Annotated in this window: 51 protein-coding genes and 5 pseudogenes; 35 read left to right on the forward strand and 21 right to left on the reverse strand. The window is 67.7% G+C overall.

Going from position 1 to position 57,336, the window contains the following annotated elements; all coding sequences use genetic code 11:
* Window positions 1-70: 70 nt before the first annotated feature.
* Both ACIBHX_RS23030 and ACIBHX_RS23035 read left to right on the forward strand, forming a co-directional pair.
* The gene (locus tag ACIBHX_RS23030; protein ID WP_397069250.1) at window positions 71-661 is read left to right on the forward strand and encodes a methyltransferase domain-containing protein; all 591 of its coding nucleotides are present in this window, start codon (window positions 71-73) and stop codon (window positions 659-661) included.
* Between the two features lie 391 nt (window positions 662-1,052).
* Entirely contained in the window at window positions 1,053-1,865 is an 813-nt protein-coding gene (locus tag ACIBHX_RS23035) for a type II CAAX prenyl endopeptidase Rce1 family protein (RefSeq protein WP_397069251.1), read from the forward strand.
* A 400-nt stretch (window positions 1,866-2,265) separates the two neighbouring features.
* Here ACIBHX_RS23035 and ACIBHX_RS23040 read toward each other — a convergent pair whose 3' ends face one another.
* Window positions 2,266-2,679, reverse strand: coding sequence for an SRPBCC domain-containing protein (locus ACIBHX_RS23040; protein WP_397069252.1), 414 nt, complete (start codon window positions 2,677-2,679; stop codon window positions 2,266-2,268).
* Window positions 2,680-2,700: 21 nt separating this feature from the next.
* A complete protein-coding gene (locus ACIBHX_RS23045) occupies window positions 2,701-3,054 on the reverse strand; it encodes a nuclear transport factor 2 family protein (protein ID WP_397069253.1) in 354 nt (117 codons plus the stop codon).
* A gap of 89 nt (window positions 3,055-3,143) precedes the next feature.
* On the opposite strand from ACIBHX_RS23045, the gene ACIBHX_RS23050 reads away from it, so the two are divergent.
* Genes ACIBHX_RS23050 through ACIBHX_RS23060 form a run of 3 tightly spaced genes read left to right on the forward strand, consistent with a single transcriptional unit; the run spans window position 3,144 to window position 4,061 of the window.
* Entirely contained in the window at window positions 3,144-3,449 is a 306-nt protein-coding gene (locus ACIBHX_RS23050) for an ArsR/SmtB family transcription factor (RefSeq protein WP_397069254.1), read from the forward strand.
* Window positions 3,439-3,903, forward strand: a complete 465-nt coding sequence (locus tag ACIBHX_RS23055) for an SRPBCC domain-containing protein (RefSeq protein ID WP_397069255.1) — start codon at window positions 3,439-3,441, stop codon at window positions 3,901-3,903. The genes ACIBHX_RS23050 and ACIBHX_RS23055 overlap by 11 nt, the downstream gene beginning before the upstream one ends.
* 5 nt (window positions 3,904-3,908) lie before the next feature.
* Window positions 3,909-4,061, forward strand: coding sequence for a hypothetical protein (locus ACIBHX_RS23060; protein ID WP_397069256.1), 153 nt, complete (start codon window positions 3,909-3,911; stop codon window positions 4,059-4,061).
* Between the two features lie 38 nt (window positions 4,062-4,099).
* On the opposite strand, the gene ACIBHX_RS23065 is transcribed toward ACIBHX_RS23060, so the two are convergent.
* Entirely contained in the window at window positions 4,100-4,534 is a 435-nt protein-coding gene (locus ACIBHX_RS23065; RefSeq protein WP_397069257.1) for a hypothetical protein, read from the reverse strand.
* A 654-nt stretch (window positions 4,535-5,188) separates the two neighbouring features.
* On the opposite strand from ACIBHX_RS23065, the gene ACIBHX_RS23070 reads away from it, so the two are divergent.
* Window positions 5,189-5,848, forward strand: coding sequence for a hypothetical protein (locus tag ACIBHX_RS23070; protein WP_397069258.1), 660 nt, complete (start codon window positions 5,189-5,191; stop codon window positions 5,846-5,848).
* A gap of 312 nt (window positions 5,849-6,160) precedes the next feature.
* Window positions 6,161-6,697: a hypothetical protein gene (locus ACIBHX_RS23075; protein WP_397069259.1), complete on the forward strand. Its 537-nt coding sequence runs from the start codon at window positions 6,161-6,163 to the stop codon at window positions 6,695-6,697.
* Between the two features lie 96 nt (window positions 6,698-6,793).
* On the opposite strand, the pseudogene ACIBHX_RS23080 reads toward ACIBHX_RS23075, so the two are convergent.
* Window positions 6,794-6,871, reverse strand: a pseudogene (locus ACIBHX_RS23080) (VOC family protein); the annotation flags it as partial.
* A gap of 47 nt (window positions 6,872-6,918) precedes the next feature.
* Entirely contained in the window at window positions 6,919-7,497 is a 579-nt protein-coding gene (locus ACIBHX_RS23085) for a TetR/AcrR family transcriptional regulator (RefSeq protein WP_397069260.1), read from the reverse strand.
* A 114-nt stretch (window positions 7,498-7,611) separates the two neighbouring features.
* On the opposite strand from ACIBHX_RS23085, the gene ACIBHX_RS23090 reads away from it, so the two are divergent.
* The 9 genes from ACIBHX_RS23090 (at window position 7,612) to ACIBHX_RS23130 (ending at window position 15,669) form a co-directional block, all read left to right on the forward strand.
* A complete protein-coding gene (locus ACIBHX_RS23090) occupies window positions 7,612-8,538 on the forward strand; it encodes an NmrA/HSCARG family protein (protein ID WP_397069261.1) in 927 nt (308 codons plus the stop codon).
* Window positions 8,535-9,416 carry a TIGR03620 family F420-dependent LLM class oxidoreductase gene (locus ACIBHX_RS23095; protein WP_397069262.1) on the forward strand — a complete coding sequence of 294 codons (882 nt, stop codon included), beginning with the start codon at window positions 8,535-8,537 and terminating at the stop codon, window positions 9,414-9,416. Before ACIBHX_RS23090 ends, ACIBHX_RS23095 begins: the two co-directional genes overlap by 4 nt.
* Window positions 9,417-10,253: 837 nt before the next feature.
* Entirely contained in the window at window positions 10,254-10,553 is a 300-nt protein-coding gene (locus tag ACIBHX_RS23100) for a helix-turn-helix domain-containing protein (protein ID WP_397069263.1), read from the forward strand.
* A complete protein-coding gene (locus ACIBHX_RS23105) occupies window positions 10,448-10,735 on the forward strand; it encodes a winged helix-turn-helix domain-containing protein (protein ID WP_397069568.1) in 288 nt (95 codons plus the stop codon). The genes ACIBHX_RS23100 and ACIBHX_RS23105 overlap by 106 nt, the downstream gene beginning before the upstream one ends.
* Window positions 10,690-11,259: a transposase gene (locus ACIBHX_RS23110; RefSeq protein WP_397069569.1), complete on the forward strand. Its 570-nt coding sequence runs from the start codon at window positions 10,690-10,692 to the stop codon at window positions 11,257-11,259. Before ACIBHX_RS23105 ends, ACIBHX_RS23110 begins: the two co-directional genes overlap by 46 nt.
* A 535-nt stretch (window positions 11,260-11,794) precedes the next feature.
* On the forward strand, window positions 11,795-12,223 hold the full coding sequence (locus ACIBHX_RS23115; RefSeq protein WP_397069264.1) for a hypothetical protein: 429 nt from the start codon (window positions 11,795-11,797) through the stop codon (window positions 12,221-12,223).
* Between the two features lie 451 nt (window positions 12,224-12,674).
* Window positions 12,675-14,027 carry an erythromycin esterase family protein gene (locus ACIBHX_RS23120; protein ID WP_397069265.1) on the forward strand — a complete coding sequence of 451 codons (1,353 nt, stop codon included), beginning with the start codon at window positions 12,675-12,677 and terminating at the stop codon, window positions 14,025-14,027.
* 420 nt (window positions 14,028-14,447) lie between these two features.
* Entirely contained in the window at window positions 14,448-15,329 is an 882-nt protein-coding gene (locus tag ACIBHX_RS23125; RefSeq protein ID WP_397069266.1) for an aminoglycoside phosphotransferase family protein, read from the forward strand.
* 163 nt (window positions 15,330-15,492) lie between these two features.
* A complete protein-coding gene (locus ACIBHX_RS23130) occupies window positions 15,493-15,669 on the forward strand; it encodes a hypothetical protein (protein WP_397069267.1) in 177 nt (58 codons plus the stop codon).
* On the opposite strand, the gene ACIBHX_RS23135 is transcribed toward ACIBHX_RS23130, so the two are convergent.
* Both ACIBHX_RS23135 and ACIBHX_RS23140 read right to left on the reverse strand, forming a co-directional pair.
* A complete protein-coding gene (locus ACIBHX_RS23135; RefSeq protein ID WP_397069268.1) occupies window positions 15,670-16,737 on the reverse strand; it encodes a transposase in 1,068 nt (355 codons plus the stop codon). It lies immediately after the preceding gene.
* 224 nt (window positions 16,738-16,961) lie between these two features.
* A complete protein-coding gene (locus ACIBHX_RS23140) occupies window positions 16,962-20,090 on the reverse strand; it encodes a BTAD domain-containing putative transcriptional regulator (protein ID WP_397069269.1) in 3,129 nt (1,042 codons plus the stop codon).
* 364 nt (window positions 20,091-20,454) lie between these two features.
* Here ACIBHX_RS23140 and ACIBHX_RS23145 point away from each other — a divergent pair, with 364 nt between their 5' ends.
* The 6 genes from ACIBHX_RS23145 (at window position 20,455) to ACIBHX_RS23170 (ending at window position 27,821) form a co-directional block, all read left to right on the forward strand.
* The gene (locus ACIBHX_RS23145) at window positions 20,455-21,732 is read left to right on the forward strand and encodes a YcaO-like family protein (protein ID WP_397069270.1); all 1,278 of its coding nucleotides are present in this window, start codon (window positions 20,455-20,457) and stop codon (window positions 21,730-21,732) included.
* Window positions 21,711-22,343, forward strand: coding sequence for a TOMM precursor leader peptide-binding protein (locus ACIBHX_RS23150; RefSeq protein WP_397069271.1), 633 nt, complete (start codon window positions 21,711-21,713; stop codon window positions 22,341-22,343). Before ACIBHX_RS23145 ends, ACIBHX_RS23150 begins: the two co-directional genes overlap by 22 nt.
* Entirely contained in the window at window positions 22,333-23,958 is a 1,626-nt protein-coding gene (locus tag ACIBHX_RS23155) for a nitroreductase family protein (RefSeq protein ID WP_397069272.1), read from the forward strand. The genes ACIBHX_RS23150 and ACIBHX_RS23155 overlap by 11 nt, the downstream gene beginning before the upstream one ends.
* Window positions 23,949-24,617, forward strand: a complete 669-nt coding sequence (locus tag ACIBHX_RS23160; protein ID WP_397069273.1) for a hypothetical protein — start codon at window positions 23,949-23,951, stop codon at window positions 24,615-24,617. Before ACIBHX_RS23155 ends, ACIBHX_RS23160 begins: the two co-directional genes overlap by 10 nt.
* Before the next feature lie 32 nt (window positions 24,618-24,649).
* A complete protein-coding gene (locus ACIBHX_RS23165) occupies window positions 24,650-26,359 on the forward strand; it encodes an ABC transporter ATP-binding protein (RefSeq protein ID WP_397069274.1) in 1,710 nt (569 codons plus the stop codon).
* 400 nt (window positions 26,360-26,759) lie between these two features.
* Window positions 26,760-27,821 (forward strand): integrase core domain-containing protein, encoded by a 1,062-nt coding sequence (locus ACIBHX_RS23170; protein ID WP_397069275.1) that lies wholly within the window; start codon window positions 26,760-26,762, stop codon window positions 27,819-27,821.
* A 74-nt stretch (window positions 27,822-27,895) separates the two neighbouring features.
* On the opposite strand, the gene kstD is transcribed toward ACIBHX_RS23170, so the two are convergent.
* Together kstD and ACIBHX_RS23180 are read right to left on the reverse strand one after the other, a co-directional pair.
* Window positions 27,896-29,674 (reverse strand): 3-oxosteroid 1-dehydrogenase, encoded by a 1,779-nt coding sequence (kstD, locus tag ACIBHX_RS23175; protein WP_397069276.1) that lies wholly within the window; start codon window positions 29,672-29,674, stop codon window positions 27,896-27,898.
* Window positions 29,675-29,833: 159 nt separating this feature from the next.
* Complete coding sequence (locus tag ACIBHX_RS23180) at window positions 29,834-31,231, reverse strand: FAD-binding oxidoreductase (protein ID WP_397069277.1); 1,398 nt, start codon at window positions 31,229-31,231, stop codon at window positions 29,834-29,836.
* Between the two features lie 609 nt (window positions 31,232-31,840).
* Here ACIBHX_RS23180 and ACIBHX_RS23185 point away from each other — a divergent pair.
* Entirely contained in the window at window positions 31,841-32,215 is a 375-nt protein-coding gene (locus ACIBHX_RS23185) for a hypothetical protein (RefSeq protein WP_397069278.1), read from the forward strand.
* A 937-nt stretch (window positions 32,216-33,152) separates the two neighbouring features.
* Here the strand turns inward: ACIBHX_RS23185 and ACIBHX_RS23190 are convergent.
* On the reverse strand, window positions 33,153-33,722 hold the full coding sequence (locus ACIBHX_RS23190) for an ArsR/SmtB family transcription factor (protein ID WP_397069279.1): 570 nt from the start codon (window positions 33,720-33,722) through the stop codon (window positions 33,153-33,155).
* A gap of 137 nt (window positions 33,723-33,859) precedes the next feature.
* On the opposite strand from ACIBHX_RS23190, the gene ACIBHX_RS23195 reads away from it, so the two are divergent.
* Window positions 33,860-36,163, forward strand: coding sequence for a M20/M25/M40 family metallo-hydrolase (locus ACIBHX_RS23195; RefSeq protein ID WP_397069281.1), 2,304 nt, complete (start codon window positions 33,860-33,862; stop codon window positions 36,161-36,163).
* A 33-nt stretch (window positions 36,164-36,196) separates the two neighbouring features.
* Here ACIBHX_RS23195 and ACIBHX_RS23200 read toward each other — a convergent pair.
* A pseudogene (locus ACIBHX_RS23200) lies at window positions 36,197-36,978 on the reverse strand (transposase family protein).
* Between the two features lie 119 nt (window positions 36,979-37,097).
* Here ACIBHX_RS23200 and ACIBHX_RS23205 point away from each other — a divergent pair.
* Window positions 37,098-38,183 (forward strand): GRAS family protein, encoded by a 1,086-nt coding sequence (locus ACIBHX_RS23205; RefSeq protein ID WP_397069571.1) that lies wholly within the window; start codon window positions 37,098-37,100, stop codon window positions 38,181-38,183.
* 714 nt (window positions 38,184-38,897) lie between these two features.
* Here ACIBHX_RS23205 and ACIBHX_RS23210 read toward each other — a convergent pair.
* Entirely contained in the window at window positions 38,898-39,257 is a 360-nt protein-coding gene (locus tag ACIBHX_RS23210) for a hypothetical protein (protein ID WP_397069282.1), read from the reverse strand.
* A 389-nt stretch (window positions 39,258-39,646) separates the two neighbouring features.
* Here ACIBHX_RS23210 and ACIBHX_RS23215 point away from each other — a divergent pair, with 389 nt between their 5' ends.
* From ACIBHX_RS23215 to ACIBHX_RS23235, 5 genes are all read left to right on the forward strand, one after another.
* Window positions 39,647-40,213 carry an RICIN domain-containing protein gene (locus tag ACIBHX_RS23215; RefSeq protein ID WP_397069572.1) on the forward strand — a complete coding sequence of 189 codons (567 nt, stop codon included), beginning with the start codon at window positions 39,647-39,649 and terminating at the stop codon, window positions 40,211-40,213.
* Between the two features lie 240 nt (window positions 40,214-40,453).
* The gene (locus ACIBHX_RS23220) at window positions 40,454-40,642 is read left to right on the forward strand and encodes a hypothetical protein (protein WP_397069283.1); all 189 of its coding nucleotides are present in this window, start codon (window positions 40,454-40,456) and stop codon (window positions 40,640-40,642) included.
* Window positions 40,643-40,832: 190 nt separating this feature from the next.
* On the forward strand, window positions 40,833-42,377 hold the full coding sequence (locus ACIBHX_RS23225) for a glycoside hydrolase domain-containing protein (RefSeq protein WP_397069284.1): 1,545 nt from the start codon (window positions 40,833-40,835) through the stop codon (window positions 42,375-42,377).
* Window positions 42,378-42,462: 85 nt separating this feature from the next.
* Window positions 42,463-44,178 carry a family 43 glycosylhydrolase gene (locus tag ACIBHX_RS23230; RefSeq protein ID WP_397069285.1) on the forward strand — a complete coding sequence of 572 codons (1,716 nt, stop codon included), beginning with the start codon at window positions 42,463-42,465 and terminating at the stop codon, window positions 44,176-44,178.
* Window positions 44,179-44,236: 58 nt separating this feature from the next.
* Window positions 44,237-45,550 carry a CHAP domain-containing protein gene (locus tag ACIBHX_RS23235; protein ID WP_397069286.1) on the forward strand — a complete coding sequence of 438 codons (1,314 nt, stop codon included), beginning with the start codon at window positions 44,237-44,239 and terminating at the stop codon, window positions 45,548-45,550.
* Between the two features lie 193 nt (window positions 45,551-45,743).
* On the opposite strand, the gene ACIBHX_RS23240 is transcribed toward ACIBHX_RS23235, so the two are convergent.
* Window positions 45,744-45,911 carry a hypothetical protein gene (locus ACIBHX_RS23240; RefSeq protein WP_397069581.1) on the reverse strand — a complete coding sequence of 56 codons (168 nt, stop codon included), beginning with the start codon at window positions 45,909-45,911 and terminating at the stop codon, window positions 45,744-45,746.
* A gap of 529 nt (window positions 45,912-46,440) precedes the next feature.
* On the opposite strand from ACIBHX_RS23240, the pseudogene ACIBHX_RS23245 reads away from it, so the two are divergent.
* Window positions 46,441-46,951 (forward strand): annotated as a pseudogene (locus tag ACIBHX_RS23245) (transposase); the annotation flags it as partial.
* 24 nt (window positions 46,952-46,975) lie between these two features.
* Here ACIBHX_RS23245 and ACIBHX_RS23250 read toward each other — a convergent pair.
* Entirely contained in the window at window positions 46,976-47,602 is a 627-nt protein-coding gene (locus ACIBHX_RS23250; protein WP_397069287.1) for a hypothetical protein, read from the reverse strand.
* A gap of 757 nt (window positions 47,603-48,359) precedes the next feature.
* On the reverse strand, window positions 48,360-49,043 hold the full coding sequence (locus ACIBHX_RS23255) for a helix-turn-helix domain-containing protein (RefSeq protein WP_397069288.1): 684 nt from the start codon (window positions 49,041-49,043) through the stop codon (window positions 48,360-48,362).
* 146 nt (window positions 49,044-49,189) lie between these two features.
* On the opposite strand from ACIBHX_RS23255, the gene ACIBHX_RS23260 reads away from it, so the two are divergent.
* Together ACIBHX_RS23260 and ACIBHX_RS23265 are read left to right on the forward strand one after the other, a co-directional pair.
* A complete protein-coding gene (locus ACIBHX_RS23260; RefSeq protein WP_397069290.1) occupies window positions 49,190-49,537 on the forward strand; it encodes a hypothetical protein in 348 nt (115 codons plus the stop codon).
* Window positions 49,534-50,535 (forward strand): hypothetical protein, encoded by a 1,002-nt coding sequence (locus tag ACIBHX_RS23265; RefSeq protein WP_397069291.1) that lies wholly within the window; start codon window positions 49,534-49,536, stop codon window positions 50,533-50,535. The genes ACIBHX_RS23260 and ACIBHX_RS23265 overlap by 4 nt, the downstream gene beginning before the upstream one ends.
* A gap of 2 nt (window positions 50,536-50,537) precedes the next feature.
* Here the strand turns inward: ACIBHX_RS23265 and ACIBHX_RS23270 are convergent, their stop codons facing one another.
* The 3 genes from ACIBHX_RS23270 to ACIBHX_RS23280 all read right to left on the reverse strand — a co-directional run bounded on the left by ACIBHX_RS23270 (window position 50,538) and on the right by ACIBHX_RS23280 (window position 52,804).
* Entirely contained in the window at window positions 50,538-50,849 is a 312-nt protein-coding gene (locus ACIBHX_RS23270) for a rod shape-determining protein (protein ID WP_397069573.1), read from the reverse strand.
* Window positions 50,850-50,917: 68 nt separating this feature from the next.
* A complete protein-coding gene (locus ACIBHX_RS23275) occupies window positions 50,918-51,925 on the reverse strand; it encodes an RNA polymerase subunit sigma-70 (RefSeq protein ID WP_397069292.1) in 1,008 nt (335 codons plus the stop codon).
* Between the two features lie 96 nt (window positions 51,926-52,021).
* Window positions 52,022-52,804, reverse strand: coding sequence for an alpha/beta fold hydrolase (locus tag ACIBHX_RS23280; RefSeq protein ID WP_397069293.1), 783 nt, complete (start codon window positions 52,802-52,804; stop codon window positions 52,022-52,024).
* 155 nt (window positions 52,805-52,959) lie between these two features.
* Here ACIBHX_RS23280 and ACIBHX_RS23285 point away from each other — a divergent pair, with 155 nt between their 5' ends.
* The gene (locus ACIBHX_RS23285; protein ID WP_397069294.1) at window positions 52,960-53,526 is read left to right on the forward strand and encodes a dihydrofolate reductase family protein; all 567 of its coding nucleotides are present in this window, start codon (window positions 52,960-52,962) and stop codon (window positions 53,524-53,526) included.
* A gap of 13 nt (window positions 53,527-53,539) precedes the next feature.
* Here ACIBHX_RS23285 and ACIBHX_RS23290 read toward each other — a convergent pair.
* Window positions 53,540-53,706 (reverse strand): annotated as a pseudogene (locus ACIBHX_RS23290) (ISL3 family transposase); the annotation flags it as partial.
* A gap of 362 nt (window positions 53,707-54,068) precedes the next feature.
* Here ACIBHX_RS23290 and ACIBHX_RS23295 point away from each other — a divergent pair.
* Window positions 54,069-54,770 (forward strand): RNA polymerase sigma factor, encoded by a 702-nt coding sequence (locus ACIBHX_RS23295; RefSeq protein ID WP_397069295.1) that lies wholly within the window; start codon window positions 54,069-54,071, stop codon window positions 54,768-54,770.
* A 169-nt stretch (window positions 54,771-54,939) separates the two neighbouring features.
* Here the strand turns inward: ACIBHX_RS23295 and ACIBHX_RS23300 are convergent, their stop codons facing one another.
* Window positions 54,940-56,193, reverse strand: coding sequence for a serine hydrolase domain-containing protein (locus tag ACIBHX_RS23300; RefSeq protein ID WP_397069296.1), 1,254 nt, complete (start codon window positions 56,191-56,193; stop codon window positions 54,940-54,942).
* A 410-nt stretch (window positions 56,194-56,603) separates the two neighbouring features.
* Window positions 56,604-56,774, reverse strand: a pseudogene (locus ACIBHX_RS23305) (DUF4158 domain-containing protein); the annotation flags it as partial.
* Between the last annotated feature and the right edge of the window lie 562 nt (window positions 56,775-57,336).

A 57,336-nucleotide genomic window follows, 5' to 3' on the forward strand; every position in this document is an offset into this window, starting at 1 on the left:
CGCCCGCGGGGAACGAGGGCGAAAGTCCCCGGGGCGCGGCTCGTCGGACCAATAGGCAGAACCTTTGCGCTTGGCGGTCCCATCCGTGTATGGAGAAACGCAGACCGCTGATCCGCAGTCCTTCGACCGATTCGCCCGCGACTACGACCGCTTCGTAAGCCTGCTGCCCGGACAGAACACCGCCTGGTTGCTCGGGTTAGGACTGAAAGGCGGGCGCGCGCTCGATGCCGGCTGCGGCTCCGGGCACGCGGTGGAGGCTCTGGCGGACAGCTTCGAGGAAGTCCTCGGACTGGACCTGAGCAGTCCCCTGATCAGGATCGCCCAGGCCGCACACGCCAACCGCCTCGAGCAAGGCTGGAACGTCCCCGGCGCCTACCTCCTGCTCGACCGCCCCGACAGCGAGGGCCGGTGGGGAGCCTACGTCGGCAAAGCCACCACCCCCGGCCTGCGCCACCGCGTCCTGCAACAGCTCAAGGACCGCGACCACTGGTACCGGGCCCTGCTCATCCGCTACGAAATCAACGACGACGAAACGCTCAACAGCAGCCAAGCCGGATGGCTCGAAGGGCGGCTCTACGACCACCTCGCCAACGCCCGGCGAATCGACCTGCACAACCACAATCGGCCCCGGGACTGCGCTTCCGGCCTCCGAGGAGGATGAGTGCAGAAATAGGCGCTGGAGACTGGACGTGTTCCTGACCGAGGCCTCCGCCGAGGTTCCGGCGGGGGCGGTGGCCCCAAGAGGAGGTGAGAGGGAAGACCAGAACGCCGCCCCGAGCCAAGGGCTAGCAATGCGGCCTGCACGGCGTTACGCGTGTCAGCTCTCCTGGGAGCCGCCGAGCTCGTCCGGGGCGGGATCTGCTCCGTCGAGACCTAATGCCGTATCCGCGGTGGACGCGCAAGAGCTGTTGGTGGCGGGGTTGCGACGCGGGAGCGACCCGATAGTTCCCGCCTGGTTCGCACCCGCCGTGACCTGCGCCTTTCACAGCGACTCGAAGCGGTGTCAGAGCGATGTCAGGTCCGTGTAGGGTCGCGGGGCCACGATTCTCGGCATGGATAGAGCAATGCAGCCCCCGGCCGACACCCAAGGCGCTCAACCGAAAGGCTTCGTCGCGAAGCTCCTCGCCGACCGTCACTCCGTCCCGTTCTCCATCGCACTGCACCTGGTGCCCGGCGCGGTCATCGTCGCCGTGTACGCGTTCATCGCCGCCCCCCTGGTCCGGGCGATGGGCTTCCCGATCTTCCTGGCCTGGGCCATCGCCCTCGCGATCGTGCTCTTCCCGCTCCAGCTATTCCTGCTGTGGCTGGGCAAGAAGAAGACCGGCCGCTTCACGATGAAGGGCGTCGTCCGCTACCGCGACAAGCCGGTCTCGCGCGGCAAGGTCTTCTGGCTCGGGGCCGCGTGCCTGGTGTGGATGACCGTGGTCTCGCTCTCGCTGACCCGGCTGGACAACATCGTCTACGACTGGTTCTTCACCTGGGTGGACTACCAGGGCGCCGGCCCCTCCGGCACCGCCTACCTCCAGGGCTACTCGCACGAGCTTGTGCTCACCACGCTGCTCATCTGCGCGCCGTTCACCGGCTTCACCCTGCCTCTGCTCGAGGAGTACTACTTCCGCGGCTTCCTGCTGCCCCGCCTCCCGCAGCTCGGTAAGTGGGCCCCGTTCTTCAACACCTTCTTCTTCTCGGTGTACCACTTCTGGGCCCCTTGGACGGTCCTGTCGAAGCTCGTCTTCCTCTACCCGGGCGTCTGGCTCGCCTGGAAGAAGCAGGACATCCGCATCTCGATCGCCATGCACCCCGGCTCGGCGCTGCTGATGACCGTGGTCGGCGTCATCGCCCTCGCCTCCGGCTACTCGATGTAAGACCGCCCGAAACGAGGGGTGCCGTCCGCTGGCCGAGGGCCGGATGCGTCGCTCCGGAGCGGGCCGCAAGCGCGCCGAGCAGGCCCGGGACTCCTATAGCTACGGCGAGGGGCAGAGTAGGTGTGATTCTGCGTTCCTCCACGAGGTGCTCGACCGCGCCGCCGCGCGGCCCGGCCTGGCCGTACCGCTGTGCGCGGCACGGCCACCCGCCGGACCGCCTCACCGCCGGGCGGCGTCCGGCGGCGTCGGGTGTGTCGTACGGCAGGGCGAGTCGTGCGCTTGGCTCCGATGGACACCGGGGATGGCATGCGGTCGGCTACATGAGTGGCCAGGCGGTGCGCGCGATGTAGAACAACGGCGGGCGCCCGCCCATTACCCGGCGCATGATCGTCGACCGGGGTCAGACGCCGAAGGGGCGGCCCTCGGCGCGTTCGGCCTCGGCGGCGAGGCTGGCCAGGAAGCGCTCCCAGCCGTCCGCCACCGCCTCGGGCGGGATCCCGACGTGTTGGAAGCGGAGCTCGCACGCCTGCGCCCCGCGCTCGGCGAGCTCGAAGCGGAGTTGCGTGCCGGTCCACTCGTCGTCGCGGGTGTGCGCCGTGCACGACCAGCGGACGAGCGACGGCGGCTCGACCGCATCGACGCGCATGACGATCTGCTCGGCCAGCCCTGCGAAGCCGAAGGTCAGCCGGCCGCCGAGCTCGGCCGAGCCGTACACCAGGGTCGTCCACCAGCGGCGCGGCCCCTCAAGGGAGGCGATGGCGCCGAACACGCGCTCGCGACCGGCCTGGATGGTGAGGTGACGTGTGTACTCCATGGTGAAGCCACTCCCCCCGCGTCAGCCGGCGAAGCCGGCGGCGCGGACGGCGGTGGTGTCGTGGATCTGGCGAATGCGGGCGATCTTTCCGTCGCGGAGCGTGAAGTGCTCGGCGACCCGCAGGGTGCCGAGGCCGATGACGTCCATGTCGTACAGCAGCATGGCCTCCTCGCCCGCGCTCATCGCGGAGAGGAGGTCGACCCGCGTGGCCATGGACCCGAAACTCTCCAACGCGGTCGCGAAGGACCGGGGTGTCGGATAGTCGTTGACCGGCGCCTCCACCGTCAGGTCATCGGCCAGCATGGCCGCCGCCGCGGCGAAGTCCTTGCCGGTCCAGGCGTCGTGATAGGCGCGCACTGCGTCCTGAGTGTTCATGGTGTTCCTTTCACAAGTAGCGACTTGTGGAAGTCTGCAAGTCTCGGCTTGTACAAGTCAAGGCTTGAATTCCTGGTAGGCTGACCGGCATGAGTGAGGCGGCACTGCAGGCACTGGCCGAGCCGCACCGGCGCGAGATCCTGCGCCTGGTGCGCGACCAGCCGCGGTCGGTCACCGAGATCGCCGCCCGGTTCGCCATCACCCAGCAGGCGGTCTCCCAGCACCTCAAGGTGCTCAAGGACGCGGGCCTGGTGGCGGTGCGGCCCGAGGGCCAGCGTCGCCTCTACGTCGTACGCCCGGAGGGGCTGGCCGTGCTCCGCGACTACCTCGCCGAGTTCTGGCCCGAAAGCCTGCGGCGGCTCAAGGAGGCCGCGGAGACCGGCGATGACAGCTGAGCCGATCACAGCCTCGATCTACATCGAGGCTCCCCCGGAGCGGGTCTTCGACTACTTGGTCCGTCCCGAGGCGATCATCACCTGGATGGGAGAGTACGCCCTGCTCGACCCCTCCCCCGGCGGGCGATTCGAGCTCGACGTCAAGGGCGTGCCCGTCCGTGGCCGGATCCTGGACCTCGATCCGCCGCACAGGCTCGTCGTCAGCTGGGGATACGCCGGATCCGGCCGCCTGCCGCCGGGCGCCAGCACCGTCGAGGTCCGCCTGACCCCGGAAGGTGCCGGCACCCGCGTCGAGCTCCAGCATCGCGACCTGCCCGCCGACGAGCGGCCCGGGCACGTCAGCGGGTGGAGCCACTACCTCGACCGCCTCGCGCTCGCCGCCGGCGGCCACGAGCCCGGCCCGGACCCGGGCATGCCGCCCGTGTCACAGCCCAGCGGGGCCATCTCGCCTTAAAGGGTGTGACGAACTCGGAGAAGACCTCGGTGCTGATCACCGGAGGCAACAAGGGGCTCGGGTTGGAGTCGGCCCGGCGGCTCGGCGAACTGGGTTGGACGATCCTCCTTGGCTCGCGCGACGAAGGCCGCGACAGCCGGTCAATCGACACTCCCTGAACCACTTTGCACTCCGGGGCCGTTCGGGAGTTCCGGGGCTAGGACGCGGGGGTGAGGTTGACCACCGCCTTGGCGGGGTTGGGGAAGGTGAAGGTGGCCCGACAGGTGCCGGCATTGGTGTACAGGTAGGAGCCTCCCAGGCCGGCGCCGACCAGGCTGGTGCCGTAGAACTTCAGCTCCCGCCCATCCGCGGAGATGGTGATCTTTGCGGGGTCGGTACGCTTCACTTCGAAGATGCCGATGCCGGTCATGTAGGCATCGCCTTGCTGCTCAGCCGACTTGGCGGTTCCGTCGGGGTTGAGCTGGACGATGATGTCCCAGTTCTCGTTCTGCAGCCCGCCGCCCCAGGCGACGCAGGTGAGCTTCACAGGCTCGGGCGCATCCTGCGCGGTGCTGGCGAGTGCGGCCTGGGCGGGGACGGCAAGGGCCGCTGCTGCGATGGCAAGGGCGGCGATACGCTGAAAGAATCTCACGGGATGACTCCTGTCGGGACGAGATGGTGTGCCGTTGCGGCGTGAGATCACTGTCGGAGGGCCGGTGCGGTGTCCACCACCCGTGGACAGCGCATGCGGACGACAACCGGACACCGGCCAGGCCTGGACAGCGGCTGACGAGCGAAAAGACGAAGGGCATGGCGCGTGTCTGATCGTGATGACCCGGTGTCCGAGCCAGGGCATGGACGCCGGCAGGGACCAGGCGAGGACCCCGTGGCCGCATTCATCGCACAGTTACGGTCGCTGCATCAGCAGCAGGGGTCACCGTCGGTGCGGGAGTTGGCGGACAGGACCCGGGCCGCCCAGATGCCGCATTCGAAGTCGGTCATCGGCCAGGCGTTGCAGGGGCATCGCATGCCATCGGAGGGAGTGTTGCGAGCGCTGGTTCAAGCTCTTGGCGTCGATGATCCTCACTCTTGGTTGGAGCGCCGCGCACAGGCTCTGGCAGCCAGCAGAACCACACCGGCGGCAGCGTGGGAAAGCCCCGCCGAGCAAACCGAGCAGACCGTCGGCGAGGCAGGCGCCACTGAACAGGCCGCCGCAGCCGGGCAGAGCCCCGCCGGGCATCATGCGGCTGCCCCGGGCCCCGGCCGCAAGCTTTTATCGCGCAAGCCCTCCCCGCGATGGATGATCATGATGGTGGTCGTGCCGGTGGTCGCCGTACTCTTCACGGCTGGCATGTCGGCTCTTGGCGGCAAAGACACAGGCGCCGGGCCCAGGCCCACGGGGGCACGGCCGTCGCCCGCCACACCGGCGGCTGCGCTCCCCCAGGCCACCCGACCGGTCTCTGCCTCCACACCTGGCCTCGGCAAGGGCGCCGGAACCTGGAGCGCGGTGCACGGCCTTGGCTGCCAGGCGGAATGGGCCTACGCCGACCCCGGCTGGAGGCCGGCTGGCGGAGGCTGGCGGCAGGACGGCTGCACCGGCACGGCACTCTTCCTGCAGGTCGCTTCTGAGCTGGGGCACGCCACCCAGGGAGTGAACTGGTACTTCGACACCCGGCCTGAGGCCCGCTGCACCATCGAGGCCTTCATCGCCGACGACCAGCGTTCGGCCGGCACCGCCTCCTACTACCTCGACGACGACAACACCACCCCACCGCACCTGGCAGGACCGGTCACCGTTGACCAGAAGGCCCACCGCGGCACGTGGGTCACCCTCGGCACCTGGCCGGTCCCCGGGCCGGGACGCCTGACCCTCATCCTGGCCAACCAACCTCATCAGGCCCACGACACCTCCACCGTGACCGCATCCGCAGCCCGCGCGACATGCCGTTGGAGCGACAACGACTGATCAGCCTGGTGTTGGCTGCTGCGGGCGCTCGGCGTGGACGCCGGAGCCGTGCCCGCCGAGCGCCAGCCGTACCAGCACCAGGGGTTTCGGCGCCCGGCAGCTTCTCGACGATCTCAATTTCTCTCTGTCGCGAGACGGGCTTGGACATGGCGCACAGCATCGCCGTGACGATCGACCTAGTTAACCAACCAGATCGAATAAGGATCATCGACTTCGGTACATCCGGCTCAGCAATCACGCAGCAGATGGATGTGGACTTCGAGGCTCAGTACGCCAGCCTCGTCGAGCGGGGGGATGACGATGCGACCCAAGGTGACCATCTACCTGGACGACCCTGACGCCGAGCGGATAGCCGATGCCAAGCGCGAGGTGGAGCGCGCAGTGCGGGCATGGCTGGAAGTCCAGGGCATGGAGATCATTCACGAGGCGCGGCCGATCTCCGGCTCCTGGTGGAAGACACTCGTGGCCCGGGTAAAGAACCCCACCGAGGAGGACGTTCGAAACGGCACGAAACTCGCCGGCAGAGCCGCGAGCCTGTACGGGCTGGACACCCGGCAGGCCGAGGTGGACAAGGTGCAGGCCGAAGCGTTCGCCGCAGTGATGAAGGCGTTGGAAGGGGTTGATTCCGCGGTCATCCACTCGGGGACGCTGCTCGTCGTCAAATACGGCACCAGCGTAATCCGGCGCGAACCCAGTCAGCTCGACGTCGAGAACCTACGCCGCCACCCCATCCTGACCACCCGGCCAGAAACGATCGTGCAAGAACTCCAGGACCTTGCCAAGGAGCACCAACCCCTCACTTGGGAGCAGCAGGCGCTGCCCGAACCGCAACGGCAACTCGAACCCTGACCCGTCTTCGTCGAACGTCGGCCCGCCGTCCTGAGCGGGGCCGAGGTTCTGCTACTCGTAGTAGTGCTTGGCGGCATGAGTGCTGGAGCTTCCGGGTCAGCGCGGGTCGCGGCGCAAGGGGTGGTCGGGCGGGACCTGTACCAGGACGATGCGATGGCCGTCGGGATCCGCGATCTTCAGGTGGCCGTCGGGGCAGCAGCTTCGCTTTGTGAGAGCCGGGTTCAGTGCGCGCGTACGCCCTCGATGGCGATCGCCAGCAGGCGGTCGGCTTCGGCCGGACCATCGGGGTCCTGCTCGGTCGCCAGGGCGATGGCGCTGACGAGCTTCAGTAGCTGGGTGATGGCGATCTCGGGGCGCACGGCGGCTGCCGTTCGGGCACGGGCGAGAAGAGCATCACCGGCGTTGATGATCATGTCGTGACAGGTGCTGCCGAGGGTCGGATCACCGCCGCGCATCAATGACGCGCCCAGCCCTCGGTTGGCCACCGCGTGTGCGCCGACAGCGCGGAGCCAGGTGAGCAGCGCCTCTCCCGGCTCGGGGTCGGCGAGCAGGTCGTCGGCCTTGGCGCAGAGTGCCTCCACCCGGTCCTTGAAGACCGCCTCCAGGAGCGCCTGCCGGGAGGGAAAGTGCCGGTGCAGGGTCGCCGAGCCGACTCCGGCACGGCGGGCGACCTCCTCCAGGGAGGCGTCGGCGCCGTGCTCGGCGATGAGGGCGCCGGCGGCGGCGACGATCTGGTCGACGTTACGGCGGGCGTCGGCGCGCATCCGCTGCCGGGGCGGCACGGCGGTGTCCTTGGACAAAAGGAACTCCTGACGACTTGCCAAGTGGGGTGGTCCTCCATATCGTAGCAACCTATAACCGGAGGGCCACCCCAGTTAAGAGGGTGGGCTCTTGTTCCAGTTAAGGGAGAGACAGTGACACCGACGAACAAGACCGTCGTGGTGGTGGGAGCGACCGGCCTGCAGGGCAGGGCGGTGACACACCACCTGCTCCGCGGCGGCTGGCGGGTGCGTGCGCTCACCCGTGACCCGGACGGGGCACGGGCCCAAGTACTGGCGCAGGCCGGCGCGCAGGTGGCGCGGGCGCAGATGGAGGACGTCGATTCCCTGACCGCCGTGGCCGAGGGCGCCTGGGGCCTGTTCAGTGTCCAGCCCACGGTCGGCCAGCCCGGCACCGCACCGGACTTCACCGCCGAGGACGAGGTGCGCTGGGGCGTGAACGTCGCCGAGGCCGCGCGCGCTGCCGGCGTCGGGCACCTGGTGTTCACCTCGGTCGCCGGCGCGGACCGCCACCTCAGCGAGAAGGTGCCGGTGAACCTGGTCAGCAAGTGGCGGATCGAGCAGCACATCGCCAAGCTCGGCCTGCCCGCGACGATCCTGCGGCCGGTCTCGTTCATGGAGAACTTCACCGGCGGATACGCGCTGCAGAACGGGAACCTGTCCACCGGGATCGCGCCGGACACCGTCCAGCAGATCATGGCCGTCGACGACGTCGGTGCCGTCACCGAGTTGGCGTTCTCCCACCCCAAGGAGTGGATCGGCCGGGCGGTCTCCCTGGCCGCTGACGAGCTCACACCGGTGCAGGTCGCCGCGGCCATCGCCAAGGCGCTCGGAATCTCGCTGCCCTACGTGCAGATCCCGATCGAGGCGATCCGGGCTCTGAGCGAGGACTTCGCCTACGCCAACGAATGGCTCAACGAGTACGGCTACCGGGCGGACATCGCCGCCACCCGGCGGATCCACCCTGCCGCGATGGACTTCGCCACCTGGCTGGAGCGCACCGGCGCCGCCCAGATCGAGGCGTTCCTGGACTCCGTGCGCGCCGCGGGCCAGGGCGCATGAGCAGCCACGCACCCGGCCTCGGCCGTGTCGGGATCTGGGCTGGCGACTTCGACCTCCTCTCCGCAGCCGATGTACGGCAGGCCGCCACTGCGATCGAAGACCTCGGTTATGGCACCCTGTGGTTCCCCGAGACCACCGGACGCGAAGCCATGGCGCAGGCCGCCGTCCTGCTGGCGGCCACCCAGCGGATCACCGTTGCCGCCGGCATGGCCGACATCTACGCGCGCGACGCGGTCACGACCGCCGCCGCACAACGCACCCTGGAAGAGGCCTTCCCCGGACGATTCCTGCTCGGCCTGTGGGACAGTCACCCGAGCCTGGCCGAGGACGTCCGCGGCCACCGCTTCGGCCCGCCCCTGGCTACCATGCGCTCCTACCTCGACGCGCTCGACACAGCCCCGTTCGGGCCACCCGGCACGACGGCCTCCCCGCACCGGGTACTGGCCGCCCTGGACCCCGGCATGCTCGCCCTGGCCGCCGAACGCACCCGGGGCGCGACCGTGCTGGGCATGCCCACCGCATACACCCACATCGCCAGGAAGACCCTCGGAGACGACCGCCTGCTTGCCGTCACCCAACTGTGCGTCCTCAGCCACGACCGCACCCACTCCGCCGAACTGACCCGCACCACGGCTGCGGCCGCGCTGCCGAACCGCCTGGGCCTGCTGCGTGATCTCGGATACCCGTCCCCGGACGCGCTCGACGACCGGCTTGTCGACGCGATCGTCGCCCACGGCCGCGCCGAGGACATCGCCGACCGCGTCCAGGAGCACCTCGACGCCGGCGCCGACCACGTCAGCCTCCACCTGCTGACCGCCGAACCACACATCCCACCCCTACGGCAGTGGGAACAACTCGCCGCACACCTCCCAACTTGACCCGGCACACCGACCAGAGACACGACACCAACCCCCACCAGTGAGGAACGAAGTCATGGACTCCCGTTTGGCCGGCTCCCTGAGGACTACAAAGGCGAGGGGGCCGTCAAGCTTGCGCGGATGCACGCCCACGGCGAGTACATCAGGTATATCGCCGAGCTGGACATTACGGAGATCACCCTGCTGTACGACATGCTGAAATAGGTGGTTCCGGGCACACATGGCGGCATGGGCGTCTACAGATGGTCACCCAGGGGCATGTGTCGTCGGGGGTCGGGCCATAGCGCAGGTCGAGTGGACCGTAAAACTGGTCCCGGGGCAGGCGCACGGCCTCGTCATTGGCGGTCTCGATGATGCAGAGGAACACGTCGCTACCCTGCGGCATGTCCCCGGTCCTCACCGCTTCGAGGTGGGCGGCGATCATGTCCTGGGTGCGGTCGAACGGGGCCGGTTCTCCTCGAACCACGCCTGTGCGGGACCGCCCAGGATGAGGAGATCTTCCGTCGCGGGCGCTACGCCGAATCGGCCTGACCGGACCAGGGCAAACCCTGTCCCATTACCTGGGAGTAGCCCGCCCATGGCTGCGGGCAGGTTCCCGCAGTCAAAGGGAGCGCCGAGTCGAAGGGTTAGCCAGTCCGGCGTACCTGCGGGACGGAGGACGAAGCGGACAGCAGAGTCACGGGTGCTAGAGAGTTTTGAAGTTGGGAGTTACGTTACGTAAGTGTCTCCTGCTGGCAGCGTGACGACTGTTTGCTATGGGTCTATTCCGGAGGCATGAGGTATCCCGAGGGTGGTGGACTGACCGCCCAAGCACGGGCTCGCCGGGAGCAGGTGCGCATGCGGGCTGGGGACCGCTTCGCCGCAGGCGCGACGGATGCACAGGTGGCGGCCGAGTTCCGGGTCAGCCGGATGTCGGCCAACCGCTGGCACCGGGCCTTCGACGCCGGTGGCGGCGAGGCGCTGCTGTCCAAAGGGCCGGGCGGTGAGAAGTGCAAGCTGACCCAGGCCCAACTGGCGGGCTGCAGGGGGCGTTGGACGAGGGGCCGGCCGCGTACGGGTGGAGCGAGGATCAATGCTGGACCTTGGCCCGGATCGCGGAGTTGGTCTGGGACCTGTTCCGGGTGCCCTACACCCTGAGCGGGCTGGACTATCTGCTGCACCGGCTGGGCTGGAGTCGGCAAGTACCCACGCGGCGCGCGACCGAGCGCGATGAGCAGGCGATCGCCGCCTGGCGAGACGATGTCTGGCCGGAGGGAAAAGGGCCGCGGCGAACCTGGGCGCCTGGCTCTGCTGGGAAGATGAGGCCGGTCAAGGTCTGAGACCACCCAAGGGCCGCAGCTGGGGACGGCGCGGGATGACGCCGGTGGTGACGGTGTCCGGCAGCGGGTCGGGCACGGTGATGATCGCCGGGCTGATCGCCACCAAGCCCGGCCGTCTGCCGCGGCTGATCTACCGGATCCGGCTACGGCGGGGACGTAAGGGCGAGCGCAAGTCGTTCTCCGAGGCCGACTACATTGCCCTGCTGGATGCCGCCCACCAGCAACTGGGCGGTCCGATCGTGCTCGTGTGGGACAACTTGAACACCCACATCAGCGCCGCCATGCGCGCGCTGGTCGAGCATCGCGCCTGGCTGACGGCTATTCAGCTGCCCTCTTACGCGCCCGAGCTCAACCCGGTCGAGGGCGTCTGGGCTCACCTCAAACGGTCCCTGGCCAACCTCGCCAAGAAGACCCTGAACGAACTCGCCCGGCTGATCAAGACCCGGCTGAAGAAGATGCAGTACCGGCCCCATCTGATCAGCGGCTTCATTGCCAAGACCGGCCTCGACACCAAGCCGCCGTAACCCCAGCCTTTAAAGCTCTCTAGTAGCAGCGTTTGCGGGTCAGTTTGGACAGCGCTCTAGGCCCGCGCGCTCGAGAAATATCGGTGAGAAGTAGCAGCGCTGATGGCCCCATGATCCGGACGCGCTGTCCGTATGGCACCCTCGAGCCGAATAACGGAGTGTAATCATTCAATTACTGATAGGCATGTTATGTGCGGCCGACTGCTGGAGGGGGAGTCGGTCTTGCGCGTGGGGGGCATGGGCGTCTGGGCGCGAGCACGTGCAGTTCCCAGGGGCCCGTGGCCCCATAGGGCTGGTGACGCGTCGACCATGACGGCCTCTCACGGGGCTGGGCGTAGAACACCGGTTGCTGAACGCTGAGCTCGACACCTACCGAACTGCAAGGACGCCGACTGGCCGCAGTGGCCGTCTCCATCAAAGTCGTCGCCGCTGCCCTGGTACGCAGCCGCCATGTCTGAGCCCGACGCTCCGGACAGGCAGGCGGGCTCAGCGCGCTGACCCTTGTCGATCATTCGGCGTGCGACACAATCAGTGCGTGTCGTCCCCCGATAAGCGCCCGTGGTTAGTGGAGCGGGTAACGCGCAGCAGATTCCTACGTGATGCCAATATCGGCCAGGAGATCACTGCAGCCCTTCGCGCCGTGGACCAAGCGATGGATCGCCAGAGCGTCTTTGAGATGTACGTCACGGGCAGCGCCATGAGCGTTGCGGCAGCCCTGGGGCTGTATCTCCAGTACGCCGTCGACCAAGCCTGGTGGGGCGGAGGCTCATGGTGGTCGGTCGCCCGCCCGTTCGGGCTGGTCATCGGATCGGTGGGCCTGATTTCGATCATCATCGCGCTGGAGAGGGCGCGGCTGCAGGTCAAGAGCACGGTAGGTGCAGCCACTGACAAGCGAGCCGCCGCGCGTGCACAGCGGCCTGCGGACGACTTGATTGGCCCAGCACCTGCGAGCAGAGCGACGTGAAGTCGTGCCGATCGAGAACCTGGTTGACCTGTCGGCACTCTGCCTCTGGGATGTCGGCATCTGCGACCTGTAGTAGTTCCGGCAGGTCGTAAGAACCGTCACCGTTGGGTCCGGGCGATCGGGTGCTGGGCTTACTGATCGTTTCAGAATGCGACTGTCGAGTCGGTGGATGATCTGGTCGAACTCGCCTAACGAGGGTGAGGCCAGAAACCGCCACCCCGCACACCTTCGACGTGGACCTCGTCGCCGCCCATACGGCTCTCCGGGTCGGCTCGCAGAGGCCCCCGGTAGTGCCCGCCCTACCCTGACGCACCCGCTCGCCTCACGAGAAAGATGCTGGTCAGCGGCATGGGAGGCGCGCTCGGGTCGCCATACTCTCGTCGACGTATCGATCTCACCGTGAGGTCTGATCCTTCTCAAGTGGTAATACGCAAGTTAAGAGGCAAACAGCATGGCTAGGGACCGAAAGCGCATCAGCCGGCGGGGACTGCTGGCGACGGCGGTGATCGCGATGGGAGCGGTTCTCGCCCCCGTGGCGGCCCAGGCGGCCCTGGCCGACACGGCCGGCGGGACGCAGAACCCGGTCCGCGCACTGGAGCAGGCGGCCCACCCACTGCGCTCGACCGAGCCCCAGGGGAATACGGCCGACCTGCGAGCCCTGGGTCCGATGATCGGCGATGCCAAGGTGGTCGGCCTCGGCGAGGCCACCCACGGCTCCCATGAGTTCTTCGCCATGAAGGAGCGGGTCTTCCGCTACCTCGTCGAGGAGAAGGGCTTCACCACCTTCGCTCTGGAGCTGAGCTGGTCCGCTGGGCTCCAGATCGACGACTACCTCCAGACCGGCGAGGGGGACGCACGCAAGATCGCGAAAGAGGCGCTGGCCACCTCGCCGTGGGAACGGGAGGAGTTCGTGAGCCTCATCGAGTGGATGCGGGACCACAACCGCCGCCACCCCGACCGCATGGTTCACCTCATGGGCGATGACATCGGCGCCCCCAAGCTGAGCGACGACTTCTTCAACCGGGTGACCAGCTACGTGCAGCGAACCCATCCGGAGTCGCTGCCGCACGTCACGCGGCTCTACACCGGTCTGCGCCCGATCGACGACGTGTTCGCCTACCTGGGCAAGCCTCTCGCGGAACGGCAGCAGCTCGCCGCCAAGGCACACCAGGCCCTGAATCTGATCAGCAGCCAGAAAGGCACAGACGAGGACGAGTTCGAGCTTGCGGTCCAGAACGCCCGCTCCATCTCCCAGACAGCCACGTTCCTCGCCTTCGACCTCACCGACAAGGCCTGGCTGCCCGTCGCGCAGCGCTACCGCGACCAGGTGATGGCCGAGAACACCGCCTGGTGGCAGCGGCGTACCGGCGACAAGATGCTGCTGTCGGCGCAGAACGACCACGTCGGATACGTGGCCAGCGAGCCCGCGCTGTACCCCAAGACGCAAGGGTCGTACCTACGCGACGCCCTGGGCGAGAAGTACCTCCCCATCGGCTTCACCTTCCACCAGGGCTCCTTCCTGTCGAAGGACGCCGCTCTCGGCGGCGACTGGAAGAAGTTCACCGTGGGCGCGGCCGAGCCCGGCATGAACGAGCACACCCTCGACAAGGTCCGCTACCGGGACTACTACCTCGACATCCGCAACGCCCCGGCCGCCGCGCGCGCGTGGCTGGACGTCGCCCGCCCCACACGCAACATCGGCACGCAGTACCCCTATCCGCCCGGCCACCTCGCGATCGCCCGCTCCTTCGACGTCCTTATCCACCTCCACGATGTACGGGAGGCCGACCAGCTGAAGCCGTGACAACCGGCCCAGGCGTGAGCAGCCCGACGTCGCCTGACCTGCGGGGAAGACGGCCGCGAGGCCGGCCTCCTCGCAGGGCCTGCCCGGTCGACCGTGCATAGGTCATCGCGGCGCGCGTGTCCAGGCACTGGCACGTGATCAGGTCCGCGCCCAGGCGTCCGTCACGGCTGGGGGCGTACGATTCCGGCGGCGAGGTCAAGGTCGCATCGCTCGAGGGCGACATCTCACCCACCGCAGGCTCCCCGCTCGGCATGGGATGACGCCTTACACGTGGGGCGGTCACGGATAGGTCTGAGCTGAGCGAACACGCAGTGTCTTAAGATCGCTTCGCAGCTCGGAAGTGATCGTTTCCCGGGGCGCCCAGGCGCGCGACCCGGGTATTCGGTTGGCAGCCGCTGACGATGTCGTGATACTGCGGGGATGTTCACCGATGCTGACGACCCCCAAGGGAAGATGAACTCCTTCGCGTACGTCGAATCTCCCGAGCCCCATCCCGAGATCCCGCTCGTCGGTGGGGACGTCACCGAGGGGGTCGTGCGTGTCGGGGACACGGTGCGCCGTCCGGTCGGCCCAAATGCTCCGCTCGTCCACGCGCTGCTGCGCCATCTGGAGCAGATCGGGTACGCGGGCGCTCCGCGGTTCCTCGGCATCGATGCGGCCGGGCGAGAGGTGCTGACCTTCATGCCCGGCGAGGTGGCCGGGCGGCCGAGGCCGGCGTGGATCGCCGATGAGGAGCGGCTGGCTACCGTCGGGCGCCTCGTGCGCGACTACCACGACGCCGTCGCGGGGTTCGTCATGCCCGAAGGGGTGCGGCCCGGCTTCGGGCTCTCGGAGCCGCCCGGCATGCCGCCTGCGCCGCCGTACCCGACGGAGGTGGTCGGGCACATGGACTACACGCCGGACAACATCGTGTTCCGGGATGGCAAGGCGGCCGCGTTGATCGATTTCGACATCGCCAAGCTGGTCACCAGGGTGGATGAGATGTGCAACGCGATGCTGTATTGGGCGCCGCTGGGCGACCCTGTCGATGCCGATCCGCTGCTGCGGGAGGTGGACGTGCCGCGTCGCTGCCGGATCCTGGCCGACGCCTACGGGATGTCGGACGTCGACCGCTCCCGGCTCGTCGAGGTGGCGGTGCTGCGGACGCGCCGGTCGTGGTTTTCGATGAAGCAGATTGCCGAGGAGCGAGGCGGCGGCTGGGCAAGGATGTGGGATGAGGGCGTCGGTGACCAGATCAAGCGACGCGAGGCATGGCTGGAGCGCACTGGCGCAGCCATCGACGCGGCGCTGAATACGCCGTAACCCAAACAACTTCCGAGTGGGTTAGGCAGCGGGGATAGTCATCGGTTGATGATCGCTTCCCAAGATTGGGCTGATCGTTTCTGGTGTGGTGGCCGGAGGCCGAGATGGTTTCTCTTCGGATCTCGAGCCTTGACCGCCCATTTCGATTCACACCATGCCTGCCATGAGCGTCGACCTCACCCTCGCGATGCCCCTCCGTCGGCGGGTGCTCATCGACGCGTGCATGGACAACGACGCCAGTGTCGAGACGGTCGACGGCAATCGTCAGCGTGTGGGGCTCATAAATAGGATGCGGTGTCTGACCTGCCGGTTCTCGGGGCGGTGTCAGCCGATAACCTGATCAGCTGGCGATCTGGTACTCGTTGATGAGGCCGCCGAGGATGGCTCTGCGGTGGACTCGTTGGTCGGCCAGGTCGATGGGGGTTGGCGGTCCTGTTTCGGCTTGCGATGGGGATAACTGTCCGATGCCGCGGTGAGGTCGGGCCGTGTTGTAGTGCTCCAGGTAGCGGGTGAGGGTGCGGCGGAGATGGTGCTCGTTGAGGATGAGCATGCTGTCCAGGAGTTCGCGGCGTAGGGTGCCGATGAGCCCTTCACAGTGCGCGTTCGCCTTCGGGGCCTGCGGTGGACTTTTGATGACCCGCAGGCCAGCGTCGGTGAAGATCGCGTCAAAGGCGTCGGTGAACTGGCCGCCGCGGTCGCGGATCAAGAACATCGGCTTCGTCATCACGATGCCGGTGTTCATCAGGAAGTTACGAGCAGCTTGGGCGGTCCACGATCCGGTGGGGTTGGCGGTGACGCCGAGCAGGTGGGCCCAGCGGTTGCCGTGTTCAAGCATGATCAGGGCATACAGGCGTGTGAGATTGACGGTGTCCACATGCAGGAAGTCCACGGCGACGATGTGCTCGGCCTGGGCCGTCAGGAACTGCTTCCACGTCGGCCCGCTGCGGCGCGGAGCGGGGTCGATCCCGGCCCGGTTCAGAATGTTCCAGACGGTCGAGGCGGCGATCTTGTGGCCGAGGCGGGTGAGTTCACCGTGGATGCGCCGGTGGCCCCACCTCGGGTTCTCCGCGGCCATGCGCAGGATGAGGGTCTTGACCGCCGCCGGGGTGGGTGACCGTCCGGGACGGCGACGATTGCTGTAGTCCCACTTCTTCGCCGCGAGGTTGCGGTGCCAGGCCAGCAGCGTGGCCGGGGTTATCGAGAAGATCTTCGCCCAGCGATGGCGAGGGATCAGATGCGAAAGCGCCGCCAACCACAGGCGGTCGGCCGTTTCGTAGCGTACCCGCGGGACCTGTCGGCGTAGGACCGCGTTCTGATGGCGTAGGACCAGCAGTTCCGCCTCCTTGGAGGCACTCCTCCGTAGCAGCAGCGCGGGCAAAGACAGCAGACGGCGGGTGACGGCGTACACCGTAGACAAGATCACGAAACATGATCCCAGGCGACCCGAACCAGCCACTCGGCGCCCACGCCTCTTCCGTCCACCGAACGAGGGCCTCTGCCTTGAAGGCGATTCGAGTTCTTGAGCCCCACAGGGTGGATGGCATTGTCGGCAGGCGCAGACCTGCACGGATGAATTTTCAGCACCCGCGCTGTCAAGGCGCCGATTGACGTCCGCGTTCGTGGGCGCGCGGGTCAGGCCGGCGGGGTCCTCGGGGTCCAGCGGGGGGAGTAGCCGGTGGCGTGGTGGATGGCCAGTGCACGGGCGGCGTACTGCAGGCCCTGGCGGTCGTCGCCCTTGGCGAAGCGGATGTCGGACAGGGCCATGAGGGCCTGGCTCTCGACGACGCGGTGCCCGGTGGCGGACATGAGGGTCAGTGCCTGCTCGGCGTGGATCAGCGCCTCGTCCTGTCTGGCCAGGTGGAGGTGGGCCGAGGCCAGGCCGACGAGCGCCTCCCCCTCGCCCCGCGGGTTGTCGGTCGCCCGCGAGATGGCCAGCGCCCGCTGGTGGTGATCCACGGCGGTGTCGGCGGCGCCGAGTTCGAGCCGCACACTCCCCAGGGTGTTCAAGACGTCCACCCTGGCCTGGCCTGCCTCGACATCCTGGATGGCCGAAAGGGCGCGTTCGGCCGTCTCGGCGGCTTGGTCGCAGTGGCCAGCCCGGTGGTGCACCCTGGCGAGGTTGACCAGGCACTTGGCCTCACCGTCGTGGACGCCCGCGCTGCCGCAGAGGGCGCGTGCGCGGGTGAAGGCGTCCGCGGAGCCGCCAAGGTCGCCGAGTTCGAGCTGGACACAGCCCATGTTGAGGAGGGGCACCACGTGCGCGTACTGGGAGCCGAACTCCTGCAACGCGGCAAGCGACTGCGCGCAGTACTTCAGGGCGTCGTGCAGCATCCCGCAGTCCCAGCACAAACCGCCCAGATTGCCGAGTATCCTCGCTTCTCCCTCGCGCCAGTCGATCACGCGGGCCAGTGTGAGGGCTTCGGTGAAATAGGTGATCGCCTGGCCGAGATCGCCCGACAGCGCGTGCCGGTTGCCGAGGTTGCATAGGGTGTTGGCCTCGCGTAGCCGCCATCCGTTGCCGCGGTTGATCTCCAGGGCCATGGTGTGGAAGCCGATAGCGGACTGGTGTCTGCCCAGGTCAGCATGGAGATGGGCCAGGCTTTCCGCCATGGCGCTCCTGGCCAGATGGTCGCCTTCCGCCTCGGCCGCCCGCAGGCCCGACTCGCCGACGGTCATCCAGTCGGCGTGATACTTGCGGAGCCAGAAGAACCCGCGGAGCACGTCGGCGAGATGCCAGGCCGCCCGGCGGTGGCCGTGCGACGCGGCGTGTTCGACGGCCGCGACCAGGTTATGCCGCTCGGCCTCCAGCCAGGCCAGGGCGTCTGCCGCGTCCTCGAACCGCAGATCGTCCGGAGAAGGCTCGGCCTGCTCGTAGGGGAGCTGGAGGAAGGGCAGCTTCAGGGGCTTGTCGGCCGCGTGGGCGGTCCGCAGGTACCACGCGAACAGCCTCGCCCGCGCCTCGCCGTGTCCTGCCTGATCCGACCTGGCGCGTTCGGCACAATAGACAGCCACCAGGTCGTGCATCCGGTAGCGCCCGCTCACGTACTCCTCAACCAGGCCGGCCGCGGCCAGTCGGCGCAGCGACCTCTCACTCTCGCCGACCGGCAGGCCCATGAGCGCCGCCGTGGCCTCGGCGGTGAAGCCCGCGCCCGGAAGGAGCGCGAGGTGGCGGAACGCGTGGGCCACCTCGGGCCTGAGCGCGGAGTAGGAGAGGTCGAAGGCCGTGCGCACCGTGCGCTGTTCATCGCCCTCGATCACCAGGGCGTCCAGCCTCCGACCCACGGCCATTCGCGCGGCCTGGTCGGCGATGCTCCGGCCAGGGTGGGCGTGGACGTTGGCGGCGGCGATTCTCAGCGCCAGCGGGAGGCCGCCGCAGAGGCGGGCCAGCTCGGCGGCCGCCTCGGGCTCGCCCTCGACGCGCTCCCCGCCGATGATTCTCCGCGTCAGTTCCAGGGCCTCGTCGAGGGGTAACGGGTCGAGGCTGAGCGGACGGGCGCCGTCGTGGGCGACCAGGCCCCGCAGCCGGGTGCGGCCCGTGACCAGCACCAGGCAGGTGGGCGCGCCCGGGATGAGCGGCCTGACCTGCTCGGCCGTGGCCGCGTTGTCGAGTAGGACAAGCATGCGCTTGCCCGCCATCAGGGATCGGTACAGGCCCGCGAGCTCGTCCAACTCGGCCGGGATCCGCCGTGGCTCGACGCCCATCGTGCGCACCAGCCGGCCTAGGGCCTCCCGCGGTGTCAGCGGTGCGCGCACAGGATCGAATCCATGCAGGTCCACGTAGAGCTGGCCATCGCTGAAGTGAGCGGCATACCGGTGGGCAAAACGCAGCGCCAGCGCGGTCTTGCCCACCCCCGCGATCCCCTCGACCAGGGCCAGGACCACAGTGTTCGGCGAGTCCTCGCCCATCTGGCACACCAGCGCCTCCAGAGCCGACATCGCCTGCTCACGGCCGGTGAAGTGCGCCACGTCGGCTGGTAGCTGGCGAGGGAGCATGGCCCCGCCTGCCGCGGGGGACAGCGGTGTGCGCTCCCCTTTGAGGATTCTCCGGTGCGTCTCCTGCAGTTCGCTTCCCGGCTCTATGCCCAGCTCGTCGATCAGCCGCCGACGAGTGTCGCGGAAGAGCGTCAGGGCGTCCGCTCGCCTGCCGCTCCGCTCCAGCAGGCTCATGAGCAGGCGTACGAGCTTCTCCCTGAGCGGATGGACGGCCACCAGCGCTGACAGGTCGGTGAGCAGTTCCTCAGGTCGCCCGGAGTCCAGGGCGATCTCCGCGCTCCTCTCGACCGCGGCGATCCTCTCCTCCTCCAAGGCGGCGCCGGCGGTACGGAGGAGCAGGCTGTCCGAGACGTCGGCCAGCGCGGGTCCCCGCCAGAGCAGCGAGGCCTCGGCCAGCAGGGGCCCGGCCGCGGCGGGCTCGCTGTGCCGCGCGCGCTCGACCAGGTCGCGAAAGTGGTAGAGGTCCACGCTCTCGGCTGCGGCGACAAGACGGTAACCTCCCGCCGACGTGATCAGGGTGACCTGCGGCAGAGCGGTGAGCATGCGGCGCAGCTTCGACAGATACCCCTGCACCGCGTTCCGCGCCGAGCCCGGGGGGTTCTCTCCCCATATCACCTGTATCAGCTGCTCGACGGACACGACCTTGCCGATGTCCAGCAGGAGCGCCGCCAGGACCGATCGTTGCTGGGCGGTGGCGGGCCCGAGCAGCCGCTCGTCCCGCCACACTCCCACGGGGCCCAGCAGCCGGAACGTCAGGCTGTCCTCCACCGCTCACCGCTCCAGGTCGGGATGGTCGACTCCTCGATGCGGAGTCTACCCACAGGAGTCGATCATGGCTCCTGTCCGTGCTTCAACGGGATTTCAGCGTCATTTCAGCGGCTTCGGCTCTACTGGTGCCTTCCCGATCAGAAGGAGCAGAGGTATGCAGTCATCGGAGCACCTGGATCTGTCCGTGGATGAGCCTGACCTGGCAACGCCCTGCGGCAACCTGGACCCCATCGGTTGTACCGCCGGCGGCTGCGGCGTCGCGTGCTGTGGTTCCGTGTCCGGCTGTCTCTGACACGACGGTTTCGGCGACTGGGCGGCGGGCTAAGCTCCGGCGTTCAGTCGCCCCGAAGCGGGGATATCACGCATGACGACTTTCACGGCACTCGACGATCTCGTCTCCCCCTATGGGGTCATTTCCGCCACGCTGGACACGACGACCGCCCAGGAGCCGGACCAGGTCCCCTTCGGCAAGGCGTCCATCGGCAGTGGAAACCCCGGCCTCGGCGCCCACAGGGATCGTCACGTGGCCGGCGGCGGTCGCGCGTGGGGCTCGCCGGAGAAGGCCCGGTTCCTGGCCATCGCAGAGAGCGCCGAACGCTACGCCGGCTCGGACCTCCTGGGCGAGCATCGCATCTGGGCGACCCCCGGGGAGCTGGCCGGTGACTGCCTGGAGTTCAGCCGCTTTCCCCGGTGCGCCGAGAGCGAGTACGCCCACCCCGCGTGCCCGGTCCGCAGGCCGGACCCGGGGGCGCCGATTCGCTGGGTGCGTGGCCTGGACCTGGCCAGCGGGCAGATGACCTGGGTTCCCGCCGCCATGGCCTGCTACGGCCTGCGCGACGCGGTCCCTGCAGAGGACTTCGTCTTCCGGATCTCCACGGGCTACGCCGTGCACACCGATCCCGTGGAGGCACTGGTCAGGGGCATCTGCGAAGTCGCCGAGCGGGACATGATCTCCGTGGTGTGGCTGCAGCGGCTTCCCCTGCCCGTGCTCGCGCCAGCCGACCACTCCGAAACGGTGCGCGCCCTCGTTGAGTTGAGACGACGCAGTTTCGTGGAGCCGTACCTGTTCGACGCGACGTCCGAGCTCGGCGTGCCCACCGTCTACTGCGTCCTCGCCGCCGACCACGACCCGCGTGCCCGCCGTACGGTCGGCGCGGGAACGGGACGAACCCTCGCCCAGGCGGCGGAGAGCGCCCTGTACGAGGCGGTGAGCATCCTGGGCCTGATCCGCGACAAGGAGCCCAACGACCCCACCGCGTTCACCTCTCTGGAGGACGGCGCCATCTACATGGGCGCCGCCGAGCGCGCATCCGCGTTCGACTTCCTCCTCGACCGTCCCGAGATGCCCGTCTCCTCCGGCCGCATGCCGCTACCCGACGACCCAGACCTGGCGCTGGCCGGGCTCGTGTCCACGTTGAGCAGGGAGGGCATGCGCACCGTGGCCGTGGACAGGACCACCCGCGAGCTCGCCGACGTCGGGCTGACCGCCGTGAGCGTGGTCATCCCTGATCTCCAGCCCATGTGCCCGAACCCGATGGCGCAGTTCAAGGCGCATCCCCGCCTGTACCGGGCGCCCGCGCGCATGGGATACCGCGTACTGGCCGAAGAGGAGCTGAACCCATGGCCCCAGCCGTTCCCGTGACGGATCCGCCGCGCCCTGCCCTGCTGGCCGCCGGACCGTTCGGCCGGTCAGTGACCGGCCTCCTCGCCGCGGAGTTCGATGGCGCGCGGACACTCGCGACCGCGGACGAACTCCGCGATACAGCCCCGCTCGTAGTCGCTCTGTGGCGACCGGCCGAGGCTCTGTGCCAACGCGTAGACGATCTCGCGCACGGCCGCGGGAGCGCGTGGCTGCCCGTCATCAGGGAGCAGGCCTCGATCCTGGTCGGGCCGTGGATGGGCCCCGGCACCGGCGCGTGCTTCCGCTGTTACCGCGACCGGCGCAGGCAGCACGACCGAGAGGGGAACAGCACGGACGCTTTGCACGCCGCCTACGACCGTGATGAGACGTGCGGTCCCGGCGGGTTCCTTCCCCAGCACGCGCGGGTGGCCGCGGGAGTGGCCGGCGCCCTGTTGCGCGACGGACCGTCGGCGGGGACCCGAGTGATCAAGATCTCGTTGAGCGGGCTCTCCGTCAGGAGCGACCGCCTCACTCCCTGCCACGGCTGCTCGCGCTGTGATGCCAGGATGCCGGAGCGCGACCTGCGGGTCCTGTTCCGGCTTACCGAGGAGGTGGTCGCCGATGGCCGCTGAGCCCACAATCCGGCCGGTACGGCTGTGCCTCGGCCTGGTCGTTGTCAGGGCAGGCGAGCAGCTCGTCGTCGAGGGCGCCCGGTACCGCCACGTGTTCCGCGGCGCGGCGGCCACCGAGGTGCTGCCCCGACTGCTGCCGCTGCTTGACGGCTCACACGACGACGGTGAGCTGTGCGAGCTCTCGGGACTGAGCCCGCCGCAACTGCGGCAGGTGCTCACGCTACTCGGGAACCGTGGGCTGCTGGACGAAGCCGAGACGCCCGCCGGCGGCGGGACGGCGTCGGAGGAGGTCGTCGCCTACCTCTCCCGTACCGTCGGGGCGAGGGGGGACTACTCGGGGTCCGGCCGGCTGCTCGGCGTCCTCGCCGGCGCCGCCGTGGCGCTCCACGGGGACGAACGAATAACCTCCAAGATCGCCCACGACCTGCTGGCCTGCGGTGTCGGCTCGGTGTCGGCCGATCCCCTGCCGCCGCACGCGTCCCCCACCCTCGCCGTCGTCGTGGACGGGGCTGACGACCCCACGACCTTCCGGCAGACGGTCGCGAGCTATGGCCCGCTCGATGTGCCGGTCCTCCGCGTCGCCGCGGACGCCGGCCACGTCGAGATCGGCCCTTGCTTCTTCCCCGGTGTCACCGCCTGCCCGGCCTGCCTGGCGCGAGGACGCGAGGAGATGGGCTGGGAGGCGCCGAGTGGTGTCGTTCCGGTCGAGGCGCTCGCCGGATGGGCCGCCGCGGAGGCGCTGGCCATCGCTGGCAGGCTCCCCGAACTGTCGAGCGTCCGTTCCGTGACCCGGGTCTCCCTCCAGGACTGGACGAGCGCGAAATACCTGGTCGTCCCCTATGCCGACTGCCGCGACTGCGGTCCCGCCGCCAACCTCGCGGATGCCTACGAGTGGGAGATGCGTCCCCCGCCCTTCTGCCTCATGCCCGACGACGACCGGCCGCCGGTCGAGATGGCGCCGCTGACGGACCTGATGACCCAGCGCCCCGGCTTCACCACGCACCCGCGGCTGGCGCTGCCGGAGGTGTCGGAACCGGTGGACGGCATCTTCTGCCACCCCGTCCCCGCGGACGGGACGCCCCTGGACGAGAAGCTGCTCGCCGACCTCCTGGCTCGGGTGGCGGGACTCCGCCGCGGGCCGTCCGCGGGCCGGCTCCAGCGATGGGTCCCGAGCGGGGGCAACCTCGCCTCGGTGGAGGCCTACGTGGTTGTCGAGGACGGCGTGGCGGGCCTGCCCGGGACGGTGTTCCGCTACAGCGATCTCACCCACGAGCTCATCGCCGTCAGACCGGAACGGGTTCGGCATTCTCGGATCCTGGAGGGCACAGGGCTGGCGGCGGGGAACTGGGCCGCCGTGCTCGTCCTGGTCGCCGCTCGAGGCCGGCTCGGCTCCAAGTACGGACAGTTCGCCTCGCGTCTGGCCCTTCTCGACGCGGGCTGTGCCACCACACAACTCGCCGCGGTGGCACAGGCGCGGGGGCTGGGTGTGGAGTTCGCCGCCCAGTGGGGCGAGCGGCTCGCCGAGGTGCTCCGCCTCGTAGCAGATGACCAGTTCGTCACCGCGGTCGCGGGGATCCGCCGGCCGCCCTCCGAAGGAGGTACAGCGTGCCCCTGATGCCCGACGGCGAACTGGGCGAGACCGTGACCGGTCTGCTTCGACGCCCGGTCGCCCTTCCCTTCGGCGGCGACGGCGCGGCGCACGACCGCGCGGCGCCTCCCCTGCCTGCCAACGCCGTTGCCCTAGAGGAGGTCCTCGCCGGGCGCCGGTCGGTCCGGGAGTTCGATGCCCGGCGTCCTGCCCTGGCGGATCTGCTCGGCGTGCTGGAGTTGGCTGAGACCTCCCAGCGCCGTCAGCGGCCCGCCGGTCTGGGCGGCGCCGCCGACCTCCGAACGGCGGTGGCCGCCTACGGGATCGACGGCTTGCCCGCCGGCCTGTACGTGCGCGACCATGCCTCCGGCGAGCTGCGCCGGGCGGGAGAGGCGCCCTGGCTCGAGGAGCTGCGGGACAGTTACGCGCACGCTCCCACGCTCGTCCTGATCTGCTGCCCCGCGGGGTGCTTCGGGGCCGACACGTACGGCCAGCTGCTGGTCCGGGCAGGCGCCCTCGGGTACGCCGTCTGGCTCGCGGCGCGCACCTATGGCCTCGACTGCTCGGTCTACGGCAAGGCGAACCGCCACCTCGCAGGAACGTTCATGCAGGACGGCATCGCGATGCGGCACCTGTTCACCATCGCGGTGGGCTACAGCACGCCGCAGCCCCCTCCGGCGCCCTGATGTCCCTGACCACCTGGGGCGTCACTTGGCACATGGCCAGGCGGTTCGCGCCGTTCCGCTGGCAGGTTTGCGGCTCGCTTGTGATGGTGCTCGTCCTGGTCGGGACAAGCATCGTCAGCCCGCTCCTCCTCCAGCGGGTCATCGACGACGCCCTGCCCCACCGGGACGGGCGGCTGCTCGCCCTGCTCTGCGTCTCGATGATCGGCGCCGGGCTGCTGGGCAGCGTCGTGACTGTCGCCGAGACGGCCCTGACCAACTGGATAGGCCAGCGCGTCGTCGCCAACTTGCGTGTCGAGGTCTACGACCGCGCGCGGACACAGCCGCTGCACTACTACACGGCCGAAAGTGAGTCGGAGATCCAGACACGGCTCGTGAGCGACATCGAGGGGGTCGACGGCTTCATCACGCACACCGCCCAAAGCGCGCTGGCCGCGACGACCAGCCTGGTGACCGCGCTGGTCGTCATGGTCATCCTGAGCTGGCCGCTCGCGCTGGTTTCGATGACGCTGGCGGTCCTGCTCAGCCTCCTCAACAACCGGTTCGCCCGGCGGCGGCGGGTGCTGGCGAAGCGGCGTCAGGAGCACCTGGCCACCGTTCTGCGGTTCGTGGCGGAGGACCTTTCCCTGGGAGGTGTCATCCTCGGGCGCACGCTGCGCCGTACTGGGAGGCAGCGGGCGCGCTTCGTCGAGGTCTGCGAACGCATCCAGGACACCACCTATCGCCAGCGGATCGCTGGCACGGTGGCCTACGCCGTCATCGGAGCCTCGTTCGCCTTGGTCTCCCCTGCCATCTACTGGGTCGGCGGCAGCATTGTACCCGGGCTGTCGGTTGGTGCCATCGTCGTCCTGGTCGTCCTTCAGACCCGGCTGGCCGGGCCGATCCAGAGCCTGCTCCAACTCAGCGGGAGCCTGCAGGCCTCGATCGCGATGTTCGAGCGCGTCCTGGAGTATCTCGGCCCCGCGCCTGCCTCCGACGCCCCCCGGTCCGCGCGCCCCTGCGGCATCGAGGGCGGAGTCGCCCTCAGGCTCCGCGGCGTCTCCCATTCCTTCGAGGGCTCAGGGCGCCCCGTCCTGTTGAAGGTGGATCTGGACATCCCCGCTGGGTCGGTCACCGTGGTCGTGGGCCCCACCGGCTCGGGCAAGAGCACCCTTGGGCTGATCATGGCCGGGCTGGTGTCGCCGGGCGAGGGCACGGTGGAGATCTCCGGATCCGGCTTCACCGACGCCGAGCGGCTCCGCGAGGTCGCGACCCTGATCCCGCAGCATCCCACCCTGTTCAACACCTCGATCATCGAGAACCTCCGGTTCGCACGCGATAACATCCCTCCCCACGAGCTGGACCAGGTGATCAGGCTCGCCTGCCTGGACGAGTTGGTCACCTCCTCGCTCGAGGGGTACGACACCCCGGTCGGGCAGGCGGGCCATCGGCTGTCCGGCGGAGAGCGCCAGCGGCTGGCCATCGCCAGGGCACTGCTCGCCGACAGCCCGCTCCTCGTCGCCGACGAGGTCACCAGTGCCCTCGACGGCGCCACCGCCGAGCGTGTCCACGAGGCGCTGAGGGAGCGCGGCCGCGGTCGCACGCTGGTCGTCATCGCGCACCGCATCCCTCGCCTCGCCCCCGGCGACTTCGTCGTGATGATGGACCACGGACGTGTCGTCGAACACGGCACCCACGCCAGCCTGAGCAAGCGCAGCGACGCCTATCGCGCCATCCTCGAAACTCAGTACCAGGCGTCCAGGTGATACCTGGCCCAGGCCGGACACGACTTCAACCGCCAAAACAGCAAGCGGGAAACTCGGTGGTGAGTGGCTTGGTCCTTCACGCACCATGACCCACGTGATCACAGTCCGCCGAGCAGGTGAGCGCGATGGGCCTGTCTTGAGGAACGTTCGCCTGCGCGCCCTAGAATCGGACGCGCAGGCCTGCGGCTCAACCTTGGACAGGGGCATGCACAGCCCGGAGAGGTTCCGGCGCGAACGGCTCCCCCAGCACTGGACGCCCAAGATGTCGAGATGGCCCGTGCGCGTATGACCTGAAAGGGCCAGAAGGCAACGCCGCAACCCTGTCCAGCTGATCGCCTATCGGTGTGCGGTGCCAAAACTCGTACACGGCATCTGACCTGGTTTTCTATGCTCAGCGCTTGTGTTTCTACGCCTCCTGTACCTGCTGATCGTCCGGTTGTTCGGCTGGTTGAGCCTCCTCGTGCGAAGCGATGCCTCCAAGGATGTCGAGATTTTGGTGCTGCGGCATGAGATCGCCGTCCTGCGTCGTCAGGTCGCCCGGCCGCGACCGGACTGGGCCGACCGGGCGCTGCTGGCAGCGCTGGCACGGCTGTTGCCCAAGCGGCTTCGGCTCCATCGGATCGTGACGCCGGGCACCTTGTCGGCCTGGCATCGCCGGCTGGTCACCAAGCACTGGAGTTATCCGAGCACGGTCGGGCGCCCGCCGGTCCCGGACGAACTGCGGGATCTGGTGCTCCGATTGGCCCGGGAGAACCCACGATGGGGGCACCGGCGCATCCAAGGTGAAGTGCTCGGCCTCGGGTATCGGATTGGTGAAGGCACAATCCGCCGGATCCTGGTCGCGGCCGGTCTAGGACCAGCGCCACGGCGGGCGTCACCGACCTGGCGGCAGTTCCTGACTTCTCAAGCCTCCGGCATCTTGGCGTGCGACTTCTTGCACGTCGACACTGTCTTCCTCAAGCGCTTGTACGTCTTGTTCGTCATGGAGATCAAGACGCGCCGCGTGCGCATTGTGGGCGTCACCTTCAACCCAAGCGGCGCCTGGGCCACTCAGCAAGCCCGGAACTTGTTGATGAAACTGGGTGAACGCGCCAGCATGTTCAGGTTTCTCATCCGAGACCGCGATGGCAAGTTCTCCCGATCGTTCGATGAGGTCTTCGCCGCCAGTGGTGTACGGATCATCAAGACGCCCGTCCGGTCGCCGCGGGCGAACGCGTTCGCGGAGCGGTTCGTGGGAACGCTACGCCGTGAGTGCCTCGACCACCTGATCATCTACGGTGAACGGCACCTGCGCACAGTCCTGGCCGAGTATGAACGCCACTTCAACGATCATCGCCCGCATCAAGGCCGCTCTCTTCATCCGCCGATGCACGACCTAGGCAAGGTGATCGACATGACCGCCCGGATCCGCCATCGAAGGACCGTCACCGGGTTGATCAGCGAGTGCCGCAGAGCTGCCTAACCACCCTGCGAACGCCCAGCTCAACCACGGTCTCAACCCTTTTGGCACCGCACACGGGTCCGCCGCCTGCCCGGTCAGGGGCCCGTCGAGTTCGCGATGTCGTCGGCGGCCACGTAGCCGAACGTCATCGCGGGCCCGAGCGTCGAGCCGGCGCCGGCGTAGCTGTTGCCCATGACCGCGCCGCTGGCGTTGCCCGCGGCGTACAGGCCGGGAATGACGGAGCCGTCGGCGCGGAGCACGCGCGCCCGCGCGTCCGTGCGCATCCCACCCTTCGTGCCCAGATCCCCAGGGACGATCTTGAACGCGTAGAACGGCGGCAGCCACAGCGGCGCGAGGCAGGAGTTGGGCTTGACGACGGGGTCCGTGTAGTAGTGGTCGTAGACGCTGTCGCCGCGATGGAAGTCCAGGTCCTTGCCCGTCAGCGCGAAGCCGTTGAAGCGGCTGACGGTCTGGCGCAGGTTCGCGGACGGCACGCCGATCTTCGTGGCCAGGTCCCCGATCGTCCACGCCTTGTGGACGGCTCCGGCGGCGTACCACTCGTCGGGGAACGGCAGCGTCGGGGCGATGTCCTTGAACAGGTAGCGGTTGCGGTAGTTCTGGTCGACGACCAGCCAGGACGGGATGTGCGGTCCCGTGGCGTTGCGGTCGTACATGACGTGCACGACGTCGCTGTACGGCGCGCCCTCGTTGACGAAGCGCACGCCGTCTCCGTTGACCAGGATGCAGCCGGGCAGGGTGCGTTCCGCCAGGCAGAAGTACGGCTCGCCGGGCAGCGGGATCGCCGGCCCCCACCAGGCGTCGTCCATCAGGTCCAGCGCGGCGCCCGCGCGGCGCCCTGCCCGGATGCCGTCGCCGGTGTTCTCCTGGGCGCCGACCGTCCAGTCCGTCCCGATAGGCTGCCGCTGGAACTCGGTGCGCATGGCGAGGTTGTGCTCGAAGCCGCCCGAGCCGACGATCACTCCGCGCGCGGCCCTGACCAGCACCTCGGCGCCGTTCTGCGACACGAGCGCGCCCGTGGCCCGGCCGCTGCCGTCGAACTGCAGGTCCACCAGCGGGGTGTTCAGCCACACGGGCACGCCGGCGGCGAGCAGCCCGGCGCGCAGGCCGCCGGCCAGCGCCTGGCCCATCGTCAGGGGGATCTCGCCGCGCAGCGCGGCGGCGGTGTACCTGGCCACGCACTCGGCGGACACGGCGGCGCCCTTGAGGTTGACCGCGGCGAGCGTGAGCCACCGGTAGTCGGCGCTGAACACGACCAGCCCGGCGGGCGTGGGGATATAGGAGGGGTTCAGCCGGGCCAGTTCCGCGCCGAGTACCCGGCCGTCCAGCTGGTCCGGCTCGATGGAGCGGCCGTTCGGCATGCCGCCGGGCAGCTCGGGATAGTAGTCGGAGTAGCCCTCCATCCACCGGAAGCGCAGCGGGCTGTTGCGCGTCACGAAGGAGATCATGGCGGGGCCGTGCGCGAGGAAGGCGGCCTGCCGGTCGGCCGGCACGGTGCCGCCCACGACGGCCGTCAGGTACGCGGCCGCCTTGGCGGGTGTGTCCGGCACTCCGGCGGCCAGGATCACCTCGTTGTTCGGGATCCAGATGCCCGCTCCCGACCGCGCCGCCGACCCGCCGAACGTGGGCGCCTTCTCGATCACCACGGTGCGGAGCCCGCGCTTGGCCGCCCTCAGCGCGGCCGTCATCCCGGCCGCGCCGGAGCCGATGACGACGACGTCGTAGTCGGCGACCGCCGCATGGGCGGGGACGCCGAGCACGCCGCCGGTGAGCACCGCTCCCGCGCCGACAACGGCGCCGCGTAAGACCTGGCGCCTGGTGTGCACGCGTGGCTGGGGGTTCTGGTCCGCGGGCATGGTGAATCCCTTCGACGTGAGGCTGACCTTTGACGGCACCTCGCGCCTGGCGCCCGTTACGGATCTATCCGAAGCATTCGCTTGCTTGGTTCAACTGTCAACAGAGCCGTCGCACTCAGCGCACCTCGCCGGTGCGAGCTACGTCAGCGAAGGCGACGGCTATCGCGGGCCAGGATCGTCGGCAGTAGCGGGCGGAACATTCTGGTTAAGCCGGAAAAGGTTGTCGGGATCCCAGGTTCGCTTGATTTGGGCGAGCCGCTGATAGTTGTCGCCATAGGCCCGGCGAACCCCCTCAGAACCCTCGTCGGCGAGGTGGTTGACCTCCACCCCGATGGCCCATGACCGTGTCTCGGCCCACAAGCGGTCAGCCCACTCGATGTGCCTCTGCGGGTTCTCGTCGTCCGCCGACCAGGCCGCCCCGACCTCCATGCAGTAGGACGCCTCCCGGTGCCGGAAGGCGGTGGCGTCGGCCGCGACTCGCGCCACCGCGCCACCCATCGGCAGCAGAAGCACACCGTTGTTCGGCGAACTCAGCCCGCCGCCGTGCTCGATCATTGCGGCGATGAGTTCCTCGTTTATCGCACCGCCAAGGTGAGAGCGCATGTGATAGGGCGTGGGCCGCCCCTGCGGGTCGAAGATGTGCTGAAGTATCTCGAACGTCGTTGGTTCGACCAGGTCGGCGAACGGTCTGCCGAACCCGCGCACCGGCGCGAGCTCGCCCTCCCCATCGGCGAGGGGCCCGACGTAACACATCGCCAGCGCGAGCACCGGCTTCCCATGCAATTCCTGAGGAACGAACGGCGCCGGCGGACCGGCGAGGATCGCCGGCGCCACATTGACCTCCTCGGGGGCGCTCTGGCCGTGCCCGGCGAGGAAGCGCAGCACGTCGGCGGCGTCCTCCAACCGGTGCAGGACCATCCCGCCGAGCAGCCGGTCGACCGGGTGCAGGCGCAGCGTGAACTCGAGAACGATCCCGAGATTGCCGCCGCCGCCCCGCAGGCCCCAGTAGAGGTCTTGATTCTCGTCGGCGCTCGCGCGGACGATCTTCCCCGAAGCGGTCAGGACGTCGGCCGCGACGAGGTTGTCGCAGGCGAGCCCGAAGACCCGCGCGAACCACCCGTTGCCCCCTCCGAGCGTCAGCCCAGCGACGCCCACATCGGCGACGTGCCCGCCGACCGGCGCGAGGCCGTGCTGTGCGGCAGCCGCGGTGAGCTCACCCCACCGCACACCAGGGCCGACGTTGGCCGTCCGCCGCTCTACGTCGACGACTATCTGCTTCATCGGGCCCAGGTCCAAGACCAAGCCGCCCTCCGTCGTCGAGAAGCCGGGGAAGCTGTGCCCGCCGCCGCGCACGGCGAGTTCGAGGCCGGTGTCACGTGCGACCACCAGTGCCGAGACGACATCATTTCGGGTTCGGCAGCATGCGATGGCAGCGGGTTTGCGGTCGATCAGTTGGTTCCAAACGCGGCGGGACGATTCGTAATCGGCGTCCTCAGGCCGGATCACTTCGCCGTCGAAGCCGTCAGCCAACGCGCGTAACGCGTTCTCAGGAGTCACGTTGCCTCCGATATTTCAGCACACAACGATGAATGGGTCGTATCACCTCCGACCAGGAAGTGCTACGCCTTGACATTGCCAACTTTCGGACGTCGTCCTCCAGCAACCGAAATCCCACCCATAAGCCGTCAAACGGCCGCGATGCCCCCCATGCTGGGTTCTCCCGCGCCATCCGCACAATCAGTGCCTTCGGATGGGAAGACCAGCAACAACAACACCTCGAGATGGTCGCAGCCCCAGCACTGATCCCGCAGGAAAACCCCAGCTCACAGCACAACGTGCGCGAGCTTGGGATGGGTGAGGTTTGCTGCCTTGGCGTCCGCGCGATGCAGTTCTGTCTGCGCACTATGGCGTCCAAGAGGTGCTGCGGTTGACTCCCCGCAGCCGTCGTGCAGTTCTCGCAGGTGTCTGGCCTGTTCGATGATCGGTACTTGGCTTTGTGCCTGGATGCATCGACTAAGTCGTCCTGGCGCTCACCGCCGAGACCCGCGGCTGAGGGCCGGGTACCGCGCCGAGCTCGCCACCTTGCACGAAACCTTGACATAGGCACACGAGGTGCCGGCCACCACGGGAGCCGAAATCGATTGACGCGGCTGTAAAAATTGAGCCGTGACGGAGATCGAACTGACCACTGGGTACGGGCGAAGCACTGTTCACCGTCATGGCGACGTCGTGGTGCGCGATTCGGGTCCGTGGACGCCTGCCGTACACGTCCTGCTCGGCCACCTCGAAGACGTGGGGTTCTCCGCAGCCCCTCGCGTGGTCGGGACCGGGTACGACGCCGACGGCAGGGAGATGCTGACCTACATCGAGGGCGGCTTCGCCCACCCTGGCGGCTGGTCTCTCGAGGGCGCGGCGGCCGTGGGCCGCATGTTCAGGGATCTGCACGACGCGGTCGGCACGTTCAAGCCGCCGACAGACGCCAGCTGGTTCCCGTGGCACGGCCGCGAGGTCGGCGACGGACGAAGGATCATCAGCCACTGATCGGCCGGCGGGTGCCGGGCCGTCCAGGACGCCGTCCGCCGTTGAAGGTCCATTTGCGTGCTACGAGGTTGCGATGCCAACGCAAGATCGTAGCCGGGGTGACCGGGAACACCTCCGCCCACGACCAATCGCGACAACGCCGCAAGCCAGAGCCGGTCGGTGTGACCCCACCGCGGCCAGTCACCGAGTCGACGGCGGAGCACCTGGTTTTCATGACGAAGCACCAGCAGCTCCACATCCTTTGACACATCAGCACCGCCAGCAGGCCGAACAAGCCCCCCACCAACCTGTAGACAAGCGACAACGCCACCTCGTGATGGTCGCAGCCGCCGCCCTGATCATGCGGCAAAACCCCAGCTCACAGCACGAAACCGTGAATTCGAGCGGGACAGGGGTCCGCCGCCGAAAGGCGAAGGCGAACCGCTGCTTGTGCGATGGAACGGGAACGTACGTCAAGCCTCTCCGGATGCCGGCGTTCAGATCTCACGGCTGACCTGCGAGAACGGGCTTAGCGTACGTTTTCGTTCCGCTGCACTTCGACCCCCGAATCGGCTTTGTCGCACTGACCACCATGACCTTAGGCAACGCCACGAGCTGCGCAAGCACACCGGGCTGGTTCCTGCCCCACTGGATGAGCGTGATCGGGCCGATCCTCCCACCGAACGCGTTCACCGCCACGGGACGTAGCCTTCAGCGTCGGCCTGACACGTCCTCTCGTCGTGCTACTCACGTGGGTGGCCGCAGGCTACCTGCTGATCGCGTTTGGCAGCCTGCCTCAACAGCACGCCACGGCGGCTACACCCCACTACGCCCGGAGGTCTTCTTCATGCTCGATCACCCACGGCCACGTGTCACCAAGATCTCGACCAAGTACAACTAGGCCTGAAGAAGCGGTCGTCGATGGCCTTGTGGGCGCCCAGGCTCCCGAGACCGGGCGTCAGGACGGCGGGTCCTCGGAGGCGGGCATCGTGAAGAATCTCAGGAACACCGGCCGCGCTCCCGGCGACGCGTCCTCCGGCGCGCGGCCGAATCTGGACAGCAGTTCCATGTACGCCTCGAAGAACTTGTCGAGTTCTTCCCGGGTCAGGTGAGTGAGCCCGCGGGACGCCTTCGCCCACTCCCCGTACCGCCGATGGTCTCTGAAGAAGCGCCGGGCGAGTTCCAGCTCCTGGTCGACCTTGAACTCGGTGATCTCGTCGAGGAGCTTCTGCGACTCCTCGTCCATCTCACCCGCCGAGGGCCACCTCAGGTCGGCGCTGATCTGCCGCCACCAGCGCTCCTTTCCGGTCGACCGCTCGGGGATCTCTTCGATGAACCCGTTGCGCTCAAGCTGGCGCAGGTGATAGCTGAGCGTCCCGGTGTTCTCACCGAGCGCCCGGCCGAGCGTGGTGGACGTGGCCGGGCCGTGGATGCCGAGATGCCGCAAGATCCGCTGTCGCAGCGGATGGCCGAGCGCCTTGTGCGCACCTGGATCACTGAGCTGCCGGATCGACGGTCTGTTCGCCACGCTGCGAGCCTACAACTCCTCGCCTGCATATTGCAGAAGTTTCGCTGCAGCATTTCTTCTGCAATACTCCGTCGCGGTGATCCCCGATGCCGCGACAAGGGGGACACGTAGGACACGAACCCGGGGAGTGACCGAGGATGACATCAGTAGCCGCGGACGAGCACGCATCGAGACGGCGCTCACTCGCTGCCGGACTTCTGGCCCTGGGCGTGCTCCTGCTGATCGCCGTCGGCGCGATCAGGGACACCACCCCCACCGCGGTGAGCCCGGCCGGCGCCCCCGATCGGGAATTCAGCGCGCAGCGGGCCTTCGCCCAGATCGAGCGCTTCGCCGTCAAACCCCACCCCGTCGGCACGGCCGAGCACACCCGGGTCCGCGACTACCTGGTCGGCGAGTTACGGCGGCTGGGCCTGCGGCCCGAGGTACAGGAGGCAGTGGGCGTCTCACCACTCGACGAGCAGGGCGACCCCGTCACCGCCGGGCGCGTCTTCAACATCGTCACCGTGATACCCGGGACCGCTCCCACGGGCCGGGTCTTCGTCACCGCTCACTACGACTCCGTCCCCGAGGGACCGGGTGCCAACGATGACGGGGCCGGCACGGCTAGCGCGATCGAGACGGCCAGGGCGCTGGTCGCGGACGGCACACGGTTGCGCAACGACATCGTGTTCCTCATCACCGACGCTGAGGAGGCCGGGCTCCTGGGTTCGGAGGCGTTCGTCAAAGACCACCCGCTCGCACAGGGGCGGAGCGTGGTGCTCAACAACGAGGCGCGCGGGGCCAAGGGGCCGGTGCTTATGTTCCGGAGCACGGAGTCGAACTCCGGCCTGATCTCGATGTTCGGATCGGCGGCGCCGATGCCCGTGGCCGACTCCGTGTACGCCGAGCTCATGAAACTGCTCAATAACGACACCGACTTCACCGCCTTCAAACCCGGCGGGATGGCCGTACTCGACTCCGCCTACGCCAACGCAGGGACCCTGTACCACAGCGTTCTCGACGACCCCGTGCACGTCGATCTCGCGGCACTGCAGCAGATGGGCGATAACACGCTGGCGCTCGTGCGCGCGTTCGGCGGCACCGACCTGGCGCGGCTGGCCACCGGGAACGACCTGGTCTACTTCAACGTCCCGCCCGGCCTGCTGGTCCGCTATCCGACCTGGGCGGCCTCCCTGCTGGGCGCCGTCGCCCTGCTGGCGGCACTGGCACTGATCTTCCTGGCCCGCCACCGGGGCGTGGTCACGTTGCGGCGCACGCTGCTCGGCACCGCGCTCGCCGTGGTCCCGATCGGATTCGGGGTGGGCGTCGGTGTCTTCGTCTGGGACCTGCTCAAGGTGATCCGGCCCGAACTCAGCGGAACCGCCACCACGACGCCGTATCGGCCGGAGCTGTTGTGGCTTGCCGTACTGATGCTCGCGGGCACGATCCTCATCGCGTGGTACGCGCTGCTGCGCCGTCGCGTTGGCCCCGCCGAACTGGCGCTGGGCATGCTGGCCTGGGCGGCCCTGATCGGTCTCGGACTCGGCATCGTGGCGCCCGGAGCGTCGCACCTTGCCGCATGGCCCGCTTTGGGGGCGGCGCTGGGTGGGTTGGCCGCGCTCTGCTGCCCGCCGCGGTCGCGCGTCCTCATTCTCGCTGCCGGTCTCGTGCCGGGCGCCCTGATCCTGCTGCCCAGCGCGTGGAACACCCTGCCGACAGGCCTGCAGTACGCGGGCTACGCCCCCATGCCCCTGATGATCCTGTTCGGCGGCCTCCTGCTGCCGCTGATCGAGGTGGTCTGGCCGCGCAGGCGTTCCCCGCTGATCCCGCTGACCGCGCTGGTCATCTCAATCACCCTGGTGGCGGCGGGCCTGCTGGTCGAGCCAATCGACAAGGAGCACCCGCGGCGAACCAGCCTGGCGTACGGCCTCGACGCGGACACCGGCAAAGCCGTCTGGCTGACCTCGAAGGCGCCTGACCGGTGGGCCCGCCGCTATGGCGGCGCCGACGCGACCGGCGTGCCGCTGGCGGACCTGTGGGGCGGCGGGTCCAAGCTCCTCAGCCCGGCGAAGGCCGCCCCGATGCCGGCGCCCTCACTGCGAGTGCTCGCGGACACGACCCGGCAGGGCATGCGAACCCTGCGCGTCCGGATCCACTCCGAGCGCGGAGCAACCATGATCGGCCTGCGGGTGGACGGGGACACCGCGATGGTGCGTTCGCTGACCGTCGAGGGGCGCTCCATAAAGGCCGATCCGGCGGGATTCGTCTTCCACGCCCCGGGACCGGTGGGAGTCGAGGCGTCGCTGACCATAAAGGCTCCCGGCGACAAGATCCGGCTGCGGGTCACCGACGTCAGCCGGAATCCCAGTGAGATGTCCGCACTTCCAGGCTTCATCACCCCACCGGGCTGGCTGTTCCTCGGCGACACCCAGATCTCCGTCACCAAGGCCTACGCCATGTGACGGCGCGGATAAGGTCTAGACACTGAGCCCTTTTCATCCTCTGGCGACTTCGTGGTTCTGCAGGACGGCGATGGACTTGCACAGGTGTCCGGCTTTGAGGGGGCAGCAGCGGAGCTTCCGCAGGATGCGCCAGGTCTTGAGCTGGGCATTCGCGCGCTCGCCCGGACCGCGAAGACGGGCATGTGATCGATTGGTTCGCTTCTGGGACTCGGGCTTGTTCCTGCCCTTGTACGGGGTGACCAGCGGCCCCTCCGCTCCCTGCAACCCTTGTCGGCCAGGGTGATGATCCCCGCGCTGTCCAGCACACGCAAGATGCCCCAGATCCGGGCGGCGCTCAGGTCGTGCGTCTTGCCCGGCAGAGATCCCGAGGTCCACAGGATCGTGCCGTCGGGTGAGGCTATGACCTGGACGTTCATCCCGTGCACGCGATGCTTGCCGGAGAAGTAGGGCCGGTCGGCCTTGATCCGGTCGGTGCGGATCAGCGTGCCGTCCAGCATCAGGTAATGCAGCCCGTCCCGCTGGGCCTTGCGCACTGCCTGCCCGAGCTTGGGTGAGCGCGCTGACAGCAGCATCACCGTCTCCTCCACATACCGCCACGCAGTCGCCGTGGACACGCCGAAACCGGCTCCGAACTCACCAAACGTCTCGCCCTTGCGCAGGTAGACCAGCACTAACAGAGCCTGCTGACCTGACCACGGTCGACAAGGCCAACACCAAGCAGGCGTACACGATCGCGCTGCGCGCTCTCGCCCGCGAGCTCGGTGCGCGGGTCCCGCTGACGGGCCTGGAGGGCGAGACCGGTGCCCGGCAGCCACGCCGACGTCATCGCGCGGATGCGTCCTCGTCCATTTCTGACCGCCAAGCGCATCCCAAGTTGTTTACAAGGGCATCGCGACATCCTCGATCATTACCGACGTCGAAGGAAGGCTTGAACGTGAATTCCCATGCATTCGACCTGCTGTGCCGTGCCGTGGAAGAGACGGACGCGGGCCGCGCCGAGACGGCGGAGCGCTGGCTGGAAAAGCTCCGCAGTGTGATCAACCCCGAGAAAGCAGGCGGCGACGACTTCCTCTATCTGCTCTATCACGACGCTTTGGCCGCCCGGCATGGAACGTGCCAAGACGAGCGGGACAATCTCTATCTCCGCAGCTTCGAGCGTCCGCAGATCCAGCTGTTCGACCTGGTGGCCGCACACCTGCCGATCGTAAATCTGGCAGGTCGCATTGGCGGCGCGCTCCTCGCCGGACACCTCGCCGGTCAGGACGAGGCCACCATGCTGTCGGTGGGGATCGGCTCAGGCGGCCAGGAGGCGGCGGTGCTGCGGACGCTCGCGGACCGCGATCAGGCACCCGGACGGCTGAGGGTCATCGGGGTGGACCCTGCAGCGGCCAGCCTCCGTCAGGCCGAACAAGCCATCCGCGACACCGGTGTCACGCTGGACTTCCACGGAGTGCCCCGACTCGCCGAACACATGACCGGCGAGGAGTGGGACCTGGTACGCCGTGCGCCACGTCCACTGGTCATGAACGCCGCGTTCGCGCTGCACCACCTCCGAGACAGTCCGTCCGGCGTGGACGAGCGGAACACGTTCTTCGAGAGATTGCGCGCGGCCGAACCGGACGTCGTGGTGCTATGCGAGCCGGACTCCGACCATCATCGGGTGGCGCTCCCCGAGCGGTTCCACAACTCGTGGGAGCACTTCCACACCGTCTTCCGGCTGATAGACGCGCTGGAGGTGACGGCCGCCGACCGCAACGCGATGAAGCTGTTCTTCCGCCGCGAGGTGGCCGACATCGTCGGCACAGCCGACGACAAAGAGCGCTACGAACGTCACGAGCCGACCGCCACCTGGCTCGCCCGGCTGCGTGAGGCCGGGTTCCACCCGATGCCGGTGCCCCCGTCTGCGGTGCCGGAAGCCGCTACTCCCGCCGCCATCCGTCAGGATCCGGACAGCGTGCGCATCGGATTCGAGGGCGAGTCACTCGTCGCCGTCCTGTACGCGGTGCCTGCGCGAACGTAGCCGGCGGCCGTGCGGTATTCCGGGCGGCCAACACCGCATCACGGTCGCCCAGGAACTCATTAGCAAGGCGCACACCGACCACCCCGGAATCGATCTCAGCCCCGGCAGCCCTTACCTGCCCCTCACCTCGCTCGACCCCGCCCGGGCCGCCCCCGACCTCCTCGACAACCTGCTCCACGGCACCCACACCTGCTGGCACCTCTACTATCACCACGCCGACCCCCAACGCCCCGCCCCCGCAAACGTCGAGAACTCACGGCAACAACTCCGCCGGGCATTCCTCACCGCGACCCGAGAAGAAGCAGCGACCCGACGCGAACGACTGCTGTAGCACCCAGAGAGCATGCCGGCTTCGGATACGGCGCCAGTGAAACAGCATGTCAGCACTGAGTTCCTCGGAGATCGCTCCCATGGCACAGCCCGCTCCAGGTACGCGGCGACGCGACCTGGAGCAGCCGGGCCACGCCCATAGCGGGCAATCTGCGCGCCGATTCGGATGCTCCAGGTATGAAGGCCATCTGCAAGCGGATCATCAGCACCACTCATATCGATTCGTGGGCACAGATCGCTGAGCAACGGCTGCTCGGTGGCTGCTCGTACGGGTTCGATCGGCCGTGAAACTCGAGCCTCTCCATCGAAGCTGGGTCCATGCAGCTGCGCCAAGGCTCAGTGACAGTTCGTCCCTCATCGTGCGGCTTTCGATGTCACACCGTGTCAGATCCTGACGGTGCGTTCCGGGGCGTACGAGCACGCACGGAGCACGGCGGCGCCCTGCGGGCGCACCATGGTCCCCCTACTTCTGCTGATCTGATCGGCGCCGCGTAGTGCCCCGAAACTCAAACACAGTGCTTGCCCTGCAGCGACAAAGCGGCACCAGTCCCGACAGTTGAGCTTCTGATCAAACCAGGTTGAGCGCTCGCTCAAATGATGGTGATCAGGATCGGGATAACACCAGCTCAACATCGGTGGACCAATTTTCGGCACCCACAGGCTCCACCACGCGCCGTCCCGGATCCAGTCGAAATCGTCGACCTCAAGGTACGCCGACGAGACCGGCTCGGCGGAGTCCTCCACGAATACCAACATGCCGCTTGAACTGCATGGACGGAATTTTCGGCAGGCGCAGGGTCATCGGCTGGCACGGACACCGGTGTTCGGAGTGTTCGGAGTGTACGGAATCGTACGGGATTCTGGCTGCCACCCAGCGCCGCCCGTAGGCTCGGCCGAGAAAAGGGAATCCGCTCTTGTCGCGACAGCAGCTAGATATTCGAGCAAGGGAAAAGGCTCTATCAGCCCCCCAACGGGCTCGGCAGCAGAATGTGCGCAGCTTTCCTCCTGTCAGATCCCAACACGGTTGAGCTTGAGCCACCGCCTGGATGACAATGCACGCCGCGACTGTGGGCGCTTGCACCCCCTAAGCCGGACTACACGCGGGACTCCCAATTTAAGAAATGCCGGAGAAAATGCCAAGACTGCGAAACCACCTGACCAGCACAGCCGCGAAGCCGCGTCCAGACACAACCGACTACCACAGCCTTGCAGCGAAGACCGGAACAAGCCCACGCCAGCGGGGATGGCGCCGATTGATTCTGCTCACCGCCTCGCTACTCGTTGGAGCCTTCGGGATCACCGCTCCGGCACACGCATCATCAGGCACCCCAATTGTGAGCTGGGGCGCGAAGGATAACAACTGTCTGGACGCGGGTGGTGGCTGGGTCAGCACCTGGCCCTGCAACGGCAACGCGAACCAGCGATTCACCTCTTACGCAGTGGGAACGGGCGGGGCCTGGGAGGCCCGCTCCGACAACGGTCTGTGCCTAGATGCCGGGACCAGTAGCGGCCTGGGATCATGCAACCCCTCCCGCCATTCGCAGTGGTTTATCGCCACTACGTACGGCAATGGCACCAGCAGCGTCGCGGTACATCCAGATGGAGCGCCGAATTTCTGTTGGGATGCCGGCTTCAGCCACCAGTGGCTACTCATCGCGCCCTGCAACGGAAACATTAACCAGCAATGGTACATGGGATAGGGTTAGCGGCCGGCGGGCTCCAGTCAAACTGGAGTAGCGGCGGGTCACGCTCGGCGACGTGCCGGGCGACCGCGTCGACGCCGGGGCGCACGTACCGCTCCAAGGACCGTACGGACGCACGACGCAGAGAACGGCACTTCGACCCCGATGCTGAGCGCGGAGTGCCGCAGCCAGTGCGGGGTCTGAGGAACATTGGAACCGGATCGTGCGCTAAGCGTTTGCAGTAATCGCGGAGTGTGGGTGGCGATCGTCATCATCGCGGGGGTGGTCGTCGGCCCCATCGGCGGCGGGCTGGCCTGGGCGGCCGGCACCGTGCCCCCCTTGCCTTGGCGGTCCTGGTCGGCGCGGGCGGCCTCGACGCGTCCCAACCCCCGCCACATCCCACACGATTCGGGCGGCCCCAGAACCCGGGTCTCACTGCCCGAATAGAAATCCCCGCCGGGCACTTCTTGCTCAACACCAGCCCGCCACCGATCTACACGTCACGGAGCTCAACTCCAGAGGTCCGCTGGGGTCCCTCCAGGCCCCTGAGCCGACGCGGTCGACCGGCGGACCTAGATCCGATCAGTAGGCAAGGCGATCACCTCCCCCAGCGCTGTTATGCATGGAGGCTTCCCCCGTGGACCCATCCGCCATTCCCACCTATGCCACCGTCACCCGCCGACGTTTCCTTTCCACAGCCGCAGGGGTGGCGGCAGGGGCTGTGACCCTGACCGCCCTCGAAAGCGTGACGGCTGGACCCGCTTTCGCAAGCTCGGCTATGGGGCTGGATTCCAACGAGGATCCTGACCCGGGCCAAATCGCCGCAGCCGGCTACACGTTCCTGTCCTACTACCTGACCGGGTCGGGGAGCATGACGGCAGCGAAGGTCGCCGCGTGCGCGGCCCACGGGGTCGCGGTCATCGCCAACTACGAGCATTACCAGAATCCCTTTACCCTCGCATCCCCAGGCGTTCCGGGCCGGACGGATGGGAGGTCACCCTTTGATGGAGGTCGATACGACGCCCAGTTGGCACTCGCGGCTGCCAACAACTGTGGCATCCCCGGAGACCGCCCTATCTACTTCAGCATCGACATCGACGTGCTGCCTTCCCAGTTCTCCGCCGCGGACGCTTACATGGACGGGGTCGCCTCGGTTCTTCCGCCCAGCCGGATCGGCGTCTACTCCAGTACCTGGTACATCGACCACCTGGCTGGCAACGGCAAAGCGACCTGGTTCTGGCAGTCGAAGTCGACCGGCTTTTCCGGCGGCGCGAACGGCACGCTGAACCCGCACACCAACATCTGGCAGCAGTCCAACCCGTTGTACGTCTACATCAGCGGCAAGACGTGCGACTGGAACTACGTGATCACCGGCGACTACGGCCAGTGGGGCACCGGTCCCAGCACCAAGCATGTGTACGCGCTAGCCCCCAGCGGGGTGGGGGTCTACCAGTGGAGCGGTTCAGGGCAGAACTGGACGCAGATCGGGGGGTCGGCAGGCGCTCTCTACGCGGGCGGTTCACAGCTGTTCGCGACCAATCCCACCAGCGGCGACATCTACCACTACAACGGCGTGCCCAACAACTGGTCACGCATCGGCGGCCCCGGCTACACCTTCGCCGCCGCCGGCAACACCTTGTTCGGCATGGCTCCGAACAGGAGCGCGGTGTACCAGTGGACCGGCGGCTCCAACTGGACCCAGATCGGCGGACCGGCAGGCACACTCTATGCCGGCGGCGCCGGGCTGTTCGCCACAAACCCCACCACTCGCGACATCTACCGCTACAACGGCGTGCCCAACAACTGGTCGCGCATCGGCGGCCCTGGCTTTGTCTTCGCCGTCACAAACAACACGATCTACGGCCTGTCCCCGCAGCAGAGCGCCGTCTTCGCCTGGACGGGCGGCTCTACCTGGACCCAAATCGGGGGGCCCGCCAGCTACCTGTATGGCGGAGGCCAGGGCTTGCTGGCCATCAACCCCTCCACCAGCGACGTGTACCACTACAACGGCACGCCCAACAACTGGTCGCGCATCGGCGGCCCTGGTTACTCCTTCGCCTCCACCGACAACGTCACCATCGCAGTGTCCCCCAACCAGGACGGCGTATTCGCGTGGTCTGGCTCCGGCACCGCGTGGTCGCAGATCGGCGGTCCCGCCGACGAACTCGTAACTGGCTCCTGACCCCATCGGAGTGCACGTTATGGCCCACATGCAGTTCAAGCGCCTGGGCGGGCGTCTCGCCCTCGCCGTTGCGATCCTCACAACCTTGGTCGCTGCAGGAGCGCGCCCGGCGTCCGCCAGCCACCCCGCACCCAACCCCGCCGCCCACCCCGCCGGCCGTACGCAGGCCGCTCTCCAGGGAGGGTCGGCGTGGGTCACCGCAGGTGCCTTCGCCAAGATCTACGACCCCAGCGTCAGCGAGACCCAGTCCTGGTACATCAATGACCACACCTTCGTCCGGGACGGCTCCGGAACCTGGCACCTGTTCGGCATCACTCACCCCGAGCCCGCGGATCCGAACAACGAGATCGAGTTCGCACACGCCACCGCGCGCTCTCTTTCTGGTCCGTGGACCAAACAGCCGCCCGCGTTGACCGTCGACCCTGGCTACGGCGAGACTCATCTCTGGGCCCCGTACGTGATCCGCGTCGGAGGCACCTACTACATGTTCTACGCAGGAGGTGGCGGCGACCCCACCTCGTGCGAGATCAACCTCGCCACCTCCACGGACCTCACCCATTGGACCCGGCTGCCGTCCGGTCCGCTGTTCACCGACGGCTACGAAGCGCGGGACCCCATGGTCGCCCGCGTCGGAACCCAGTGGGTCATGTACTACGACGCGACCAGTGCCCCAAGCGGGGGCAACCACATCGTCGCCTACCGGACCAGTACCGACCTGATCCATTGGAGCGCCCGCAACGTCGCCTATGTGGACCCGCAGACCGGCACCGGAGCGGGTGGAACCGAATCACCCTTCGTGGTTCAGCACGGCGGCTTGTGGTACCTGTTCATCGGTCCCCGTGTCGGCTACGTCGGCACCGACGTGATCGCCAGCAACAACCCCTACCGCTTCGACCTGAGCGGCCAGGTGGGCCACATCGCCTCACACGCGGCCGAAGTGATCCAGGACGGAAGCGACACCTGGGTCAGTTCGGCGGGCTGGGGCCAGGGTGGGGTGTACATCGCCCCATTAACCTGGCACACCACCCCCGCCACCGGAACGCACCTGTACGCCCTGACTCCCGGTGGCAGCGCGGTCCAGGAATGGGACGGTACGTCGTGGTCGACGATAGGCGGCCCCGCAGGAACCCTCTACGCCAGCGGGTACGGCGTCTTCGCCACCAACCCCACCAGCGGCGACATCTACCACTACAACGGAACCCCCAACAACTGGACGCGTATCGGCGGCCCCGGCGCTACCTTCGCTGTCAACGCGACCAGCCTGTACGGCCTGGCACCCGACCACTCCGCCGTGATGCAGTGGAGCGGCGCTGGGCAGACGTGGATCAAGATCGGTGGCCCGGCAGGACAGTTGTACGCGGGCGGCGCCAACCTGTTCGCCACCAACCCCACAACCGGCGACATCTACCGCTACAACGGAACGCCCAACAATTGGACGCAGGTTGGCGGCCCGGGCGCGGCCTTCGCCGCCAACGCCATCGGCCTCTACGGCCTGAGCCCCGACCGCAGCGAGGTGCTGCAGTGGGCCGGCAGCGGCATGACCTGGTCGCAGATCGGGGGCCCCGCAGCCGCACTCTACGCGGGCGGCACAGACCTGTTCGCCACCAATCCCACCACGGGCGACATCTATCACTACAGCGGTAGTCCTCAGGACTGGAGCCGCGCCGGTGGCCCTAGCAGCGCTTTCGCCGTAACCGACACCGACCTTTTCGGTGTCTCCTCTGCAGGCATCTACGAGTGGAAGGGAGGCACCTGGCCGCAAATCGGCCCTGCGATGTCAACGATAACCGGCGGGCCATGAATCGCCTGCACTATCTCAAGGAACTGCTTCGGTGAGAACTTCCAGCATTCGCAGACTGATGGGCGCCGCGTTACTCGGTGTCCTGCTCGCTCCCTTCATGATGTTCGCGGCCACGACCGCTGCGCTCGCCGCGACCGGCAGTGACATAGAGAACATAGTTTCAACCCAGAATGGACACGGTCCCTGCGAGTCCAACTTCCCCTACAAAGGTACGGGATATGGCAGCGCCTGTTCCGGAGAGGACTGGTGTGCGTATTTCGCCAGGTGGGTGTGGGCCATGGCGGGCATCAGCGTGACAAGTTCACTGACTCCGTACGTCCCCGACTGGGCACACTCGACGGGCACGCACACCTGGCACCCCTACGGTGACCACTACACCCCGCACGTGGGCGACGCCGTCATTTTCGCGCATGCCGACACCAGTGGCTGTCCAACCTGCTCACAGGGCGCCCACGTCGCCATCGTGGAGGCGGTTTCAGGTGACCAGGTCGAAGAGATCGGCGGCAACCAGGGCAACGTAGTGAGCCGGAGTTGGTTCACCCCGTCCGCAGGCTGGAACGGAGATACGGTACTCGGCTATCTGAGCGCCACGCCGCACCTCTACGCACTCGGCCCGAGCAGTGACGGAGTGTTCCAGTGGAGCGGTTCGGGATCGAAATGGTCCCAGGTCGGTGGACCCGCCGGAACCGTCTACACCGGCGGCCTCGGAACGTTCGCCACCAACCCCGCCACCGGCGACCTCTACCGGTACGACGAGACCACCAACGGCTGGGGCAAGGTGGGCGGACCCGGATACACCTTCGCCGTAACCAACACCGCTCTCTATGGCCTGGCCCCTAACAAGAACGCCGTCTACCAATGGAACGGTTCCGGAACGGGCTGGACTCAGATCGGCGGGCCGGCCGGCTATCTCTACTCTGGCGGCTTCGGCCTGTTCGCGACGAACCCGGCCACGGGCGACCTCTACCGCTACAACGGCTCGCCTAACAACTGGAGCAAGGTCGGCGGACCCGGATACACCTTCGCCGTGACCGACAACGCGCTTTACGGTCTGTCCCCGGACCAGAATGCCGTCTTCAAATGGAACGGCTCCGGTACCAACTGGACCCAAATCGGCGGCCGCGCCGCTTACCTCGACGGCGGCGGAAAATACCTGGTCGCCATCAACTTCGACACCAGCAACGTCTACCTCTACAACGGCTCGCCCAACAGTTGGAGCCAGATCGGCGGCCCTGGCTACACCTTCAAGTCCACCAGCGAGGGGCTCTATGCAGTCTCGCCCAACCAGGACGCCGTATTCAGATGGAACGGCTCCGGAACAGGCTGGACCCAGATCGGCGGACCCGCTGACAACATCTTCACCCAGCCCTGACCGACCTGCCCCCACCTAATTTTCACCGCCGCCGCCGTGCCCCGGGCCTGCTGTCCGAGCCCGGGGCACGCCACCTTCCGACCATCTTTTGGAGGCCGCCAAAAAGTTCATCGATCCGTTCTCGCCACCTTCACTCTCGAAGAAGGGTGTGTCCAGTTAACGGCTCTGTCTCTCTTTCGGTGGTGGCGGAGAGTTAGGCCAGGAGGATGCGGTGGCGGAGCAGCGCGAAGCCGGCTCGGGCGTGCATCTGGCGCATGATGCGTTTGGTCTTGGTGTTCACGCCTTCGGTGCCGCCGTTGTGGTAGGGCAGGGTGACGGCCGCGCGGACGGTGTCCCGCTCGAATATTGGGTTACGTGGCATGAGCAGCGTGGCAGTACTCGCTGATCATGCCCGCGACCACGGGTCTTCGGCGGATGGATCTCAGGTCGTTGAGCTCGGTCAAGTCCCGGACGGGTTTGCGTTGCGCTGTCCGGGGGCCGTTGCCGCCGAGACTGGTGCGGCCGGTGCCTGTTGTAGTGGATCAGGTACTCGTGGAGCACGAGGGCCAGGTGGCGTCCGGCGATGCCAGCGCAAGATCGTCGCCAGCGCGACCGGGACAGAAGGCGGTGAACCAGCCGAGACAACGCCGCAAGCCAGAGCCGGTCGGCGTGGCCCCACCGCGGCCGGCCACCGCGCTGGCGGCGGAGCACCTGGTTCTCGTGACGCAGCACCAGCAGCTCAGCCTCGTTGGACAGATCAGAGCGAACCAGCACCGCCAGCAGGCCGCACAAGCACCGCACCAACCGGTAGACCAGCGACAACAACACCCCGCGATGGTGGCAGCCGCCGCCCCGATCACGCAGCAGAATCCCAGCTCACAACACGAAACCGTGTTTCCGAGCGGCACACCCTCACCAAGGCTCCCGGAGGCGGAGAGGTGGCCGGGCGTTCCCCGGTCAACCGCGGCAAACAGGGCCTGAAACGCTCGGACATGACCGACGGATACGGCATTCCCCTGAGGCATGTCCTGGCCGGCGCCAACCGCCACGACTCCCCCGCTGCTCGCCCCCACCCTGGATCGCCTGGACGACCTGGGTCCATTGCCCAACGACGTCACCGCGCACCTGGACGCCGGCTACGACTCGGACAAGACTCGCACTCTGCTCAACGAACGCGGCCTCCATGGCCGCATCGCGCACAAAGGCGAGAAGGCGCCCATCCAGGCCAGTCAACGTTGGCACGTCGAACGCACCCACGCCTGGCAGAACGCCTTCTCCCGGATCGCCCGCTGCTACGAGCGGCGCGCCACCGGCGTCGGCGCATTCTTCGACCTCGCCGACACGATCATCACCGTGCGCAGTCTGATCCGGCAGGCATGGACGACTCACCGCTGGGACGGACGCCCGAATCGCCGACCATGACCGCACCCCTACCCGTACGGCCTCCTACAGCCCCGGGTAGAAGCCCGGAGAGCCCAGCTGCTCGAACCAGCTCGGTGGCTCAGGCGCGGTGAACGCGTTGGCCATCGCGTCCAGCCAGGCGGCGAACGTGGGGAAGTCTGGGGTGGAGTTGGTCAGGTCCTCCCAGTCCCCGCCCTCAACGTAGCGTGCGCGCCCTTCCTGATCGTCGTAGTGGTGGTAGTAGACCGGGTATTCGCCGTCTGCGTCCGGCTGGGTGACATCGAAGCACCAGACCGCCTCGTTGTCTGCGTCGGCGAGGGCGAAGCCGACCAGGTGGTTGGTGGACAGCCACCGGCCGTCGCCGCGGTCCACATGCTCGGGCATATGCACGAGATCGGAGTTCAGCTCAACGATGGCATCGTCACCGACGACGACGAACTCGATGTACCCGTTGGATGAGACGTCCCAGCGCTTACAGGTAAAGGCGTTGTGCTCGGCGAGGAAGGCCCGGTAGCTGGGCGGAGCCGTCCAGTCGACGGTTCCGAAATGGGGCTTCAGCCCTGTCTCGCGGTCGTGGACGGCTTCGGCGGAGGCGGGCTCCGACGCCGTGATGATGACCGTGCCGGATCCGGCGGCGCGGTGAAGGATTGCCAGACTCTCGTATATCGACATCGCGGTCCTTGATCGGGTGATCGTACGGCTACGTGGGCGTGGCCCAACAACGTAGGTGCCTGATTGTGGCCGATGATAGCGATCGGCGGGATCTGTAGAACTCTCACAAGGCGATGACGTATTCAATTACGCAGCGTCACGTTCGAGAACCCCAGCCGCCCGAGTGGGCAAGTCCTGACCAGCTCGCAGACGGCCTACATCCGCACCAATCCGCGTGGCCTCTTAATCGCTGGCTCTGCCGAGCTGGAAGCGCTCGGATATCGTGAGTCTCTGCCGACCGACAGGGTTAGGGCTTTGCTGCCCATCTGCGCTGCACCCCGCCGGGGCACCTTGACTCGTCCCCACGCCCACCAAGGTGCACCGTCGTAGCCCACGCCCCGGCGACAGATCGAACACCTCGTCCCGGACAGGGTGTCTCGACCGTGAGGGCTGGATCTCGTCCCACGCCGAGAGGGTGCACCGAACTCACGCAGGCCGTGCCCGTAGGAAACGTGTCATGAGCCCTAAACGGTGTTGATCTTGTTGTGACTTGCCTGGTCAATGCTGGGCGGACATGACTGAGCGGCGGCGACGTCCCGTCGCTGGCTGGCTGATGGTCAGCCCACATTCGGGAGCCTCGCACGGAGTTTCGTTACATGGTGCCGGTGGCGTGGCGCTGCGTGCGGGAGTTTCGTTACGGGGTCGAACAGGTCGTGGGCGTTGAGGGGGCGATTGGACGACAACACGTGAAATCCGGGGCACAATCCCTGCGGTCTGATCACGGCGGGAGGTCGCGCCAGCGTTCGGCCGACGCCAGAGCGTCCAGGCTGATCCGCTCCAGGAACGCACCGCCCCTGGCCAGGCGGCGTCCCACGGGCGTGTCGAGCCCGAGCGTCTGCCCTGCCGCCTTCGTGATCTCCGCCGCCGCGAGCGTCTGCCGCGCGCTGATCACCGTCGAGTGGTACCAGGCGTCGTCGTCGACCACGTAGATGTCGCGCCGCCGCTGCGGATCACGTTCGCGCCTGATCAGGCCCTGCTGGGTCAGGTAGCCCACGGCCATGGAGATCGAGGCGGGACTGACTTTCAGCCCGCGCGACAGCTCGGCCGCGGTGAGCCTGCCGTCCTCGCTCAGCCACAGGCCGATGAGCACGCGCGCCATCATCTTCGGCAGGCCCATCCCGATCGCCATCTCGACGGCTCCCTCTTCCACCTCGAAGACCTTGCGGTCCTGGAGATTGGCCTCGGGCGAACGGGCCGGGGTGCCGCGCCGCGCCCGCCGCGCTGCCGCCTGGTGCGCCCGCTCAGGCCGGTAGTCGCCGGGGCCGCCGTTGCGGCCGACCTCACGGCTGATCGTCGAGGTCGGCCGGTCCAGCCGCCTGGCGATCTCGGCGTAGGAGCGGCCTTCGGCCAGGCCGGTCGCGATGCGCTGGCGGTCCTGCCGGGTCAACCTTCCTTCTGACACGGCGCCATTATTGCGTTCGGCGCCACACAATGCAACGTTTCATTGCATTCAGCTTCACCGTCATTGCATCAATATATCGGCTTTCAACTGGAGTTACGCATATCTGTTGATTGACAGAATTTCTGAAAGCAACGTAGCTTTCAATTGTGTCGAACACGTACTATCGCGACGAGCCGGTCACGCCGTCCCTCGACCAGGCACCCGCCTGTCCCTTCGATTCCGCTCTTTCGCTCACCGCCCTGCGCGTAGAGCAGCCGCTCGCCCGTGTGGCCGCGCCCGAGGGCGCGCCCGGCGTCTGGATGGTCACCGGATACGACCTGGTCCGCCAGATCCTCGCCAACCCGCGCTTCAGCTCCCGCTACGAAACCCACTACCACCCCCTGACGGGCGGCCACCTGCCGCCCGCCCCCATCGGCGACCTGACCGGCATGGAGGCATTCGAGGGCTTCGCGCAGCCGGTTCCAGCGCTGATGATCTGCGAGCTGCGCCGATGAGGGCAGACGTGTTCAAACGCATTCTTCCAGCGCTTGGCCTGCTGGTTCTCGCGCCGCTGGTTGGCGAGTATCTGCTTGGCAACATCGCCATCGACGCCCTACCGATGATCATCGGGCTGATTCCGCTCTATGGCGGTGGCGCGCTGCTGATCCGTGAGGTCGCCCGCCGGTGGCGGCTGGGGTGGCCGGGGATCATCCTGCTCGGGCTCGCCTATGCCGTGATCGAGGAGGGCCTGCTCACCCGTTCGCTGTTCGATCCCGACTATGTCGGGCTGCGTTTGCTCGACTACGGGTTCATCCCGGCGCTGGGCATCGGCGCCTACTGGACCGTGTTCGTCCTGGCCATCCATGGGGTGTGGAGCATCGCGGTGCCGATCTCGATGGTAGAGGCGGGCTCACGCCGACCGGACACGCCCTGGCTCGGCAAGGTGGGCCTCACCGTGTCAGCCATCCTGTTCCTGCTAGGCGGCGCGGTGCCCATCGCCCTGGCAAGTCCGGCTGCCATCTACCCGTTGTCGGCCGCTCAGATCACCTGGACGCTGATCACGGCCGTCGCCCTGATCATCGCCGCGTTCCTGTCCGTTCGATTCCGCCGCCCCCTCCGTTCGGCCACGCCGGCCAGCCCGTGGACCGTCTTCGCGATCACCATCGCGGCCGGGCTGGCGTTCTGGATCCCCAGCTTGCTCGCCATGGTGGGGATCAAGCTGGAGTCCATCGTGCCCGCGTGGATCACGGTCGGCTTCTACCTCGCGCTCTACGCCACGATGACGCTGCTCATCCTGCGCTGGTCCCGGTGCACAGGCTGGGGACCCTGGCACAGGTTCGCCCTGAGCGCTGCCGGCCTGGTCACCTACGCGTGGCACGGCTTCCCTCAGCCGCCGAGTTTCCCAGCGCCCGCGAATGTGGACCTCATGGGCAACGCGGTCTTCGCGCTGGCCGCCCTCGGGCTGCTCGCCTTTGTGGTGGTACGGCTCCGCCGCACCGCTCCGCCAACCTGATCTCAACCTTGGCGCTTGCCAGATCGCTCCAGATTTCTTCTGAACAAGCCCAGCTTGGCCTTGCCGCCGTAGTAGGTGACCGGGGGCAGCACCGTGCGCCTCCTACGCCGAGACCGGCTTGTCGCGATCGAGGTGGCGGTAGATCGTAGCGCGGCTGACGCCGAGCAGCCGCGGGTGCAAGCCTCAGACAGGTTGATCGCGATCACGCAGGGCTCGTTCAGCACGATGCCCTTCCTGCGTACGTACACGAGCGTGTTCGCGGTCCCTAAGTCGGTCCGAGCGCGCGGTGCATGGTCAGGTGCAGGTGGGCGCAGCAGCGCCCGGTCTCCCCCGGCCCTCGACGTCGATCAGGGTGTGTTCGTAGCGGCCTGTCTGCTGAGCCTTATTCGGGGAGTGTTCGGGGTAGGCCAAAGCGGGTCAGGATGCTGTTGTCGAAGCGGGTCAGGGCGGTGATGCGGTCGGCCGCGAGGGTGAGGACCATGAGGCCTGTGGCACGCCATGTGCGTGTGCGGGGGTCCAGGAGGTAGACGCCGAAGGCGGGTTGGCCGTTGGCTCGCGTCACGATCAGGCGGTAGCTGGTGGCCTGGGTGAACACGGCGGCCTGGAAGCGGGCGACCGCCTCGCGGCCGAGGTATTCGACCGGCAGCGGCGGCATCGTCAGTCGGACATTGTCGGCGAGCAACGCGACCACGCCGTCGACGTCGCAGGATTCGAAGGCCCGGGTGAGGCGGTCGATGAGCTGCCGCTCGACCGGCGAGTCGGGCGCAGGTGGGGGTTGCGTGGCACCGAGACGGGGCAGCCGGGCTTGCATGGCAGCGCGGGCGCGTTTGAGTGCGCTGGTGACCGATTCCTCTGTGGTGTCGAGGAATTCGGCAACTTCGGTGGCGCGGTAGCCGAGCACGTGACGCAGGATGAGCACGGCACGCTGGCGCGGCGGCAACAGCTGGACGGCGGTCACGAAGGCCAGCGATATTGCCTCTTTGGACTCGTAACGCGCCTCGGGGCCCGGCGCGGTGTCGCCGAGGCCCTCCACCAACGCGTCCGGATACGGCTCGAGCCACACCACCTCGCCTCGGGCGGACGGTTCAGGTAGGTCGAAACTGGCTACGGGGGTGGCCATTCGGTGCCTCTTGCTGGTGGACCTCAATACCTTGAGGCAGCGGTTCGTCGCGACACGGTAGAGCCACGTCCGGACTGAGGACCGTGCCTCGAACGTGCCGAGACCCTGCCAGGCGTCGAGCAAGGTTTCCTGTAGGGCGTCCTCGGCGTCGTGCATCGAACCGAGGAACCGGTAGCAGTGCACCATCAACTCGCGGCGAAAGGGCTCGACGAGCTCGCGAAACGCCTCGGCGTCGCCGGCTCGGCACTTGGCGATCAGCTCTTTTGTCACCGCATTGTCCTCATGTCGAGTCGCCGACAGCCCAGCGCGTGGCTGGGCAGTCGGCTACGGATTCGGGAACCGAACTTCCGGGCGTTGACATGGCCCTCAATCGCATCCTGCCAAGACGAGGGTGTCGGCCAGCTCCGCGGGGCGGCTGAGCATCACGTAGTGGGAGCCCGGGATCTGCAAGATCCTGGCCAGCGGCCCCAATCGCACGGCGAACCGCGGGAACGAGGCATAGTCACCAGGCGGAAGCGCGTAATCGCTGACCGGATTCACGTAACTGGCCTGCAGTCCTCCGGACGCGACCAGCGCGTGGAACGTGCCGAGGTCGAGTTTGTCCGTGAAATAGCGGACCGGAATAGGCGACATCTCCGCATAGACGGCCTCCGCCGCGGCGGAATCCATATCGTTGCAGGCGCGTTCGCGGATGACGGGGAAAGGCAGCAGAAAACCCTGAGCCGGATCGGCCATGTCGAAGAACGCGGCGTCCGCAGGCGGGAACTCATCGGCCAGCGCGTGCCCCGCGGAGGGCACGAACGCGCTCAGGAACACCAGCCGCTTGATCCGCTCCGGCGCCTGTTCGGCCGCTTGGGCGATGTAGGCGCCGCCGATCGAGTGGCCGACGAGCACGATATCGGACAGATCGTGGTCGTGGAGGTAGGCCGTCAGCGAGGCGACGGCGTCGGTGTGCGAGAGCGTCATCGGCTCACCCGGGCCGTGTCCGGCCAGGGTCGGCGTATGCACGATGTGGCCGTCGCGGCGCAGCTCGGACGCCGTGGCGTTCCACATCTTTCCGGTCTGGAATGCCCCATGGACCAGTACGAACGTCAGGTTGTCAGTCGTATGAGCAGCCGGGTTCGGCTCGGTCGGCGATACGGCGGTCATGAGATCTCCTGTCGGTTTGTGACGCTGGCCCGCGCGGGCGGACTAGTCGTCACCCAGGTAGATCCCCGCCACCGACAAAACTGGGCGTCGCACACCGCCCAGTTTTCCCGACCACCTGGATCCACCCCAACAACCTCGAACAACAGGAGCACATCATGGGAAAGATCGTCGTCTTCGAGAACGTCTCACTCGACGGTGTCACGCAGGATCCGACCGGCGAGGAGGGCTTCAACGCCGCCGACTGGCGCCGCGACCTGTCCGCGGCCGCCAGGGCCGAATGGGCCGAGCGACTGCTCACAGACACACGCGGCGTGCAGGCGTTGCTCCTGGGGCGCCGCTCCTACGAATTCTTCGCCGCCCGCTACCCCTACCGCACCGGGGCGATGGCCGACACCGCCAACGACCTCCCCAAGTACGTCCTCTCCAGCACCCTGACCGACGTGTCCTGGAACAACACGACCGTGCTGAACGGCGACGCCACCACCGAGGTCGCCAAGCTCAAAGCCGACATCGACGGGACGATTATGATCTGGGCCAGCTCCCAGCTGGTGCACGAGTTGGTCGACCACGACATCGTCGACGAATTCCGCCTGGTTGTCTATCCGCTTGTCATCGGCCGCGGCACACGCATATTCGCCGAAACCACCGACACCAAACACTGGCGCCTCGCCGCAGCCGACACCGTCGAGGACCTGACCTACCTCACCTACCAGCGGATTTGACTCGAACGCACTCCACGATCCCTTCCAGCGCCCACCGCCGTCCGCGCCGCGACAGCTTCGCCCGTGGCTCAGCGGCACGGCTGGTGTCCTGGCGCCAAGCGTTGCCCCGCAGCGGGTGCACCGATAGCGCCGGACCGTGACCAGCAGCGTCGTCGGCCGCCACCCGAAGGGCTCGTGTGCCTGGCATCGGCGGCGAGTCGCCGCTCAAGGACGGTGATCTGATGGCGCAGGGCGAGTATCTCGATGTCCTTGTCCCGATTGCCCATCGGTAGCAGTCGCAGCGCGGCGAAGGCGTTCGTAACGACGAGATAGGCCAGGCGCAGGAGCACGGCCGATCATCATGCCGCACGCGTCTACTGAGGGCCGGAGCTCGCGCACGCAGCAGAGCTTGACGGTTCGGGTCCGGCCCCCTGGCTATGGCAAGGACGTGACGCGGTCCTGGCTGGGTAACTCCTCCTATGCGTGTGAGCAGGGCAGGAAACACTGACGGAGATGCCGGACATCTAGTGAGGTGTTCGCCACTCTTCGACAAGGAGACACCAGTGCGAGATCCACGCGTGCCCCCCGACACGCGAGATCGTTTCGAGACGCTCTACCGCGCCTGCTATCCAGCAGTACATCGCTACGCGCTCCGCCGTACCGATTCGGCCGGCGACGTCGCCGATGTGATCGCGGAGACCTTTCTCGCCGCGTGGCGGCGGCTGGATGACGTCCCGGAGGGGGATGCCGCCCTGCTGTGGCTGTACGGCGCGGCCCGCCGCGTTCTGGCCAATCACCGGCGTGGGGAGTCGCGCCGCAGCGCGCTGACCGTGCGGCTTCGCGGCGAACTGGCCGTTCGCCAGGAGGCCGCGCCCGCCGATCCGCGCACTGAGGCGATTCGCGCCGCTTTCGCTGCCCTGAAGCCGGCTGACCGGGAGGTGCTCGCCCTGGCCGCCTGGGAAGGACTGACCGGTCCCCAAATCGCCACGGTATTGGGCTGTAGCAGCACCGCCGTCCGGCTCCGGCTGCACAAGGCATGTAAACGACTTCCCCGCCACGCCGGCGTGGTGCCGGTGACACTCCGACGACGTGCCAGGACCCCCACCGTCAGCGCGGCCAACGGCAGCACGGCCAAGGTGATGAGGGCCACGCCGGTGAACGTACCGACCCAGCCGTGCCACCCCTTGATGATCACGCTGCCTCCGCTTCCGTCCGACCGCGAAATCTACCCGCAGGTCAGAGCGATTTCTTTGATGTCCCAATAGATGTGACGGTTGTCCGGCTGTACCCCGCACCGTGGTGGATGCGGTGGAGTTCCTGGAGGCCAACCGGGCGCAGGGGCGGTGTCAGCGCCGGCCGATGGCGCCCTCCGCCTGTCCGGCACGCCGGGCAGGCGGAGATCCCTTCTCATCGTGTGTCAGCCACCGGATCACCTCAGCCACCTGACTCGCCGCCGGGCGCAGCCCCGGTGATGGCCTGTGTCTCCCGCCCGATCATGTCCTGCAGCGGCACGCCGTCGATGTTGCTGAGGATGACGCCGACCCAGCCGGTGTACGGGTAGATGGTCCAGTTGGCGCCGACACCGGGGTTGCCTCCGGCGCGCCCGTACTTCCACTGGCCGTTGACGATGGAGACCGGAATCCCGTACGCGCCGAACGACGCCGGTCCGTGCGGGATCTTGGCCCCGGTGAGCACGTCGGCCCAGGGCCGGTCCAGGAGCGTGCCGTCGCCCAGCGCGCGCGCGAACCGGACCAGATCCGGCGCGGTGGCGAAGCCACCGTCCCCGGGGGCATCGATGAAGGCGCGGCCCGGGTTCTTGCCGTGTACGTTCGGGTACGGGCTGCTCTTGTCCAGGTTGCGGACGGCGTCGACCTGGCTGCCGTCGGCCAGCGTCATGTACGGGTGCGCGATGTGCTTGTCGGTGAGCCACTGGGGCCTGGTGGAGAACGCCGTGCCGGTCATGCCGCAGCGCTTGAAGATGTGTTCCTGGACGTAGTTCCAGTACGTCGTGCCGGCCACGGCCTCCACGATCAGCGCGCAAATGGTGACCTCCTCCTCCGCGTGGGCGGTGTCGGTGCCCGGGATGCCCACCAGTTTCGCCTGCCGGGCCCGCTGCTCGTAGTACTTGTGCACCTCATCCCGGCTCTGGAAGACGCGTTGCACGTCCGCCTCCGGGCTGTCCAGCCCGGAGGTGGAGGAGAGCAGGTGGTGGATGGTCACCTTCTCGGCGATGTCCTTGGCGAAGCCCTTCAGATGGGTGCCCACGGTGTCCGACAGCCGCAGCTTGCCCTGCTGGGCCAGCTGCAAGATGGCCACCGCTTCGAACGGCTTACCCGCCGAGCTGAGGCTGAACGCGACGCCCTCGTGATTGCGGATCCCCTTCTCCTTGTCGGCCATGCCGTAGCTGCGCGACAGCACCGTCCGGCCCTGGTGCGACAACAGCACCACGCCGGAGAACTTGCCCTCGGCGGCCAGCTTCGCCACGTACCGGTCGTAGGCTCCGCCGGGACGGGTGTCCGGTGGGATGCCGGGGCCGGTTGGGGCCGGACGGTGCTGTCCCGCAGCTACGGCATGGCCGGGTCGGGTGCCCACCAGCGGCGCGCCGGCCGCCACCACGCCGGCGGCCGCCAACCCGCCCCACTCGAGCAGCCGCCGCCGGTCGACACCACGTACGGAATCCGAGTCCATGATCACGATCCTTCCCCGATCGACAAACCGACCGCTGCAGGTCTGCTGCGGTCCATGCCTCCACTGAAGACGGAAGACTGTTGCGGTGGCGTATGCGATTTTCGATACGCCCGCGATACATCGAAGCCCCGGCATCAAGGAACTAGCGCAAGCTGGCAGTGAGAGGGCCCTGTCGCTGGTGATCGCGACAGCCCGGCTACTGCAGGTGCTGGACGACTCGTCCTAAAACATCGCACTGCCGAGCATCCAGGACGAGCTCGCCGTCACGCCCGCACGTCTGCCCCCATGAACGCCTGGGAACCGCGGCGGCGGGACGCGCATCCACCGGAAGATCTGGACGGGTCCGCCCAAGTGGATGGCGGAGCTGGCCACAAAACCGTTGCCGCTGGAGTCCCTGAAGCAGTCGACGGGCCTGTGCGCAGCGCGAAGCTGAGACGGGCATGTGCCCCACGCCGCTCGGCGATCAACGCCCGATCCGCGTCATCCAGGTAGAAGAATCGCTCCAGCTCCGCCTGCGACGGAGCACCCGAGAAGCGGCCGTACGCCCACCTCGGGATCGACGTGGAGATCGTCGCACGCAACCCCGCCGACCGCAGCGGTTTACGACCAGTGCGAGACCCACCATGCGACGGCAGTACTGGTTGGAGCCGTGGAGCTGCTGCCAAAGTTGGGCCCTTGCCCAGGTGGGAGAACCATTGAGGTCGGCGTCGAGGTAGCAGTGGCACGTGCCCACGTTCTCCAACGCATCCTCCAAGGCACGTTCGTTGACGATCTGCTGCCGGACATTAAGGTCGAGGCGTTCGAAGGACCGCGTCTTTCGTCCCGTTCCGGTTGATGGTGTTGGTGTCAGCGTCCAGGCAGAGCCCGGATGAATAGTTGACCACCTCGTACCAACTACCGCCCTTGCTGTAGAGCGACCACCACTGGGATAGCGAGGTCGAGAAAGTTTGCACGTCGGTGTCTTGCCCGACGGCCTGGAAGCCATTGTGTAAGTAGCCCTAACTCCAGTCGTTCCTGATCCGGAAGTTACCTACGAAGGTCAGTTCGACGTGAGCGGGCGTGGTCGGCCTAGCGTCTTGAGTGCTGGGAGATGGCGTAGCTGGGGCAGCATGCGCTGCCGTGCTGGACCCGGCAGTCACGGCA

The organism is Nonomuraea sp. NPDC050536 (assembly GCF_044457685.1).
GTDB lineage: Bacteria > Actinomycetota > Actinomycetes > Streptosporangiales > Streptosporangiaceae > Nonomuraea.

Bases quoted from the DNA above. Each gene is read 5' to 3' on its own strand.
- ACIBHX_RS23035 (WP_397069251.1), top strand. From the start codon at position 1,053: ATGGATAGAGCAATGCAGCCCCCGGCCGACACCCAAGGCGCTCAACCG.
- ACIBHX_RS23040 (WP_397069252.1), bottom strand. From the start codon at position 2,679: ATGGAGTACACACGTCACCTCACCATCCAGGCCGGTCGCGAGCGCGTG.
- ACIBHX_RS23045 (WP_397069253.1), bottom strand. From the start codon at position 3,054: ATGAACACTCAGGACGCAGTGCGCGCCTATCACGACGCCTGGACCGGC.
- ACIBHX_RS23050 (WP_397069254.1), top strand. From the start codon at position 3,144: ATGAGTGAGGCGGCACTGCAGGCACTGGCCGAGCCGCACCGGCGCGAG.
- ACIBHX_RS23055 (WP_397069255.1), top strand. From the start codon at position 3,439: ATGACAGCTGAGCCGATCACAGCCTCGATCTACATCGAGGCTCCCCCG.
- ACIBHX_RS23070 (WP_397069258.1), top strand. From the start codon at position 5,189: ATGATGGTGGTCGTGCCGGTGGTCGCCGTACTCTTCACGGCTGGCATG.
- ACIBHX_RS23095 (WP_397069262.1), top strand. From the start codon at position 8,535: ATGAGCAGCCACGCACCCGGCCTCGGCCGTGTCGGGATCTGGGCTGGC.
- ACIBHX_RS23100 (WP_397069263.1), top strand. From the start codon at position 10,254: ATGCGGGCTGGGGACCGCTTCGCCGCAGGCGCGACGGATGCACAGGTG.
- ACIBHX_RS23120 (WP_397069265.1), top strand. From the start codon at position 12,675: ATGGCTAGGGACCGAAAGCGCATCAGCCGGCGGGGACTGCTGGCGACG.
- ACIBHX_RS23125 (WP_397069266.1), top strand. From the start codon at position 14,448: ATGTTCACCGATGCTGACGACCCCCAAGGGAAGATGAACTCCTTCGCG.
- ACIBHX_RS23130 (WP_397069267.1), top strand. From the start codon at position 15,493: ATGAGCGTCGACCTCACCCTCGCGATGCCCCTCCGTCGGCGGGTGCTC.
- ACIBHX_RS23145 (WP_397069270.1), top strand. From the start codon at position 20,455: ATGACGACTTTCACGGCACTCGACGATCTCGTCTCCCCCTATGGGGTC.
- ACIBHX_RS23150 (WP_397069271.1), top strand. From the start codon at position 21,711: ATGGCCCCAGCCGTTCCCGTGACGGATCCGCCGCGCCCTGCCCTGCTG.
- ACIBHX_RS23155 (WP_397069272.1), top strand. From the start codon at position 22,333: ATGGCCGCTGAGCCCACAATCCGGCCGGTACGGCTGTGCCTCGGCCTG.
- ACIBHX_RS23165 (WP_397069274.1), top strand. From the start codon at position 24,650: ATGGCCAGGCGGTTCGCGCCGTTCCGCTGGCAGGTTTGCGGCTCGCTT.
- kstD (WP_397069276.1), bottom strand. From the start codon at position 29,674: ATGCCCGCGGACCAGAACCCCCAGCCACGCGTGCACACCAGGCGCCAG.
- ACIBHX_RS23195 (WP_397069281.1), top strand. From the start codon at position 33,860: ATGACATCAGTAGCCGCGGACGAGCACGCATCGAGACGGCGCTCACTC.
- ACIBHX_RS23215 (WP_397069572.1), top strand. From the start codon at position 39,647: ATGCCAAGACTGCGAAACCACCTGACCAGCACAGCCGCGAAGCCGCGT.
- ACIBHX_RS23235 (WP_397069286.1), top strand. From the start codon at position 44,237: ATGGGCGCCGCGTTACTCGGTGTCCTGCTCGCTCCCTTCATGATGTTC.
- ACIBHX_RS23240 (WP_397069581.1), bottom strand. From the start codon at position 45,911: ATGCCACGTAACCCAATATTCGAGCGGGACACCGTCCGCGCGGCCGTC.
- ACIBHX_RS23250 (WP_397069287.1), bottom strand. From the start codon at position 47,602: ATGTCGATATACGAGAGTCTGGCAATCCTTCACCGCGCCGCCGGATCC.
- ACIBHX_RS23265 (WP_397069291.1), top strand. From the start codon at position 49,534: ATGAGGGCAGACGTGTTCAAACGCATTCTTCCAGCGCTTGGCCTGCTG.
- ACIBHX_RS23280 (WP_397069293.1), bottom strand. From the start codon at position 52,804: ATGACCGCCGTATCGCCGACCGAGCCGAACCCGGCTGCTCATACGACT.
- ACIBHX_RS23285 (WP_397069294.1), top strand. From the start codon at position 52,960: ATGGGAAAGATCGTCGTCTTCGAGAACGTCTCACTCGACGGTGTCACG.
- ACIBHX_RS23300 (WP_397069296.1), bottom strand. From the start codon at position 56,193: ATGGACTCGGATTCCGTACGTGGTGTCGACCGGCGGCGGCTGCTCGAG.